The following is a 55,208-nucleotide window of genomic DNA, read 5'->3' on the forward strand; positions in this document are numbered from 1 at the left end:
CGCGCGCGTCGACGGTATTCTGAAACCAGCCCATCATGCAGTTCCTGGCTGATTTCCCCTCGCTCCATCAGCACTTTGCCCGTTTCTACCACCCAGGGGAGCATTTGGTCGTTGTCAAGCACGCTGCGGCTCTGAAAGCTGAAGTCCTCGACGTTGAATCCAGCATCGGAAACGAGCTTCTGAAGTTTGGCCACCGCATGCGGGTCTGTGACGAATTCCCGAACAAATATCTTTGCGCATGCATCGAGCGGGTCATATGGGAAATTTCCAAGAGACGCTTTCGAAAAATCAGCATCGCAAACGACTAGTACCCCGCCGGTCTTCAATACGCGCGAGGCCTCTATCAATAGTGGAGTCGGGTCTTCTACATGCGTCAGAACAGTATGCATGATTAGGTTGTCGACGCTTTCATCCTTCAGCGGCAGTGACGCACCATCTGCGACTTCAAACGTGACGTTGCCGTGGCCTGTGACCCGCGCCTTGGCCTCTTTGACGAAGCCATGCGATGGCTCGAAACCAATAACGCGAGCTGGGTTTGCTCTTTCTGCTACGCGGCGGGTGACAGCCCCCGCACCGCATCCAACCTCAACAGTCAAGCTGTCCTCTGGAAACGTGAGCTTGCTCAAGTAGCTCGCAACTATCAATTCCATTGTAGGATCGGACTGGCGTTCATCCATTGAGTCCGCGAAAGACGAAATAAACTCTTCGCCTGCTGCATCAACATCTTGAAACGGGTCTGGCATCTCGATCGATCTCCTAAAAGAACACGAAGCGATTGAAGCACAATTGAAGCCTATATCGTTAGAGCTTTTCTCCTTTTAGTTATGAATTCGACAAAACCGAGCAAAACCAAGCATCTGAATAAAGAGAACTCTTAGAGGAGATATTCAGATGTTCAGCTCTTTCACGCTGTGGTGCGTGTTGGGGGTCAGCTTGCGGCTGGCCCTTTTTCTTTTCCTACGATGGAAGTGGGACGTGAGGCCGATAATACCCAACGGCCTGTCCTACTGCATTGTCCTGCTGGCCGTGATGCCTTCGTGGATGCAGCCAGTGCCTCTCCCGCTACCGATGTCTCTGGCACTCGGCTTCGTCCTCCCGGACCTCTTGCTGGCGAGATCATGACATGGACCTCCATCCCGGAGACCATGTGGTCATCAGGGCCTTCGACGACATCCCAGAACACCTCTTCCTCGTGGATGAGGTCTATGACGATTGCGTTGGTGGCTACTCTTTAACTGGCCCGCTCGAAGGTGAGTACGGCGAGCCAGACTTCGACATGATCTTGCGAAAGATCACTTCCCGCATTTTTAAACCGAAAGGAACCTGACAGATGTCAGCACAGATCCGCTATGCCTATCTGAAAGGTCAGACTTGGCTCTATCGCCGCAACTACCCAAAGGATGTTGCTGCCCTCCTGGGCCAGAAGGCCCTCAAACAATCCCTGAAGACCGGAGACCTCAAGCTTGCTCGGAAAAGGGCGGCAGAGGTCAACACCCAGTACGAGAAGACTGTCGAGGAGGCCCTCTCTGGCGCTCTCTTGCTGCCTTCCTCCTCTGGATGGTCCCGCCACTCGGAAGAGGCTCTCGCTCGTCTACGTGACAGTCTGCAGCACTCTGAGCAAGCCGGCTTCGTGAAGAAGATCGCAAAGGACACGACTGTGGAGAGTGCCTCTCGCCGTTATTTGCACCGACGTATCCGCGAACTCCGGCCCGGTGGCTTTAAGAGTGTTCGTTACTCCGTGGAGCTCTTTGCCTCCAACCACGGAGAGAAGAAGCTCTCGGAACTGATGAAGGAGGACGGGAAGGAGTTCCTGTCCCTCATCTCGAAGCTCAGTGCCAACATCGGGAAGTCCCAGACAACGCGGGGCCTCTCGCTCGATGCAGCAGTCACGTGGTCGATGGGTCGAAGAGATCACATCACGGGGCGCACCCAGAGACGTATCTGGGCACAGGTGAACCAGTGGCTCACGTGGTGTGTCTATGAGGACTTACTGGAGGCCAATCCCTTTGCGCATGTTCGCTTCGAAGCCAAGATCCGTCCTCAGCCCTATGCTGTGCCAACGGATGACGAGGTGAAGAAGCTCCTTGGTGCGAGAGAGCATATCATTGCTGATGTGATGAAGCTCTGTCTCTTCTCTGGGATGCGAGCGGGTGAAGCAGCAGGGCTCCTAGCGGAGGACATCGTGGACAAGGGCCCAGCAGGGCTCTTCTTCCATCTTCGTCCCAACCACCTGCGTCTTCTAAAGACCGAGGCGGCAGAACGGTGGGTTCCGGTGCATCCTGAGCTACTGGCATTGTTGAAAAATACACAAGGACCGCTCTTTCCGGACCTCACGGTGAACGACATCACCAAGCGCTTTGCTTTACTTCGGAAAAGGCTGAAGATCGAGAGACCTGGTCTGGTGTTCCACAGCGCCCGCAAGTGGTTCATAACTCAGTGCGAAAGAACTGGAGCTCCAGAGCACTTCACTGCCAGTATTGTAGGACACTCAGCGGCTCGTTCTGAGAACGGGATCACCTACTCGCTCTACTCAGCAGGCATCTCGGATCAGCAGAAGCGCGACTTAGTGGACAGGGTCGCTGCACCATGATCCCTGATATCGAAGCCTTCGAGGAACGCGCTGCCATTGCTGAGTACGATGGCGGGCTTACCAGAAAGCGCGCTGAGGATGTCGCGGCTCAGGGACAGGGCTTTCCAACACGGCAGGACTACTGGGCTTGGCTGGCAGAGTATGTGCTCAACGAGAGGCTACCACCGTGATCACATCTCCGTCCGGGCGAAAGCTCGGGCGGCGAGCTTCTTTGTTTTTTTGCGGAAGGCGGCTTAGCGGACGAAGCCGCCATTCGCAGCGACTGCGCCAACGGCAGCTTTCTGCGCATTGCGTCTGCAGCGAAAAGCACCATGGCGGGGTTCCTAACTTTCGGTACGTGTGCGATGGGATCGTGCCGGGAAGGCAAGAGCAGACGTTCTGAACGGCTGGAAACGAGCATATCGCCGCACGATCGCAAGGCAGCTCTGAGCCCCGACTGAGCCTTGGTGAAGCCCACAGATTCGGTTTTCAAGACCGGCTAGTGCTCCTCAGCTGAGGGGCGCAAAGATGTCGGCTAACTGCACAAGCACTCAATAATCTCGGCAGCAACGCTTGTCCGATCGCTATTGGAGCTCAGCGTTGCCCGAAACTGCAACGTCGGAGCTGAGCCTCCGGCGGGCTATAGTGTCCGCGTTATATAAATCATTCCCTATCGCCCTTACTTCTGCCTCTTCCTGGGAAAGACCTTGTTCCAGCCAGCGTTCGACGAGGCGTCGTTTCAAGGCTTCATTCCCCACGTTTAGCCAAACAGAGAAGTCCCAATGGGGTTTCAACTCGCGCCAAGCGGGTGCGTCAAACAACAAGTAGTTACCTTCGACAAGCACAGTATCACAGTCCGGCCCGACAGACCCCGTTCCGCCAATCGCGATATCCCGATCACGGTCAAAGGTCGGAAAGTAGACCTGTTCTTCGTTGGTCAACGCAGCAACCATTCGCAGGAACCCGTTGGCATCAAACGTCTCTGGTGCGCCTTTCCGTTCCAACAGTCCAAGCTCTGACAATACGCTGTTATCGAGGTGAAAGCCGTCCATCGGGACGACCTGGGTTGGACAACCGGCTTCGCACATCGCGCGAGCAAGGGCTTCGGAGATCGTTGATTTGCCGGAAGCAGGCGGACCGGCGATGGCAACAAGCCTTCGCCTTCCTTTGCGCGGCGCTGCCAGTGCGGGAGCCAGCAGCGCCTCGGCGATGTTATGAGGCGTATTCACGCCGCGTCCTGAGCGGGAGGTTCCTTGGCACCGGTCATAAAGGCCACAGCGTCCGACATGGTGTAGTCTTTCGGGTCAATCGTGCAAAGACGTTTACCCAGGCGATGGACGTGAATGCGATCTGCAACCTCGAAGACGTGAGGCATGTTGTGGCTGATCAGGATGATCGAGATTCCACGGGCTCGCACGTCCTTTATCAGTTCCAACACCCGGCGGCTTTCCTTGACACCGAGCGCGGCTGTCGGCTCGTCCATAATGATGAACTTCGAGGCGAAGGCTGCGGCGCGCGCGACAGCGACACCTTGGCGTTGTCCGCCGGAAAGAGTCTCGACCGGTTGCTTAATCGACTGCACGGTCATAAGCCCGAGTTCAGTCAGTTTCTCACGGGCGAAAGTCTCCATAGCTGGTTTGTCCAGCATCCGAAGCCAATCACCGAGAGGGCCTTTCTTACGGATCTCACGTCCGGTGAACATGTTGTCCGCGATGGACAGGGCCGGAGACAAAGCCAGGTTTTGGTAGACGATTTCGATCCCCATTTCACGTGCCTCGATAGGCGAGGTGAAGTGAACCGGTTTTCCGTCGATGAGAATTTCACCCTCATCAGGGACGGTTGCGCCGCAGATCGCTTTCACAATTGACGACTTACCGGCGCCGTTGTCTCCGATCACGGCCAGGATTTCGCCTTGGCGTAGTTCGAAGTCCGAGTGGTCGATTGCGGTCACGTGGCCATAGCGCTTCACGATTCCGCGGGCTTGTACGACTGGAGTAGACATTATGCCGATACCCTTCTGATCCATTGGTCGATTGCGACCGCGATGATGATGAGCCAACCGATAGCGAAGACCTGCCACAGCACGTCGACACCGGCCATGCGAAGACCCGATTGGAAGACGCCCACAATCAGGGCTCCGAAGAGCGCTCCCATGATCGAGCCACGTCCACCAAAGAGTGAGATGCCTCCGATAACTACGGCCGTGATCGACTGAAGATTGCCCTCATAGAATGACTGTGGCGAGATTGAACCGACACGACCGATGGATGCCCAACCAGCCAGCGCACAGACAAAACCTGCCAGCAAATAGACAGAGACCAGCGTGCGTTCGGTGCGGATACCAGCTAATTCGGCAGCTTCCATGTCGTCGCCGATGGCATAGACGTGGCGGCCCCATGCGGTCTTGTTCAGCATGTACCAAAGCACGACAAAGACGACGATCATCAGGATTACGCCAAATGTGATCCGTGCGCCGCCAAGATTGATGGCATTGCCGAAGAACTTCAGGAACGGCGCGTTTGCGTCGATATCCTGCGAACGGATCGACTGCGCACCAGAGAGCCAGAGGTTCAGAGCAAAGAATATCGACCAAGTGCCCAGAGTGGTGATGAAGGGCGGCAGCTTGATCTTGGTGATTAATAGGCCGTTCATCATGCCCGCCCCTGTGCCGCCGAGGAAACCGACCAGTATGGCAAGCGGGGCGGGAACGCCCATGGTAACTGCCAGGTTGCCCATGATGACGGACATCAGGACCATAATTGCAGCGACTGACAAATCGATGCCCGCTGTGATGATAATCATGCTCTGGGCGGCTGCCAGAATGCCGATGATCGAAACTTGCTGCATGATCAAAGACAGGTTAAAGGCTGAGAAAAAGCGTTCGCCGGCAATGATGCCAAAGGCCAGAAGGCTGATGAGAAGAACAATAACCGGAACCAGTGTCGGGTTATTGTGCAAGACGTGCTGAATGCGTTCCAAAAGCGTGTGGCTTTTCTTGAACTCGGCGACTTTACTGTCGCTACCATCCAGAACACGCTCAAACTCTTGCGAGGGTTGGGATGTGTTCGTCATGTCGGTATCCTCCGCCTTCAGCATGGCCAAGGCGTTCGACTGTGTCAAAGATTAGGTGGGGAGAGAGTTGAAGGGGGCGACACGCGCCCCCTCCGAGGGGAGAGAAGTTAGGCGATTAGCCCCAGCACTTCGCCAGACCTTCGGCCGAGGTCAGCGAGTCGATGCCGGCAACAGGCTGGTCGGTGATCAGCTCAACACCAGTGTTGAAGAAGTCGAGACCTGGGGTGTTCTCAGGCTTGGTGCCGTTGTTGGCCCAGTCGACAATCGCATCGATGCCTTTGGATGCCATCAGCAATGGGAACTGCATCGAGGTCGCGCCGATCACGCCTTCCGCGATATTCTGGACACCCGGGCAGCCACCATCGACCGATACGATCAGAACGTCGTCCTGACGACCAAAGGCTTTCAACGCTTCATATGCACCGGCAGCGGCAGGTTCGTTGATGGTGTAAACAAGGTTCACTCCTGGGTCGATCTGGAGAAGGTTCTCCATCGCGGTGCGGCCGCCTTCTTCATTGCCGTTGGTAACGTCGTTGCCGACAATACGCGCATCGTCTTCGTCACCGATGTCGGTTGGGTCTTTGATGTCGATGCCAAAGCCCTGCAGGAAGCCGTTGTTACGCAGGTAGTCAACCGAGATTTCCGATGGATTCAGGTCGAGCAGCGCGATTTTCGCATTCGCTGCGTCATCGCCCATTTTGGCTTTCGCCCACTCACCGATCAGAACGCCCGCTTTGAAGTTGTCAGTTGCGAAGGTCGCATCAGCCACATTTGCAGGCTCAAACGGAGTGTCGAGTGCGATGACCAGAGCGCCAGCTTCACGTGCTTGCGTGATAACAGGGGTCAGTGCGCGGCTGTCGGTTGGTGTGATCAGGATGCCCTGTGCGCCCGATGCGATGCAGCTTTCAACCGCGGCGATCTGGCTTTCAACGTCGCCGTCGATTTTACCAGCATAAGTCGAAAGGCTTACACCGTTCGCTTCGGCCCCTGCCAACGCACCTTCCTTCATTTTAACGAAGAACGGGTTGGTGTCGGTTTTGGTGATCAGGCAGGCGCTGATGTCAGCCGATGCTGCCGACGCGAATGCCGAGGCGGTCAGGGCCAGTGCGGATGCAGTTACGAGTTTTTTCATGATGTCCTCCCAGACAATTCAACAAGGCCCAAGTGGGGCCAATCCTCCAAGTGATCGCTGTGATCGACACTAGGCATAAACGCGATTCGAGGCAGCCGTCAATAAATAAATAAAGTTGATTTATTAATTCGAGATCCCTTATTTTCTTTTCCAGGGAGGACGTCTATGGTTCGGGCAATGGATGGAAGCAAAGTAAGAGAGATCACGGGAGGCGTGAATCAAAGTGGTGTTCGGGACCATAACGAACGCCTCATCCTCTCTATGCTTCAGCGCCATGGCCCGATGCCAGGAAGCGATGTTGCCCGGCAATCCGGACTGTCACCCCAGACGGTTTCGATCATTCTGAGGAAGCTGGAAAAGGACGGCATTCTCCGCCGCGGCGATCCGGTGCGGGGAAAGGTTGGCAAACCGTCGATCCCGATGGAGCTGAACCCGGATGGGGTCTTTTCGGTTGGGCTGAAAATCGGGCGCAGGAGCGCAGACCTGGTGCTGATGGATTTCTGCGGCGAAGTCCGCAACCAGCTTCACACGACATACGATTACGCGCTACCGGATGCCGTCTTCGGGTTCCTCGAAGCGGGGTTAGAGGAAATCAAATCGGGCTTGACCGCCGCCCAAAAAACACGCCTTTGCGGAATCGGCATCGGGACACCTTTTGAGCTTTGGAAGTGGCATGACCTCGAAGGAATTGCCGCAGAACGGTTTCGCTCGTGGAAAGATGTAGACTTTTCCAAGACTGTCGCTGCGTTCTCCAAGCTGCCAGTGTTTGTCGTCAACGATGCAACCGCCGCTTGCCATGCCGAACACCTCTACGGACGCGGTAAGGAATTCAGGGATTATGCCTACTTCTTCATTGGATCGTTCATCGGGGGTGGTGTCGCCCTGAACGGCACCGTGTTCGAAGGCAATCAGGGGAACGCAGGGGCACTGGGATCGATGCGGACGACTGGGCCCTTGGGTGAAAGCCAGCAACTTATCGACACCGCGTCGCTGCACCTTTTGGAGGCGCGGCTAGTTGAGGCCGGTGTTGATCCTTCAATCCTTTGGAACAAGCCCCAAGACTGGACCGGGATCGAACGGTACGTCGAGCCCTGGATCGGCGAAACCGCACAAGAATTGGCAAAGGCGTCGCTCTCTATATGTTCGGTGATCGACTTCGAAGCGGTTCTGATCGATGGCGCCATGCCAAAAGAAATTCGGGACGAGTTGGTGGCCCGCGTCGAGCGCTACATCGTCAACCAGGACAAACGCGGGCTCATCGCGCCCGAGATAGAGGCCGGTTCAGTTGGCGAAAATTCACGGGCCGTGGGCGCGGCAAGCAATCCGATCTTTCGACAGTTCCTGCTGAACACGAATGCAGGGTTATCCGCAGGTTAGGAGCGTTCGCTGGTGACGACCCCGGCAACCTGGATCAGAAAGCGGACGCAGGCGGGCGGGAACGAAAGGAAACGTGATTGGGCGAAAATGGCCAGTTCCCGCCAGCCGCGCAAAGGTCAGAAAAGTCCCGCAGACTGTGAGTTTGGCCGCCCACCGATTTCACAAACGCAGCGAATGGCAGGTTCGACGGGCCGCACCGCAGCGATCAGAGCCCTCGGCTGACGGCAGGTTTGGGCCGCTCTTCGCCGCTAAATGGCAGCAATGCGCGGTTCGCTCCCGTTCAAGCGTAGTACAGAATCCGTCACATTGGGCTCATTCCGGTCATTCGCTGCCAGAATCACTTCGTTAGCACTTCTTTCCTACGCTCCAACACCACACTAAGGAGTCTAACCATGTTGAAAGAACAAGATGAACTCATGAACATCCTTCTCTAATACGTTCTAAGCTACGGGATTACGGATAGAGCTTCTTCCTTCTTCCCCTATCTCCCATTACTGGTACCTATTAGGATACCCACGTACGAAGGGACCCATAGACAGCGCCTCAGAGAGAGGCCTTCGGAGAGCCCCCAGAGATGGTCACAGAGAGCTCCAGGGAGGCCTCCTAAGGTATGGCTGGGATGTCTGAGTGCCCCTATCGCGAGCTCCCTAGAACAGCCTGTAACCAGCCTGAGAAATGCCCCCGAAAGTGCCCCAGTTTGCTAGGTGCTTGGGTAAAGCCGAAGAATGCTATCGAGAAGCAAGGTATCCTACCACCCCAGCCATCTTCCTTTCTTGAGTGTTTGCTAGGTGCGGTCAGGCCGTAGAGACCCAGAATGCCCCCGAAAATGCCCCTGTTCGGGTGTGGCGGGTATCCCCACCAGAACACCCAGCGCGCCTCACTCACGAGGTAGCAAGGCGTGATCCACTCCGTAGGCCGCTCTGATCCAATCGTCGTGCTTGTTGTCCCGGCGATCCCCCCGCGTGAGGTGGTGTGGGTTGATGCAGGTGCGGTTATGGCACCGATGGCGCACCACGATACTCCACGGTAACGCCACGCCTTCCGCGACACAGTAAATGAACCGATAGGCCTCCAGCTGCACCCCTCGGAACCGTGCTTTGCGCGGCTCCTGAGTGGGTGTGGCGAGCGGCCAATAATCGCTGCTTTTTTCGCCTCATAAGTTACTGTTTTTGAATATCTTTTACAGGCGACCCTTTAGGTGCTCTCTAAAAAGGGTCTGCCACCTGTGAATTTCGAACCATTTTTCGGTTCGGAGCAGCTCCATTCTTCAAGTCCACTCAATCAAAAAACTGCACGGCCTGCATGCACTCCGCATGTGGGTTAGCGAGCTATTATAAGAAAGACATTTAATGCAAAATCATAACATTCAGATCAATGATCGACGGGCCAATGCCGCCATTAACGAAGAAGACGTCCACAGGCTCGCCCGAGCAATGTCGGGCTGGTACGTTCGGATGGATGGCAAGTACTACGACGCCAGTGATCCCAAGAACAAGTATTCTCGGGACGATGTGCAGGCAGCATCGACCTTCCGCTTCCAGGAAGACTTTCCAGAGATCCCACTTTCGGACGAACTCCTTCGAGAGGTCTTCGAGACTGCGCTGACGAAGAAGACCTTCGACCGATCGCTCGCAGTCCCTACTTGGAATGGAAAGGTCCAGTGCCTTCCAGGACAACAGGATCGGTTCAGCTGGAAGCACGGTATGGTGACCATCAACACCTGGACCGAGCCAGCCTACCGGAGCGTTGAAGTTGCTGAGGGTTCCCTCGGGACGATCGGTGACTTCCTCGACTTCATCTTCGACACCGAGCGAGAAAAGGATATCTTCCTGAACTGGCTTGCATGGTGCCTTCAGAATGAGGATCAGAAGCCAACGTGGGGTCCGTTGCTTTACTCGAAAAGCAAAGGTACCGGCAAAAGTACACTGTGCGACATCGCTCGAGCGCTGTTCGGCAAGGGCAACTCCATCCGCCAGAACAACGTCGATAAGCTGACCGGGCAATTCAACCTTCAGGTCTTGCTGTCGAAGTTGGTGATCTCGGAAGAGCTCGACATCCGACCCGGCACTAAGGCAGCAAACGCGCTGAAGACCTTCATGACCGAGACCGATGCGAGTGCCGAGGCTAAGGGACGCGAACTGCAACGGATCGAGCAGTGCTTCGCTGCTATTTTCACCTCCAACCACTTGCCGCTCTGGATCGAAGAAAACGACCGTCGGTATTGGGTTGTTGGGATCGAACATGACGGGCGTGCGGGTGGCGCGAGGGCGGCAGAGTTCGGAGAGCTCGTAGGAAACCTCTACGCCTACCTGGGGCACGATGCCCATCTTGCAGAGGCCTACGCCTATCTGATGCAGCGAGAGCTCCCAGTGGGCTTCTCAGGGAAGGCGTTCAATGTTGCTGAGTTGATGACCCCGGCCATGGAGTTGATCTTCGGCAATGGCGCTCGCACCTCCAACGAGATCCTTCAGGAGTATCTGGACGAGAAGGGACTGAACTGGATCCTTCAGACGCAGCTGAGTGAGTATATCACCGGCGAGTTGCGCGGGAACGTGAATGCGCTCCGGTACCCAATGACTGAGTTGGGCTGGAAGAAAGCTGAAGTGAAGTTCGGTGGTCGAGACTACCGCCGATCTGTCTGGGTGCGTCCAGGGTTCACCGCTGCTGGTGGGAGGTTGATCCATCCCGATGGTAAGAGTGAGCTTCTTATCGACGACGGTGAACGGATCCAAGATCAGATTACGGGTCGCAACCAAGTCTTCGAAGACACCATCTCGGAGGAGGACATTTACTGATGTATCGAGAAAAGAACGAAGCCTGGATGCAGGACGTGCTTGATAACCACTACGAGGAGGCCCTTGCGAGGGCCAACTCACTCCTTGCCGAGGTGGAACAGGATCCAATAACAGGATGTCTCCCCACACCCACTCAGGAGCCGCGCAAAGCACGGTTCCGAGGGGTGCAGCTGGAGGCCTATCGGTTCATTTACTGTGTCGCGGAAGGCGTGGCGTTACCGTGGAGTATCGTGGTGCGCCATCGGTGCCATAACCGCACCTGCATCAACCCACACCACCTCACGCGGGGGGATCGCCGGGACAACAAGCACGACGATTGGATCAGAGCGGCCTACGGAGTGGATCACGCCTTGCTACCTCGTGAGTGAGGCGCGCTGGGTGTTCTGGTGGGGATACCCGCCACACCCGAACAGGGGCATTTTCGGGGGCATTCTGGGTCTCTACGGCCTGACCGCACCTAGCAAACACTCAAGAAAGGAAGATGGCTGTGCATACAGTCTTGAGCTAACTAGTCTCGGCAGAAATTCCCTGCTTTCTGGGAATTCAGCAGGGATTTCTATAAAATGTGCGCTTAATTCTCACATTAGGCGTCATTTCCAAGAACAAATTCAGACATTTAGAAATTAAATTCCCTATTCACCCTAGTAGGGAAATCAGATGTATTTACAGGGAAGACCAAGCTTCTTTTGGCAGAATGCAATTGAAGGAAGTTAGCTTTAGTTAAGTTGACTTTGATTTTGCTTTCGCGCCTTATTTGGGCAATTGATCAGGTATGCGGCCGACGATGCCCGTAAATCAATGAAAGGGCTGAACTCCCAAACGCTTCTGAAGTGCCTTTCGGCAAGATTGAGCAATAGAAATGGTGGTTATCAGAATGAGCAGAAAAGATGCCGAGGGCGAGGATTGTTTGATCGCCGCTGAACAGATTCAACGAAAGCTCATGGCGATCAAGAGGAAGGTAGAAAGAGAGCAAGACGCTACAGTTGGCCCCAACAATCCATTACCAGTCGACGTCTTTTTGGACGCAATGGTCAAGCGAGTGAACGCACCTCGCATTATCTTTCAACCAAAACGTCTGAATGATTTACTTTGGACCGAAAGCCTCCCTGCATATGTTTACGCCTGCATTGAAAGAGCTTTCGTCAAAGCCGGCCTTCTTCCCGGTGGGAAACGAGCAGGTCACAAGGCTGAGTTACAGAAACTGAAAAGATGGGTGCAGCGCCAAAAGAAAAACCCTGATCGAAAGGTTCCGAACCACTTCGTGGAGAACACAGTGCGTTTATTTGCTCCCGGCATCTTAAAAGATCGACGTTCTGAGCGCTTGTCTTTGCTTTGGAAAATAAGAGAGAGAGCGCCAACAAAACTGACTGACTTGAACCAACTCGATGCTTGGATTGATGAAGATCTTTCGAGTAGCCACCTCAGTTCCAAAGGTCGATCAAAGAACCAGCAGAAGATCGCCTTTGCGAACGAAATAGCAAAACTTTGGCAAAGGCTGACAGGGCAACCCGCGGCCAAAGGCCCAAATACCAATTTTGGCAGGTTTGTAGTGGCCTGTTGGGAAAGTGGTTTTGTAGAGATGGAAGTAAACTCGAACTTCAAGAGAACTCTTCGCGACCACGTCGAGCCATAGGATCACCGTTTTTCTCAGAGCACGAATTTGTCACATATTGAGAAGCCTCAATAAAAAACGTGATCGAATCCGGCATTTCGGGACTCTCCTTTGTAGACCCGTAAGCAGCTAAGTCTTGATTCATAACCATTTAGGACTTGGATCGTGACTTCGAAAACCTCGCAAAACAAGACGCCAAAAGGCATACCTCGCAACCTAAGCACTCGGTTACCGGCACCGGAGAAGCTCGAGCTTGTCGAGACAGATAAGCTAAGTCCCAATCCTCGCAACGCGCGCACCCATTCAAAAAAACAGATCAATCAAATCGCAGAAAGCATTCGGGCGTTTGGGTTTACCAATCCAATTCTGATCGATGATGATTGTGTTGTCATCGCCGGGCATGGCCGTTTGCAGGCTGCAAAGAAATTAGAACTTACTCGTGTTCCCGTGATGCGTCTCAGCCATTTGAGTGATGCTGAAAGGCGTGCTTACGTCCTTGCAGACAACAAGATTGCTCTCAACGCTGGTTGGGATAGCGAACTTCTCTCAATCGAGCTCGGCGATCTGGCCGACTTGTTACCAGCGATAGACATCGATCTAGAGATCACCGGCTTTGCCACCGGCGAGATCGACATTCTGTTGTCCGACCACGAGGCCCCTACCCCATCTCAGACCGAAGAAGACAAATTGCCCGAGCCTGCCTCGGTATTGGTCTCTAAACCCGGAGACATATGGCAACTTGGCGAGCACCAAGTTCTATGTGGGGATGCTCGCGACGCAGAAGCAATTTCTGAGTTTTTTGCCGGGCGAAGCGCGAGCTTGGTCATCACGGACCCGCCATACAACGTTCGGATCCAAGGGCACGTTGGTGGAAGGGGCAAAACCAAACACGAAGAGTTCGCTTTTGCATCTGGAGAGATGTCAGATCATGAATTCACAGAGTTTTTGAGCAAGAGCCTTTCTGCCATGCTGCTCCAAGTGGATGACGGTACACTGCTTTACGTATTCATGGACTGGCGCCACATCGAGACTTTGCTTTCAGTCGGCCGAGATCTAGGCCTAAGTCTCAAAAATATCTGCATCTGGAACAAAACCACTCCAGGACAAGGATCATTCTATCGTTCAGCACATGAACTCGTTGCAGTGTTTGCAAAATCAGGAAATGCATGCACCAACAACGTGCAGCTTGGGCGGTACGGTCGTAACCGAAGCAATGTTTGGACCTATCCTGGAGTAAACACGTTCCAAACCGCGGAAGGTGACGATCTTGCGCTACATCCAACGGTTAAGCCCGTCGCAATGATTGCCGAAGCCATCAAGGATGCATCACCCAGAGGGGCTGTCGTATTTGATCCCTTTCTCGGTTCGGGAACGACCTTACTGGCAGCAGACAAGGTAGGCCGTCGATGTTACGGCGTTGAATATGAACCAGAATATATCGATACAGCAATCAGGCGGTGGCAGCTTTTAACAGGCAAAGACGCAATTCTACGCCGTCGTTTGGAAGAGGCTTGCGATCTTTATGCCGCCGAAGAACTGACCTTCGATGAGGTGTCCAGTCGAGCGCCAACTACCGTTGGACAAAACCCATGAGCGAGGACATTCCAGAAAATGAACACTCTGAGCCACAAGATTACAAGGTAGGCTATGGTCGGCCGCCGAAAGCGACACAGTTCAAACCTGGGCAGAGCGGCAATCCAAATGGGCGGAAAGCAAAACACAAAAGCGTTCAAGAACAAATGCGCATGGTGCTTTCCAAGAAAGTTGAAATCTCGGAAGGCGGGAAAACAAAGCGCCTTACCCTTCAAGAGGTCATGCTACGCAACATTGCAAACAAGGCCGCCAAAGGCGACCTCAGAGCCGCAAATTTTGTGCTGGGGCTGCTAAACTCCGACGCAGCTTCAGAAAGCGACACAATCGACCAGAACAAACTCTCAAACGAAGACTTGGCGTTGTTTGAGCAAATGATGGCTGAGTTGAGCCCACCTTTAGATTTGCCAGCACCAAACGAAGGTATTGAACATCCGATCGAAACCTTGAGCGCTGACTTGAACGAGCAAAAGGAAAACCCCAATGACGCATAAGCCGACTTTGAGCGTTGAAATGCAGGACATGATCCGCAAGCACCCTGAGCTGCTTTTGAAACTGAAACTTCGCACACAACTAAAGTGGTTCATCGCAAAGTGCTTTGGCACGCTCAATCCTGGTAGCGATTATCTTCCCAACTGGCACATAGAGGCAATAGCCTGGAAGCTGGAGCAAGTCAGGTTAGGCCATATTAAGCGCCTCATCATCACAATGCCACCGAGGTCAGCAAAGTCGATATCAGCGTCCGTGGCTTTTCCAGCCTACATACATGGACATGATCCGTCTAAGGAGATCATCACAGTCTCCTACGCGCAAAGCCTCGCGTCAAAGCTCCACAACGATTACCGAACAATCTTAACATCGGAATGGTTCAAGGAATTGTTCCCAGATGCGCGGATAGATCCAAAGAAAGAAACTGAGCAGGAAGTACGACTAACACGACGAGGAGTGCGCTTGGCAACGTCTGTAGGCGGCGTGCTCACAGGGCGTGGTGCAGACATAATTATCATCGATGACCCTTTGAAGGCGGACGATGCTCATTCGGAGGCACTGAGGAACAAGGTCAACGAATGGTATAGTTCCGCCTTAGTGTCTCGCATCAATCACAAGACCACCGGGGCAATTGTGATTGTCACTCAGCGCTTGCATGTAGATGACCTCGTTGGGCACGTTACTGAGTTTGATGACAGCTGGACAGTTTTGAATCTACCAGCCATCGCACAAGAAGATCAGCAGATCTCGGTGGGACCAAAGAAGTATCATAAACGCAGCAAAGGTACGCTCTTACATCCCGCCCGTGAAACACAGTCTGTCTTAGACGAACTCAAGCTCAATATTGGCTCCGCCGCATTTGAAGCTCAGTATCAGCAATCGCCCGTTCCACCGGGCGGCCATTTGTTCAAACGAGAATGGCTCAAGTACTATCCGTTTCTGCCAGAAATCACCGACGACGACACCGTTTTCCAAAGCTGGGACACTGCTTCCAAAACCGGACTTCAGAACGATTGGTCAGTTGGTACAACATGGCTGTATAAAAATGGACACTACTATTTAATGGATGTCGTTCGTGACAAGCTGAACTACCCTGACCTAAAAGCTCGCATGATAGCCGCTGTAGAAAAGCACAAACCGTGGCTTATTCTAATCGAAGATACAGGCGTTGGAACAGGCCTGATTGAGGACCTGCGTTCACAAGGTTTTGACGTCATTGACATCTCAGCGACCCAAGCCAAAGAAGCCCGGGCCAACATTCAAACTCCTAAGTTTGAGTCAGGGCGTGTTTGGCTTCCTGAAAAGGCACCTTGGTTGTCAGAGTTAGAGACTGAGCTTCTTGCATTTCCTGCTGGCCGGCACGACGATCAAGTGGACTCAATCGTGCAAGCGCTTGCCTACGATGGCGTCGAAAAGGGCACCGTTACCTACATTAACATAAATCGGCCGAACCGTGATTGGAGGGACCCGTGGTCGTATGGCCGCTGGTATTGAGGCACTCCACTTTGTTCGCCAGTTCGTTTAAACACTGTCCATTTGCAGAAATTGGGAACTTATGAAATCTACAAATTCAAATGCTGAACCTGTTCAAATTTCCCAAAGTTTGTTCTGCTGCCAACAATCGAACATCCGAAGAAGAGGCAAGACGCATTGGAGAAGGAACCAGACTTCAGTGCAATACCACTCGTCAATGGTCTCCTAGGCAACGCTGACGGTTGCGATTGTTATCGTCCATTTACTCAGTTGCCCCAATACCGGCGGTCGCCAAACTAAACTAGGTCCGTATTGGTGCGTACTTGCGCAACATAGAGGAACAATAAACGAAGGTTACTTGAAGAACACGGAAGCAGCCAAAAGCGCACATCAATAACCCGGATGTCTCAGCATTCTAGGTCTCAATGCTAACGGTGGTCTTTTTCACTTGAAAAACGCACCATTCTACGAGGCGAGAGGAGTGTCCCTCCAACCTCCGCCACAAGAGGCTAATTCCTGAATTACAACTTCTGGTGTGGACTTGCAGAGTATGTTCAAGCACTTCAATCCACTATTGAGCTGAAGGTGCAGTTTTAAGATATTTGCACTGCGAAATGCGACGCAAGAATTTGAAATTTGACTGCTTAACCGACCCCTAAAAAGCTGCGACCGTCAAACCCCATAAAACTAGTGAAACGCCCATTGGCTTAGTAAGCCATCGTCCAATACTCTCGAGTTTCTCGAGAGTCATCATGAGCGTTGCGCCTCCCATCCACAGTAGGTCCATTGTTCCGCCGACAAAACCAATAACCATCAATCCCCAACAGCACGCGACGCAATACGCGCCGTGATGAAGCCCCATTTGTAGACCACCGCTGAATCCCGGCCGCCAGTGGGCTATGAATTGTACTATTGGCGAACGACAATGCTTGAGGCAACTTTGTTTCAATGCCGTGAACTGATAGAGTCCAGCGGCAATCAATAGACCAGATGACAGAGCTGTAGAAACAGAAGCGCCCATCGCGTTTAGCAGTCCAATTTCAGCCAATGTGTTCTGTGCAAAAGCGATGATCGCCGCAAACCCAACCCAAACTGCAAAAAAACCAAGCACGACACCCAGTGATCCCGAACGGGACCCATCTGCCGAAGTGATAAGATCCTCGTAAGCTCTCATCGTCGGAACAAAGGTTGGCCCCATCATCGCAGCCATCATTATCGACCACATAAGAAACAAGCTCACAAATTTTGAAGGCATCATCATCGGGCTAGTTGCCATAGAGAACATGACCCACCATGCCCAAAGCACAATGCCGAAGAAAGCCAGCCAGAAGAGTGAACGTAAGTTGAGAACCATGGCGCTTTATGAACCGTCCGCAGCGGTGATTTGCGCGCGACCCGGCCTCATTGCGCGAGCATTTGTAATCCATGCGTGGAACCACAGAGCAGCCAAGAGAGCGCTTAACAGTGCATTCCAACTAGCCATGGAAAGAGTCAAAAACTGCCACACGACTTCATCACACATGACAAGATTGCTTGGTTCGTTGGACGCCCCTGGTAGGAGGTCTGCGATAGCCATGCTCGAAAGATCCACGCCCGACCCTGTGCAAGAACTTGGGCCTTCCCACCAGCCATTTTCAACGCCCGTATGAAAAACGCCAATTGCTGACGTAGTCGCAGTAGAAGCTACGCCAACAGGAACAGATATTACTAGAGGTGCCCCAGCCAAAAGAGCCAACCCTGCTACGATCGCTATCACGTGCGGATAACGCTGCCAGATACACATCGTGCAAGGGGAATAGTCGAGCGCTTGAAAAATGAACGCTCCTCCGAGCAGGAGAGCCGAGCCAAATGCGGCAGTCAGAGCCATGTTCCGAGGGTTGTCAAAAAAAGACATAGGAGGTTCCTTCCAACGTTAGAGCCAGGGCTTAGTCTAGTTTCTGAGTGACTGCCATGTCGGAAAATGTAGTTTTTTGTAACAGTTTCGCAGCAACAAAAATATTCATGATAAGGAATAATACTAACTGTCGCAATCAGTTAGGCTTTGGTCTCAAGTGTACAACATGCCTCGGTCGAGAATCATACGCCCAAGCAGCGGTATTCAAAGCATGACCAATCCCTGATACAAGTCAGAGACATCCGGGTTGGTAGATTGAAAGCTTACTTCTCACTTCACATGTCTGGGTTTCGGTTTCTTCGAAACGTCTTGCTGGTAAGTATCGCAGGACTGATTCCTCCGCTGGCGCTCTTCGTTGTCTTATCACCAGGCCTATCGACCGCATTGGGCCAGGGTGGGCCGGCTCTGCTGAGGTTCTTGCGTCAAGTTCTGACCAATGGCCTCCCGGTTGTGTTCGTGATCAACTACGTCAGTCTTTTTTTATACGCACTATCCATAAATCAGATGCGGGGGCGTGACCTTATTGTGTTTGCCGCAACAGACGTTGTTGCTAGGCTTGCCCTGTTTTTCGGTCTGCATACTTTGGTCTATGTTTTGTCCGCGGACTGGTACGATTCTTTTGGTGGCGACAGACTGATCGCGATTTCAGTCGTGGCACCAACCTTGGCTCGGTCTGCTTATTTCGAGAATGTTTCTGGGGTCTATTTCTATGCAACCTTCGTCAGTGCGATGCCACTGTACGTGACAGCAATCAGACAGTCGAATGTGCTTCGAAAGGCGGTTGAACCCCTACCTTTTGTTGTGGGCCCGTTTTTCCTCGCTGCTGCCATTTTCGTTGCAACAGCATTTTTGATCACCATCCTCGCGGAGGCGATACTTCGTATTCAGGGCTGATTGGGCTAGTTCGTCAGAATAAGGTTGGAAATCGACGCCACGATCTTGCCTTCCGTATCGTCGCTGTCGGCCGAAACCGCAAGCCCGACCAAGGTACCCGGAGAGCCTCCAAACGCTGCTCGATAATCCGCAACCAGATCAACTGTCTCCTGATGCGCGCCAGCGCCGCTTCCCCGTAGAACCTTTGTGCGCAATTGGCTGGAATACGGGCTAAGCAAGATTGCCCCGCGATTGTGTTGGCCACCCCAAACATAGATCAAAGCCCGCGCAGACCCTTCTCGCAGTATGCGACGCGCACTGCCACCTGCCAGCGCTTCGGCGCGATCCGGATCTACAAAGACGAAATAGACCGCCAGATTCCGATCGTCGCCGCCTTTGAACGTAAGGTCAGTCGGGGTAACACCTTCCTGCACACGCCACGCCCAACTCGCCGCCTGTGCAGACCGTTGAGACCGATCTAATGGGCGCCAAAGCAAAGAGACCGTGCCATCAGAGACCACATCCAATTGCCCTCCGCGCTGGAAGTAGTCATTTGAAAAAAGACGTAAAAACCCTTGCTCTTTCCAACTCCCATCAAAGGGAACAATTTCAGCGGCCGCCCCAAGTGAAGGTAGGGCGGCGATTAGCGCGGCAAAAGCTAAGTTTGTCATCTAAAACGTTCCCTAGTAATATTCATCATAACAACTGAATCTTTGAGCAATCATGGCAGCAAGAAGTCGTGCTAGCATCAGTGCCCGACAGCTGCCTGTATCATGATTTGTCGCCCGCCAGATCGCTGAGGATCGGACAGTTCGGGCGGGCGTCGCCATGACAGGATTTGACCAGATGCGAAAGCGTCTCTCGCATTGTTTGAAGCTGCGCGATCTTTTCATCAATGGCGGTCAGGTGTTCCTCGGCGACCGCCTTGACCTGCGCGCTTTCTCGGTTCTCGTCTTCATAGAGTCCGAGAAGATTGCGGCAATCCTCAATCGAGAACCCGAGCGCCCGCGCGCGGCCAAGAAAGGCAAGCTTATGCAGATCGGTTTCCCGAAAGGCCCGATAGCCGTTGCCGCTGCGTTGCGGGCGCACCAGCCCGATATCCTCGTAATAGCGGATAGTCTTTGGTGGTATGCCGGAACGTTCCGCAACTTCTCCGATGTTCATGACGTGAATCCCCCTACTCCGCCGGCTGTGATCGGGCGGTTGTGACTGCCGGTTCGATCGGTCGCTTCTCGTTCATGGCAGGTTTGATGCCGCGCAAACGCAGCGCGTTGGTCAAGACGGATACTGATGAAAGCGCCATCGCCCCTGCCGCAAGAACCGGTGACAGAAGCAGGCCAAACACCGGGTAGAGCACACCAGCGGCTACCGGAATCAAGGCGACGTTATACCCGAAAGCCCAAACGAGGTTCTGCCGGATGTTCTCCATCGTCCGCCTGGACACCTCGACCGCATTCACGACGCCGCGCAGGTCGCCTGACATCAGAACCACATCAGCGGACTCAATGGCCACATCCGTCCCGGTCCCGATGGCGATGCCCACATCAGCATGCGCCAGCGCCGGTGCGTCGTTGATCCCGTCCCCGACAAACGCAACCCTTTGCCCCCCTGCCCTCAATTCATCCAAGGCAGCGACTTTGCCGTCCGGCAACACACCGGCGATCACATGGTCGATCCCGGTCTCGCGCGCGATGGCCTCCGCGGTCTCCTGCTTGTCCCCGGTGATCATCGCGACCTTGAAACCGCGATCATGCAAGGCAGAGACTGCCGCGCGGCTGGCGGATTTCACCGGGTCGGCGACGGCAATTAGGGCGGCAAGTTTGCCGTCAACCGCGGCGTAGAGCGCGGTGCGACCGCGATTGGCAAGGTCTTTTTCCATCTCAATGAGAGCCCCGATATCAACATTCTCGCGGGTCATGTAACGATCCGCGCCGACCATCACTTCCTGCTCTTCCACCATGGCCGCAACGCCATAGCCCGTCACAGATCGAAACCCGGAGGCGGGCGGGACTGCGATGCCCTCGCTCCGAGCGCCACGGACAATTGCTTCTGCAATTGGGTGCTCGGATTGATCTTCCACCGCTGCAATCAACGCAAGAACGGTTGCACGGTCGAAGCCTTCGGCCATCACGACATCGGTTAAGGTCGGCTTTCCTTCTGTAACCGTGCCGGTTTTGTCGAGTGCCACAACATCGACGTTAGATAGCTCCTGCAGCGCATCCCCTTTGCGAAAGAGCACCCCCATCTCGGCGGCACGGCCCGTTCCGACCATGATCGAGGTGGGCGTCGCCAGCCCCATAGCGCAGGGGCATGCAATGATCAGTACAGATACCCCTGCCACCAACGCGAAGGTCAAAGCGGGATCCGGACCAACGATGAGCCAGACAGCAACAGTAAGTGCGGCAAGAAACATGACTGCGGGCACAAACCAAAGCGTCACGCGGTCCACCAGGCCCTGGATCGGCAGCTTAGCACCCTGCGCCTCTTCAACCATGCGGATGATTTGGGCCAGTGTCGTGTCAGATCCCACACGTCCAGCTTTGAAGGTCAGGCTGCCGGTGCCATTGACCGTGCCACCGGTCACGACCGCGCCGGCGGCTTTTGAGACCGGCACGGGTTCTCCGGTGATCATGCTTTCGTCAACATTGCTGCTGCCATCGATCACGTCGCCGTCGACCGGGATCCGTTCGCCCGGGCGCACTAGAATGGTATCTCCGACCGCAAGAGCATCAACGTCTACCTCGACAGTCACACCATCCTTCAATACGTTCGCAGTTCTCACCTGAAGCCCAAGCAATGCCTGAATCGCCGCGCCGGTGCGCCCCTTGGCGCGTGCCTCAAGCCAGCGACCTATCAAGATCAGAACAACAATGACCGCTGCAGCCTCAAAATAGACCGCGCGCACGCCATCTGGCAGGAGGCCCGGCATAAACGTAGCGACCACAGAGTAACTCCACGCTGCCCCCGTTCCAACTGCCACGAGGCTGTTCATGTCGGGTGCGCCGCGCAGCAGCGCCGAGATGCCTTTCGTGAAGAAGTGCCGCCCCGGGGCAAACAGTACGAAGGACGCAAGAACAAACTGGATGATCCAGGACGCCTGTGTTCCGATGCTGTTTTCCACTGCCATATGAAAGGCCGGGATGAGATGCGATCCCATTTCGAGCACAAAAACCGGCAGGGTCATGACAGCTGCTACGATGACGTTGCGACGCAGCGCCTCGGATTCCTCTGCCTTGCGCTCTGCGCGCGACTGACTGGTATTTTCCTCAGAGACTTCGGCCGGATAGCCGATCGCTGCACTTGCTGCCATCAGGTCCGCAGGCGTCGCTGCACCTTCAAGATATTCAACCACCGCGGTTTCAGCCGCGAGGTTCACGGTGACAAAAAAAACTCCCGGAACATCTGCAAGCGCCTTGTCGACCCTTCCAACACAGGACGCACAAGACATTGACGCAATGCTCAGGGTGATCCGCGCTTTTCGCGCTGGGTACCCCAATTCTTCGAGCGCCTGAGCTGCGTCCTGTAAGCGAACAGGTTCATTAACAGATATATGAGCCGACTCGGATGCGAGGTTGACCGAGACGCCACTAACTCCATCCAGCGCTGCCAAAGTCTTTTCCACACGACCGACGCAAGACGCACAGGACATACCTTCGATTTTCAAAGTCTTTTGCATGGTATGCGGCATAACGGTTTTCCTTTTGCGATTTCCTGGATGATATAGGGCTTCCAGTCACTGGAAGCTCAAGAGGCAATACAAAAAATAATTAACCAATGATCAGTCGAGACAGGCTAATGGTCAAAACGGACACGCCCGCACATAGATAAAGTACGCCTGTCGAAATCGACATCTTGTCGCTATTACCCAAATGTATCAGAGTCCGCGCGAATACACCCGAGACCGCAATTCCGGAATTGAAAACAGCTGTACCTACACCCATCGCCAACGTGGCAATAGCGCCCTGCCAGAACACATCGAGCTGACCTGCTATCACCAAAAGAAACAACGCTCCAGTGCAGGGCCGGACAGCAATGCTAGCGGTCAACAACAATGAGTCGCGCAAAGACGTTAAGGCATCGATTTCTGCCAGATTCGGGCCGTGTTTGTGGTTGCAATGCACTCCAAGTGAAAGCGCCGTTTTGCGGTATTGACTTACTATTTTTGTGCCACGCGCTAAAAGGACTCCGCCGAAGGCTGCAAACAGGACAAAGCTAATCGGGCTCAGCCAATCCTCCGTTATTTGGACAGCATCGCTGCCACCCATCCAACGCAGGGCAACTACAATCAAACCGATCAAAAGGATTGCGGAAATCGCCTGCGCTATCGCTGTAAAAAAACACAGGAAGACCATCCGCAGCATCCCTGCTCTCGATGCCACAGCACTTGCCCCTAGAACAATTTTTCCATGTCCTGGCCCAGCTGCATGAACCAAACCATAAAGGAATGTAGCCGCACACAATGTAAGTACAGCAAAGGAGTCACCACTTTGGACCGCGCGCAAACTTGACGCCATCGCGTTTTGAAACCCGCGTTGATTGTCTGATGTCCAGGCAAGTATGGACGGCCATTGATTATAAAGACCCCAAGCCAATGCCAAGAAAACTGCTAGTATGACTGTCGGTCTCAGAAACATGACACAACCATCCGGTCGGCAAGCGTAGCCCCGATATTGCTGTCTTCTGGAGTTTCCTCACGTCCTAGCTTTTGCAGTTCTTGCAACACTTCATCGGATTGCGCCGAAGTATCGTACGGCGTCACCTGATACGAACAATGATCTGCGGCGCGACCAAAATCCGGGATATCGGATAGGCTGAACGCAAAGAAATAGGTACGTTCGTAGAATCCAATGTTAAATTTTTGCCCACGCAAACCCACGGGGACTTTCAAGTCACGCAGAAAAGTAATCTCCAAACGGTCGCCTATCATCCGCGCTGTTAAATTCCGCGGGTCTTGTAACGCAACGGGAGAGCCGTCCAAGCTGATGTGGACTGAGCCATCAAAATCGGGAGGAAAGCTGCTGAGAGTTGCTTCCACTAACTCGCGCTCCGAATCACTAAGTTCTAAGCTTGGAGCCAGGGACACATTCATCTCGGACAACATATAGAGCGTTTCAAAAGCGTCATACCGCCAGGTAACGCGGATTGCTGTGAACTGTTTGGCTTCCGAAACAACGAAATCGAAGCCACCATCAACGAATACATGCGGGTGGGCTCGCACCGTATAAGAGCCTGCTAGTATCGTTGCTGCCGCTAAAAAAGAACGAAATAAAGACTTCTTTCGCACTTGCACGCTGATCGACATTTTCATGTCGACCGTATAGGAGCATTCTGCAGCATGCGTAAATCCACCGAAATGTCATAAATTGTAACCAATGGCCGACTATTGCGACTTCGTCAGAGCCGCAATCTTTTGAACTCTCTGGGTTGACCTTCCACCATGTGGAATCTGTAGATTTCCCTGAGCTAAAGGAGATTCCCTGAATGAAATTGCATATCCCCGACATGAGCTGTGGCCATTGCGTTGCGACCATCGAAAAGGCGGTGAAGGCGAGTGACCCTTCGGCAATTCTAAGGCCAGACCTGGCCTCGCATACCGCGGAGATCGAGACTTCGATCTCTACTGTCGCCGTCATTGAGGTTTTGGAAGGCGCAGGCTATCCGTCAACTGCAGTTTGAATGAAGGGAAACGCGTGCATAGTTCCATGAGTCCAAAGATCGTCATTCTAATTGCTGGAGCTCTGGCCCTCACAGGATGCGCAACAACGCCACCTCTCGATGCTGATGGCGCTTATAGGGAGCTACCAGAGCCGCTTCTGGCCTTGGCGGCGCCCTACCAAAATCTCAGTAAGGTGCGACTGGATCAGATCGACAATTGTTTCTGGTATCTGCATGATGGCGCGGTTGAGCAAACCTGGCTGCCGCTGAGGACTGCCAACGGCAACCCGATTTGTCAGGCACAAAGCTAGGATCAGCCCCCGATCACGTCCTCCGGCGGGTAGAGGTGCGCAGTCTTGCCGGGCTCCACATTGGGATAGAGATCATTAATGTGTGCCATGATCATCCGCACGCACCCTGAGCTTGCACGACCGCCGATTGAGCGCGGTTCGGGCGATCCGTGAATCCTGAGATAGGTGTCGCGATTCCCGACAAATAGATAAAGGGCGCGTGAGCCAAGGGGGTTCTTTGGACCTGCATCCATACCATCCGCATGCTGCGCATATAGCCCGGGATCACGTTCGATCATCGCCGGCGTCGGGGTCCAGGTCGGCCATTTTCTCTTGAAGCGCATCGAGTAGACGCCCGGCTCGTAGAGTGACCCTCTTGCGATAGCTACCCCGTACCGCATCGCGGTGCGGCCATCCGGTTCGATATGATAAAGGTACCGTGCAACGGCATCGACATGGATGTCACCGGGCACGAGGCCTGACTTGGCCTCGACACGAACCGGCAGAAATCGTGGATGAACGCCCCATGGATTTGAAGACGCCGGATCGTAGTCAGCAGGTGTGACTTGCTGGTCCCAGACATCCCACATCTCTCGCGGCGATGACGGAGCCGCAATGCCTAGCCCTGCCAATGGTGCTGAAAACAGCGCTGCACCACCTGCAACAAAGTGTCGACGTGTTAACCCTGCCATTCAAAGGTCTCCTTCAGATCCAGACCGTCTTAATCAATCTGCGCGCAGGATTGAAAGACAAACGCGTCAAATGTCTCGAAATGTATCCTTGACCTGACAGTGCGGGAAGGGGCCATAAACCTGCAAACCAACGGAGAAGCTCATGTCGGATACCAACGAAAACAACGGCAAAAAAGGCTTTGGCTTAATGCACGCAGGCATGGCGGTCTGCTGCACGGTCATGCTGATACCCGTCGCCGGGTTTTTCATCGCGGGTGGCACGCTGGCAGGCCTGACAAGCAATCTTGCCGTCTTCGCCCCCATCGCTCTGTGCGTCGGCGTTCACGTGGCAATGTTTGCCTTGATGGGAAAGTCCTGCCACGGAGAAAAGAAAACCAAGAAACCCGCCGTGCAGGATGCACCGATTGAGCCGTCCCGGATGCCGGCGTTTGTGCGCAGCAGGTAGGTTTGCTTGCGAGCCGCATGATGCTGTTTCTGTTCCTCGGGGGCTGCGCCTGCATACCGGAGGATCGACAACCGACGCTGTCCAGCAGGTCTGCGCCAAAAGAATTGAAGGAAATAGCTGGATGTCGCATTGCGGATGAGCAAAGCGCGTCTGTTCAGACGGTTGTTTGCGACGACGGGCGTACCGGTTTCCGTGTCTCGGGCAAGTGAGATGAAAGCACCACGATACATCCTTTGGGCAATTGGCATCCTCGCGTTTCTCAACGTAGCATTTGGGCTTGTTGCGTCACCTGCTTCCGCGGCGCAAAGCACCACTGTTGAGACACCGGCGACCAAAGCAACGCTTGTATTTGCGCAAGACGGCATCGCACCTGGCGCAAAAACCGTTTCTGGTGCTCTGGTATTGGAGCTCGAGCCAGGGTGGAAAACCTATTGGCGGTCGCCCGGCGAAGTCGGCATTCCCCCTCAATTCGACTGGGACGGATCGGAGAACCTGAAAGAAGCACGCCATCTTTGGCCTGCGCCAGATCGGTTCACCGCATTTGGGATAGAGAATTTTGGCTATGAGACCCGTGTTGTCTTTCCAATCGAGTTCTCTCTGGACACGCCGGGGGAACCCGTTCGGATCGCACTGAACCTCAATCTGCTTATTTGCTCCGATGTCTGTGTTCCCGAGAAGCTGTCGCTAGATCACGAACTTCCTTTGGGAAGTGAGTTGGACCCAGCCTCTGCCGAGGTCATATCGGCAGCGCTCGCCACAATTCCATTAGAAGAGATGCCGTCAACAGTCTCCTCAGTGCAGGCTTTTGTTGACGTGGATCAGACCGAATTGATCGTTTCCCTGACTGGAACGCAGCCGTTCGGTAAAGTTGGTTTGTTTCCGGAGTTCGGAGAAGGGACTGCGTTTGGAAAGCCTGACCTCAGATTGAACCAAGACGGAACAGCGCTCTGGGCACGATTCCCGATCAACACGGTTGGCGAAATCGCAGCACCATTGTCGTTGACGGTGACCGACGAGAACCATGGCGCTTTTACCTTGCGTCCTTCGACGCTTGCGGCCGCTCCTGAGCCACCGTTCAATCCAGCGGGCGAAGCCAATGGTTTGAGCAAGGTTGTCTGGTTTGCACTTGTGGCTGTCCTTGGCGGCCTCATCCTCAACGTGATGCCCTGCGTGCTGCCTGTGCTGGCGATAAAGGTATCTTCCCTGGTGTCCAGCGGCGGCAAAGATCGCGCGCAGATCCGAACCGGTTTGATTGCCACGACGTTCGGGATCATGCTCTTCATGTGGCTGCTCGCAGGAGTGCTGATGGCTTTGAAAGTTTTCGGCATATCGGTTGGCTGGGGCATCCAGTTTCAGAACCCGCTTTTTTTGATCCTACTCATTACGCTTTTGATAGCCTTCGTGGGCAATCTCTTCGGTTTATTCGAGATATCGTTGCCGGCGACACTGCAAACCTCCATGAGCCGCGCGGGCGGGCAGTCGCATCTTGGTGATGTGTTCACGGGTTTTTTTGCGGCAATGCTGGCGACACCGTGTTCCGCGCCGTTTCTGGGAACTGCAGTTGCATTTGCGCTGGCAGGAAGCAACGCCGACATCGGGGTTATCTTCACAGCACTGGGGTTCGGCCTAGCCCTGCCCTACCTTGCGCTTGCGCTGAAGCCCGGCCTTGCGTCTGAGCTGCCCAAGCCCGGTCCCTGGATGGTCTGGGTACGCATCGCGATGGGCGTTCTGCTCTTGGGAACCGTTGCCTGGCTTGCCTGGGTCATGATCGGCGTTGCCGGCCAGATGGCCACTGTTGCAACCCTGGTCATCGCAGCAGTGATTGTTGGTCTTTTGTCCAGCGCAGGAAGCTACGGGCGCATTCCGGTTTTGCTGACAATCCCGGTTCTTGCCTTTGGTCTATTCTGGGCGCCCAGCCTTGCGCCGTCTGAACCAACTCCGATTGACCAAGATGTCACAACCTCAATCTGGGCACCGTTCGAGCGTTCCGCCATCGCCCGCCACGTTTCGCGCGGCCATGTTGTCGTTGTGGATGTGACTGCAGATTGGTGCGTGACCTGCAAAGCCAACAAGGCTCTCGTGTTAAATCGAGAGCCGGTGGTCTCTGCGCTACGGGCGGATGGGATCATTGCGATGCAGGCGGATTGGACACGGCCCAGTGACGTCATTGCCCGCTATTTGAAGGCGAACAATCGCTTTGGAATTCCTTTCAATGCCATTTATGGTCCGGGCGCGCCGGAGGGAATTATTCTCCCAGAAGTTCTGAGCACGCAATCGGTGCTTGACGCAATTGAGGCGGCCAAACCTATCGACTTAAGAGCACGTCTCAAGGATCTGGCGGAACTCTGAGAATTACTGCGACAACGATTCAAGCGCTTGGGCGGCGATTGCTTTTCTCGGGTCGGTCTGCGGTAGATCAGCCGACAAAGCTGCCGCATTCTTGTATGCGTCCTTTGCCCCTTCCGCGTTGCCGAGAACAGAATACGCGCGTCCCAACTGGAGCCACCCGTCCAGATCGTCAGGTTCGTCTTTCAAGCGGTCGGCCAACCCCTGAACCATGGATTGAATAAAGGCCGCCCGATCTTCCTGGCTCATTTCCTGAGCGGCTGTAACATCCTCAGCACTTGGCCCGCGACCTGCCAGCATCGGCGCAAACCGCGCCAGAGAGATCGGATCACGGCCAATGCCATCCCCGATCCGGTTGGCCTGCGCGACCAGGGTATCCATCCAGGGGTAGTATCCATCCGCCGCATCAAGGCGTGCCATGACCAGATCGTGTGCCGCAGCCGACCGGCCCGCTTGCTGCAACGCCAAAGCCCGATAATAGGTCACCGCAGGATTCGACGGGTCCCGGGCAGCAGCCTCGTTGATCGCGGCCTCCGCTGCCGACGTCATGATGCCATTCTCTTGCGCGACCAGAGCTTCTGTCAGCATGGAAAAGACCGCTGAGGTCGCCTCTTCGCGCTTTGACACGATTTGGAAGGCGGCGGCGGCATCACCGAAACGCCCCAAGCGCATATAGGTCTGGCCCAGAAGCATCCAGCCGTCACTCGGCCCGCCTTCAGCGTCGGTCTCTAGACGGGTTTTCAGCTGCTCGGTCAGCGCGACAATACGTGCGTTCTCTTCTCGGGCCTGTCGTTGCTCGGCAACGGCGACGCGGGACAAAGCAGGATTGCCAAATTGCGAATAATATCCGACTGCGGCAACGGGAACGAAAGTTATAGCAATCCAGAGCGCGATCCGGCTGCCGCGTGTCGACACAAGCGGCCCACTTTGATCTTTTTGGGCCTGTCGCAGAATATTTTTCTTGATCTCGATCCGCGCGGCGTCGGCATCGGTAGCCGAAACAACGCCGCGCGCGACATCCCGGTCAAGCTCTGCCAACTGGTCCGCAAAAATGGCCGGAGAGCTGTCCGCTTGATTGTTCAGCTCAGTCTTGGCGCGTAGCGACAGCGCCAAAATGCCCATTGACCCGAGTGCTAGTACGGCGATTACAGACCAGATCATTTCGCTACACCTTGATCCGTCTTCTTGAGATACGACGCGATCCGCTCTTCCTCAACCGGCGTTAACGTCTTTTCCAGCGGCGCGTTTCGCCGTCGGCGCGTGACCACCACGAATGCAATTAGGGAAAACCCCGCCAGAACAACCGGTGTGAACCAAAGCGCATAGGTGGCAGGTGTCAGCGGTGGGGACATCAGAACGTAGTCACCATAGCGGGCCCGCACGTAGGCCATGACTTCTTCATTAGTGTCACCCGCAACAAGGCGCTCGCGCACAAGAAGCCTCAGGTCACGTGCCACTCCGGCGTTGGAGCTGTCGATGTCCTGGTTCTGACAAACGACGCAGCGCAATCCCTTTGAGATGTCCCGCGCGCGGTCTTCAAGCACCGGGTCCGCAAGAATTTCATCGGGTTCAACCGCATGCACCGGCGCGGCCAGAACAACGCTAAGCGCGATGTAGGACAAAAAGCGCCTCATGATCCGGCCCCCGCTGACAGCGCGCCTGCGGCCTTGAGGGCGGCCCGAAATGTGGCGACCGCCTCATCGCCCACGACCGGACCGACATAGCGGTAGAGCACAATGCCACCTGCCCCAACGATAAAGGTTTCCGGCACACCGGAGATCCCCCACTCGATCCCGGCGCGGCCCGTCAAGTCTGATCCGATGCGCGTGTATGGATTGCCAAGATCACTCAGCCAGCGCACCGCGTCCTTGGGTTTGTCCTTGTAGTTGATCCCGTAGAGCGTCTGGCCTTCGTCCTCGGCGAGTGCAGTCAGGACCGCATGTTCAGCGCGGCACGGCACGCACCAGGACGCAAAGACATTTACGATCACCGGGCGATCAGCAACTATCAAGTCTGCACGTGCAAGACCGGGCACCTCCAGCCCCTCGACCGGCTCCAGCGCGAATTCGGGCGCTGGCTGAGTGATCAGAACTGACGGGATTGCATTTGGGTCTCTGTCAGGGTCCAACCCCCACAGAAAGAAGGCTCCGAACACGACCGCGATCAGAAGCGGCGAGAATGCCAGAATACGAACCATGGCTTACTCCGCAGGCAAGGCCGGCGCGGCAGCCGCGCGCCGTCTCGGTGCCCCCACCCGCAACCGCCGGTCGCTGAGGGAAACCAACCCGCCCAGGACCAGCATGGCCGAACCGACCCAGATGAAATTCACCAGTGGCTCATAGAGGATGCGCAGCGTCCAGGCCCCCTGAGCCCCGGCCTGATCTGAGGCAGGTTCGGCAAGCGATGCATAGAGATCGCCCGCCATCGTCGAGCGAATTGCGCTTTCAGTCGTGGTGCTTTGTGCCACAGGATAGAACCGTCGCTCAGGATAGAGCGTCGTGATGCGCGCGCCATCCCGGCTGACCAGTAACGTGCCACGGTCAGCGATGTAATTTGGCCCTCTGACCTTTTCAGCCCCCGCAAAGGTCACATCAAAACCAGCGATCTGGATTACCTTGCCCGGTGTGACAAACAGGATTTCTTCGGATTTCCAGACGCTCGACCCGACAAAACCGAAAATCGCAACGGCCAACCCGGCATGTGCCAAAGTCATGCCGTGGGCCGCCCGGGGCAGCCCGCGGGCACGCCGCACGGCCTCATCCATGGGTACATCGAAAAGCCGGATGCGAAATGCCCACTCGCGCAGCGTCGCCAGCAAAAGCCAGGCTGCGAGTCCCAGTGACAGATAGCCAAGCACGGGCCCGCCCTGGAAAGCATACCAGGCCACAAGGCCAAACCCGATCGCAAGCAGGCCCACAATCTTGACTAGCGCAACAACGTCGCCAACTGTTGCGCGCTTCCATGAAAGAAACGGTCCCAACCCCATTACGAACACCAGCGGCACCATCATCGGAATGAATGATGCATTAAAAAACGGAGGTCCGACCGAGAGTTTCTCTCCGCCAGTCAGGGCCTCGTAGAACAGCGGGTACAGGGTTCCGAACAAAACGGTGCCAGTTGAGGCCGCAAGGATCAGGTTGTTGACCAACAAACCGCCTTCACGGCTGACCGGTTTGAACAGGCCGCCGCCTTCCATGGAAGGTGCCCGCCACGCGTAAAGCGCGAAAGACCCGCCAATTGATACAGCGAGAAGCCCCAGAATATACAGCCCACGTTCCGGATCGACGGCGAACGCGTGCACGGATGTTAGCAGACCGGAGCGCACAATGAACGTGCCCAACAACGAGAGAGAGAATGTCAGGATCGCCAGCAGGATCGTCCAGCTTTTAAACGCCCCACGCTTCTCAGTCACGATGGCGGAATGCAGCAGGGCTGTCCCCATGAGCCACGGCATGAAGCTGACGTTTTCGACCGGGTCCCAGAACCACCAGCCGCCCCAACCCAGCTCATAATAGGCCCACCAGGATCCCAGGGCGATACCTGCGGTCAGGAATACCCAGGCCGCCAGCGTCCAAGGCCGCACCCACCGGGCCCAGGCAGCGTCAACCCGGCCTTCGATTAGCGCAGCAACGGCAAATGAGAACACAATCGAAAAGCCGACGTACCCGAGATAGAGAAGCGGCGGATGCATCGCTAGCCCCACATCCTGCAAAAGCGGATTAAGGTCCTGCCCGTCCAGTGGCGCGGGATAGATCCTGTCGAACGGGTTCGACGTAAACAGCATGAATGTCAGAAAACCAACGCTGATCCATGCCTGAACCGAAAGTGTCCGCGCTTTCGTGCGCATTGCCACGTTATTGGCGGTCACGGCCACCATGGCCCCAAACACAGTCAGGATGAGTACCCACAACAGCAAAGACCCTTCATGACTGCCCCAGGTGCCCGAAACCTTGTAAAGCAGCGGTTTGAGCGAGTGAGAGTTCTCTACGACGTTAACCACTGTGAAGTCGCTTTGCACGAAGCTGGTCATAAGAGCGGCAAAAGCGATCGCGGTGAAGAAGACCTGTCCAAGCGACGACCAAGTCGCGCTTTTCATCCAGATCAGATCACTCCGTGCGGCCCCCCAGATCGGCAGGACTGATTGAACCAGAGCCAGCGCAAGCGTCAACACCAGCGCAAAATGTCCAATCTCTGGAATCATTCGGATTTTCCTTCACCGTTTCACCCTTGTGGTTTAGCAGATGACAAGGTGGTCTATGATCTGGAATTTGTATGTTTTTGTAATCACTTGCGCGGACAAATCATTACGTCTTCGGGCGCGTAAAATCTTGGTGGCGTAAATATATAGTTCTCATCACGTATGATTGCCAAAGGAAGAAATTATGGCCCGCTCAAACAAGATCGCCGTTCTCACACTCATTTCGATTTTGACGTCTCCTGCAACGGCAAATCCGGATCATCATGACGGTGAAGACCAAACACAGAAGGGCGATACTCCTTTTGTTGATCAATCCGGCATGCAGGGAATGTCGGGTAAGGGGATGCTAGGCATGTCCGGTATCGGGGAAATGGATGGCTATCATATGCAAGTGGTGCAGATGATGATGCAAATGCATATGTCAATGATGGGTCAGATGCACGGTCGCGCATCAGACGCGCTAGCTGGCTTGTTTGCGGGTGGTTTAACCAACGAAGACATCATGCTCCGCTTCGATGCAAACGGCAATGGAGCGCTTGATCTTTCCGAATTCCAAAGCTGGAATACACACGTGCAACACGCCGTGTTGGTGGATCGTTTTCAAGCTATCGACTCGGATGGGGCCGATGCGATTTCGATGGACGAACTTGCCGCGGCTCGGAATGGCGTAAGCATGGCTGCGCACAAGGCAGGTGCCATGATGAACAGCGGAATGACAGATGACGAAAAAAACTAATTTGCGTGACGCTATCGGAAGGCGCGTTTTCATCGTCGGTGCGACTGCGATGGGAACCTTGCCCGGCCAAGGCGTATGGGCGCAGCAAGCTGAAATATGGTCTGCCAAGGATGCACATGATGCCTTGAAAGACGACCTGATCCGGCTTGTCGACGTCCGCTCGCGTCAAGAATGGGCTGAAACAGGCGTGGCACTCGGAGCATGGCCAATCAGCCTGCACGAAGACCGCTTTCCAGAGCGCCTGTTCGCCGCCAAGACACTTGCGGATGGTCGGCCAGTGGCGTTGATCTGCGCAACCGGAGGACGGTCAGGATACGTCATGCGCAGTTTGCGCGAGGCTGGATACAGCGGCTTCATCGATGTGTCGGAAGGGATGATGGGTTCCCCGCGTGGACCGGGTTGGATCGCTTCAGCCTTTCCCACGGTGAGCGCCGAGGCCGCGTTAAGTGGACTTCCAACGGAACTGGCCTGACAAAGGGTGTCATGCAACGCGGATCCATGTCGCCATCCCATCCGCTTGATGGCTGAGCATGTGACAGTGAAGCATCCAGTTGCCCGGGTTGTCCAGGACACACAGAATGTCGCGCGCCTCGCCTGCACGCACGAAGGTTCCGTCTCTGTAATCCCCCGGTTGGCCTGTCTCCGAATTTTCCCAGAAGTGATGGCCGTGCAAATGCATGACATGGTCGAAGGCCGTGGCGTTGTATAACGAAATCCGGGCGGTTGTTCCCCGCCGCACATTGAGTAGCGGCTCACGCGGCAGCCCGGACACATCATTCAGCGCCCAAGTCCCGAAACCGTCATGCTTTCCACCTCCGGCACCACCTTGCATGACAAGCCGCGCTTTGACTTCGCGGCCCTTTGGCTGGGGCATCGGGTTTGGAGGAAGTGCAGGAATGGCAGTTGTCCTGCGCTGCCGTTGGCCTTGCGCTGCGATCTGCCCCAAGGTTTGTCCGATGTCGTCATCGGCAAACGCAATCGCGTCTGAAACGTCACCAATCACGTCGCAGCGCTGCCCCGGCGCCAGAATGATATCCTCGAACGGTTGCGGCTGTTCGAGAGGCATACCATCAAGGGCAACAATCTTGCCTTCGATACCATTGATGCGCAGGCTATAGACGCGGTCAATTGACGGATTTATCAGCCGCAACCGCACCCGATCACCACGCTGGACCGTTTCCCGGCTGACAATTGCCGTCATCACATTTCCGATTCTGCCAGTTGCCGCAAACTGTTCGGCACCTGTATCCTCGTCGTACACTCCGCTGTCGTCGGTCAACATATCAAATAACTGGACCGTTATGTCATGATCGACATCCGGTGGCTGCTGTTCATCAATGATGAGCGGACCAAAAAGGCCGCGGCTGACCTGATCGTACGACACGTAGTGCGAATGGTACCAAAACGTGCCCGCATCCGGCACGGGGAAACGATAGTCGTGGCTCGCATCCGGCGGGATCACATCTTGCGTCAGCACGCTTACGCCATCCATTCGGTTTGGTAACCGGAGCCCATGCCAATGCACCAGAACACCATCCTGCAGGCCGTTCTCAACGCGGACGCGCATGTGGTCGCCCTGCCCCGCACGCAGCTCCGGACCTGGCCAAGACCCGTTGAATCCCAGCAGTTCCTGCCGCATCCCACCCACAGAAGCCATGATCGGTTCCGGGCGCAGAGTGTAACTACGTGTCGCCGCAAACGTGGGCATGCCTGCGGCCGACAGCGCCGCCAGACCGCCACCTAGCGTTTCTCGCCGGGTCCATTTCATCTACTGGTTCTTGGCCTCCCGGACCGCTGCAACCTGCTCGATCAAAACGTCTGCCTCAACAAACCCCGGGATCAGGGCATCTCCGATGACAAAGGAGGGCGTTCCGTTAAAGCCCAACGCGCGAGTCAACTCCATCGAGGTCTGGATATGTTCATCCACCTCAGGGGCGTCCATGTCACGGCGTAACTGGTCAATATCGAGCCCGACGTCGCGCGCGATCCGCAGCACGCTGGCCTCTTCGGCCCGGCCCTGCATTCTCATCATTGCGACGTGAAATTCTTCATATTTTCCCTGTTCACGGGCGGCCAAAGCCGCGCGCGCAGCAAATACGCTACCCTCCCCCAGAATGGGCCATTCACGATAGACCAGACGCACGTTTGCGTCCTGTTCAACAAGCGCATCGACCTGCGGCATGACGCGGCGGCAATAGGGACAGTTATAGTCAAAGAATTCTACCACCGTGACATCGCCGTCAGGGTTGGCCAGCACGATGGCATTGGGGTCTTGTTCCAACCTATCTCGTTCAGCCTTCAGAACAGTGGCAGCGGCGGCGGCCTGATCCTGTTGCTGGCGCTCTTCCAGTAAGCGCACTGCCTCCATGATGATCTGCGGATTTTCGAGGATGGCTTCATAGACCAGTTCCTTGATCCGTTCGTCTGACTTGTCATCAGCATATGCTGATAGAGGAATCAGCGCGGCTGCGTAGATTGCGAAAGGGGCGAGTTTGGCAAGCTTCATTGTCAATCCTGTTGTTCTTCGGCCTCTGAGCGTTCGGCCTGAATTTTCTGAATGCGCTCCGGCCACGTCGATTTGATGTAGGCCAGAACGTTGTGAATTTCGGCGTCTGTCAGCTGGTCGGCAAAGCCGGGCATTCCGCTATCGAACTCAATGCCCTTCGTCGCCATCAAAGCTTTGCCGCCGAGTTTAGTATAGTCAAAGAGCAGACTGTCCGGATGGTGCCAAGTGTGACCGGTCTCATCATGCGGTGGCGCAGGCAATCGTCCATCCGCGCCGGAGCTACGCCAATTCTCCTGTCCTTCAAGGTTTGCGCCATGACAGGCAGCGCAATACTCAGCATAAATCTGTTCACCCGCAACGATATCCCCTGCACCGCTACCTGCCGCACGTGCTGAAAGTTGTTCTGGTCCGGACCAGAACCAAGCACCGCCCGCTGCGACGGCCATTATGAAAATGACCACCGAGTAGCGCATCAGGCAACCTCGATACGGGTCATCATGCCGGACGCTGCATGCGACAACATATGACAATGCAAAAGCCACTGGCCCGGATTGTCTGCGACAAAGGCGATCTCCCGCGTCTGGTCTCCAAACAACAAGGTCGTGTCTCGCAACGGGCCCAAACGACCGTCCTCGGTGACCTCATGGAAATGCATGCCGTGCAGATGCATTGCATGAGGAAAAGCTGTGTCGTTGTGAATCCGCAGTCGAACGTTTTCTCCCTGACTGAGCTTGGCAAGCGGCGGATTGTTCATTGTCCCAATGGCACCGTTGAATGCCCAAAACTGGCCTTCCCGAACCAACTGGCGGAAATTCAGTCGCTCGCCGTTAAACGTTGCGGCTCTAAGACTTCCCATTGCGCCGCCTTCCATGTTCAAGGAAAGCGACGTGGCCCCTTCAAGTTTCACCCTCTGATGCGAATTTTCCGGGAGCGGTTTGGGCATATTTCGTTTGGCCTTGGCCGATTGACCGGTCACATCATAGCGAACTTGCGGCCATGCTTCCCCATCCAGAATTGCAAGAAGGTATGCAGATGATCCCACATCAGCGGTCACATCCACAAAAACATCTGCGCGTTGTGCAGGGCCCAGAATAAAGGACTTTCCAATTTTCTTGGGTTGGGACAGGGGCATCCCGTCTAGCGCGACGACCCAACCATCAAGTCCTTCCAACCGCAATTGAAAGAGCCGGGCATTTGCCGCATTGATAATCCTCAGACGCCGACGCTCGTTTTTGCGTGCAGTCTTCGCGAGACCTGACACCCCGTTGGTTGCAATGAAGTTTCCGTTTCGACCTGCATGGCTGCGGTCATGCGGCGATTCAAAGGCGCTATCAATCTGGCCAGTGGCCGGATCGACCAGCCAGTCGTCCAGCACAAGCACGTCTTCTGCATCTACATCGGGCGGGGAAGGTTCTTCTACGATCAAAGCGCCGTACAGGCCACGCGCCACTTGCTCAAATGACCGATTGTGCGCGTGATACCAGTAGGTGCCAGCATCTGGCGCGATGAAGTCGTAATCAAAGGCGGCACCCGGTTCAACGGCGTCCTGTGTCAATCCGCTGGCCCCGTCCATCGCGTTGTCGATGCGAATTCCGTGCCAGTGGATCGACGTTGCCTGCGGCAAGTCATTGATCAAATGTCGCTGTACCCGGCTGCCTTGCGCGACACGGATTTCAGGGCCGGGCATGGTGCCGCCAAATCCCCAAATCGTCGTCCGCCCGTACTCTTGGGGCAAAAGCTGCATATCCGCAACCTGCGCTGTCAGAGCGGTTGTGCCCACTGCCCGAGCAGGCAACGCGAGAACGGCGCTGCTCGCGGCCAATCCGCCAAGCACCTGTCTCCGTGTCGGGTTCATCCAAAGTCTCCTATCATCACGGTTGGTCCATTAGATATTCGGCCATAGCGTCCAGATCTTCGGTTGACAGGAATTGAGTTCCAAAAAGAACAACCTCCCCCATCGCGTTGCCGAATGCGTCGCCAGACGGTGTAATACCGGTCTTCAGAGCGTATGCCAGACTTCCGGCGTCCCAGCCCTCTTGTACAAGCGACGTGGTGTCAATCGGAGGTGCCTTTCCCCCACCGGGCAGCATATCAGACCCTGCAAACTTTGCTGTTGCGACCTTTCGTCCGCCCAGCAGATTGCGGGTGGTGTGGCACGCAGCACAGTGCGTCGCTCCCTCGACCAACCATTTGCCCCGATTCCAGCTGTCGCTTTTGCCTTCAACTGGTTCTGTTAGCGGGTCGAATTGAAACAGCGCACGCCACAACTTCAAACCCGCACGTTGATTGAACGGAAACGCCATCTCCGGCGCGCGCGATGGGGTTTCAACAGCAGGAAGTGTCTGAAACGCAGCCCAGAGATCGGCAACCTCTTGATCAGTGAAATCCGCGTAAAAGGAATAAGTAAATGCGGGATAATAAGGCTCTCCCGCGGGCGAAATACCTTGCCGCACCGCAACGGCGAACTGCTCAATCGTCCAGTTGCCGATGCCTTGCTCAGGATCGGTGGTCAGGTTTGGCGAATAGACCGTGCCAAATGGTGTATCGAGTTCAACACCACCAGCCAGCGGCGCGCCACCCTCCGGATTTGTATGGCAGGCGATGCAACCGGAGGCCCGGGCGAGGTAGGCTCCCCTGTTCACATCGCCTGTCAGATTGGCGAGCTCAGGTGACGGTGTGGCTCCTATAGGCCAGACGGTCAGCACCACGAAACCGATTGCCGCCGAGACGGCAATCGCTCCGGTGCCCAAAAACAGGCGACGCATGTCAGTTCGACTCCAGCCGGTACTTGGAATGGCAGGCTGAACAGGTCTGGCTAATCCGGGTGAAAAGCATATCAGCGGGCATGGAGGCCAACATGTCGGCATCCATCATGCCGTCACTTGATTGACCCATCATGCCGCCCATTGCCGAGTTCCCTCCCATCATGGTTCCCGAACCCATCATGTTTCCCGTTCCCATCATGGACCCGCTGGTTCCGCCGGACGCCTGTACGGCCAATCCGTTGTTCGCAGCCTCCGACAGAGTTTTGCCGAGGGTTTCGAGGTTCATTGCCAGAGACTCAAATTCTTCCCAATCGGACCAGACTTGATCTTTGGCCTCCGAGGGTTTGCCCCCGGTTCCCTCCGGAAACAGCTTGGTCATGGCTTCGCCTGAGTGCATTTCTACCGCAGCAGCAAAAGAGCGCACCGCATCCGCATCATATTCGACTTGCCCGCGCATGATCGGTGTCACGGCTTTCACAGCTTTCTGCATGGCCGCCATACCGTCCATTCTCTCCTTTACGACGCCAGTCGCACCGCTGTGTGCCAGTGCTACACCGGCAGTTATACTGGCCAACAGGACCAGAGTTACGTTTGTCGTTTTCATCTTTTTCTCCGTTTTTGATGTTCAGATCTATTCAGTCATCAAAATCCGATCGGTATCGGCGGATCGCGTCCCAGCTTGACCCCAACCAAATTTGTGCCCGCTGGAGTGTTTGGTTTAGATAAAGGCGTGTCGGCTGGTGTATGTTCAAACGTCTCTTGTAAGTAAAAGGTTACGACGCATTCAATTGCACGATGGCAATGCGCGTCGCCATCTGGACCATCCAAATAAACGTCTGCGACCAGGTCAGGAGAGAGCGATGAATGTGCCGCTGCATCGGTCGGCGAAAGAACAAAAATCAGCGCCGCAATGGCCGTTAGCAGCAGGAAACGAATATACGAGGCGCTTCGGTTCACCTTCAATTGATCCCATTCTCGCGCTGCAATTCGCGAACGTATATGGCCACAAGCTTCACTTCACCATCTGTGATGCCCTCGATCTGAGGCATGTTTCCAAAATCCCAATGATGCGCTCGTACTCCGTTCTTCGCCGCCATTATGAATGCCATGTCGGAATGATGCGAAGGCTCGTAAATCTTGTGAACCAAGGGAGGTGCGACACCCTTTTGACCTGCGGCGTTGGCACCATGGCAGTCGGCGCATTTTGCCTCAAAAATACGTTGTCCAATAACAGCATTCTCCGAAAAGCTCACTGGAATGGCGACCGTGGCAATAGGCGCACCATCTTCTATTCCACTTAGATCCGGAGGCGTCATCGAATGCCCCGCCGGCTGCGACGGGTTCATCAGTTGGTAGCCAAACACCGCGATACCCGCCACCAAGACGGAGCCCACGAACAATCCTGCTTTGCTCATCAAATCAATTTCACCTGCGTGCCAATAGGAGTCCGTTCATATACTTCCTCAATCTGTTCGTTAAAGAGCCCAATACACCCGTTTGACGACCGGCGCCCGATCTTGCGGGTGTCCTGTGTTCCGTGGATACGGTAATAGGTCCAGGACAAGTAAAGCGCTCGCGTGCCCAAGGGGTTTTCGGGCGCTCCGCCCTCTATTACCAAGGGCCACTCCGGGTTTCGTTCGCGCATCGATGGTGTAGGACGCCAACTGGGATTTTTCCGCTTCTCGACGACAGTTGTATAGCCCCGTTTGGTCAGTTCATCTGTCAATGGCACCGACGTTGGGTATACTCTCATTTTGCCATCCGCAGTCCAGTGCTGCAAAACTCTCGTATTTGTATCTGAGAGCAAGATTCCCTTGCCGATGCTTTCAAAATGGTCCTGCCAATCGTGCAAAACAAAAGACGACACGTTGCGCCGCACCCCACCATTTCCACTAGACTGTGCCAGAACCACCGAAGGCGCAGCGAGCGCCGTTGCCGTCGCAACGAGTAGACTTCGTCGGCTGATAGATTTGGGCGGTTCGGTCATTGCCTGCCTCCGTATTCATCGAGGATGGCTTAACACTTCGGCTTCGTGGTGTTGCGTATCATTTTGTAACGACAGCGATAGCTCGCTAGTTTGTTGCGACACCACAGCGCCCGGAAGCGTTGCACACGCACAGAGTCCACCAGCCTGCCGATTTGACAAAGCAAGTGTGCCACCGTGCGCTAGGAAAACGCTTCGTGCGATGGAAAGACCGAGCCCCGCCCCACCTGTTTCACGAGAACGGCTTTGCTCTAGTCGCACATAGGGCTCAAGCACCTGTTCGATCTGCTCTTCTGGAATTCCCGGACCATTGTCCTTCACACAGATTGCGAGGTCGCTGCCCGTGACAGACCAGTGTACTTCGGCGACACTGCCGTATCGCTGAGCATTCTCAATCAGATTGCGCAGCGCGCGAATAACAGCCGTTTTGCGTGCTGCGACCACTAATCCGTTGGGCCAGTCTTCTGGTCGCGCGCCTGCGCGTTCCATTATTTCAGAAAGCAATACGTCCTCCACGGCCTCTTCGGTTCCAACCCCACGCGCGTAAGCAAGTGTCGACTCGACCATTTCGGACATTTCTTCTGTCGAACGCACAATACTTGCCTGAGTCTCGACGTCATCGACCATAGCAGATTGGACCCGCATCGCCGTAAGCGGAGATCGCAAATCATGCGCCAGGGCCGCCAGCATCATGGTTCGATCCGCAACAAACTTATGCAACCGATCCTGCATCACATTGAAAGCTTGCGTCAGCGCCTTCACCTCTGGTGGCCCGGCAGGGGTGAGCGGCACAACCTGGCCTCCACGTCCTAACGCTTCCGTCGCCTGCTTCAAGGCCGTCAGTGGTCGTGTCAACCGAGCGATGACAAACCAAAATACAGCAAGTGCGCCCAGCCCGGCAGACAGCAGAACCGATAAAAACGTGGCAGACGATAGCTGCCATGGCGGCCTTTCAAAACGCGTTGCCACATTCAACCAATTTCCACCGGAAAGGGCGATGGAGATTTCGAGCTCAAGCGCCGCAAGTGTACCGCGCATCATATCGGCGTGCATCTCCGCCAATTCCGGAGTTAGATTTGGAACTGGCAGGACGATCCCATCAATTTCATGAACTTCCACCCTTATGGCTCGGCTGAAACTGTCGTTCAATAATGCGCGAATACGGGCCTCAACCGCCGCATCCTCATGATGTTCTCCATCCATCACCTGTGCAACTGGCCCAATTTCGAAACGCACCAACGGGGAACTCGCGGCCATGACAATTTGCTGATGTAATTCAGATGGCGCGCTCTCTATCAGGAGAGCAACATTTGCGGCACGACTCGCTGCCTCTGCTCCCAACGCAGCTTGCACCGCTGAAGATCGTTCGTCTGCGAAGAACACAAGGCTTAGTGCTTGGCCAACCAGAAAAGCTGCCCCAACTAGAAGCACAAGTTGAACGCGCAAAGAGAGACTGAACTGCTTCATGGAAGTATCTCGACATCACAGGACAATACGTAGCCTCCGTTTCGGACTGTTGCGATCAACCGCGGACGTAGAACGTCAGGTTCGATCTTCTTGCGCAATCGACTGACCTGATTGTCAATGGTGCGATCGAAAGGGCCCGGTAATCTGCCTGTCGTTTTGAGCAACAAGTCGTCACGGCTCAAGGTAACTCTCGCATTTTCGATCAATGCGAGAAGCAGCATCGCTTCACCAGAGGTCAATACTTCCATGCGACCGTCCTCTCGCTCAATCACGCGTGCGTCAACATCATATGTGGCTCCGCCTAGGAGCACCTTTTGACCTGCCAGATCGTTTTTGTTAGCCGCTGTGTTTGTACGCCGTAATATCGCTTTTATGCGAGCCAATAGCTCAGGCGGATTGAACGGTTTTGCAATGTAGTCATCCGCACCGTTTTCAAAACCTTTCAGTAAGTCGGCATCACTGTCCAAGGCCGTCAAAAGCAGCACCGGAATTGACGTCGTTTCTCGCAAACGTGCACAGGCAGTTAGCCCACTCTCGCCCGGCATCATCACATCCAGAACGATCAAATCAGGCGTTCTAGCCCTTATTTGAAAATTCATCTCAGCAGCGTTTTGTGCGGTTGCCACCTCCATTCCATTGCGTTTTAGGTACCGCGCGACGGAGTCACGGATCTCGGGATGATCGTCTACGACTATTATGTACGATTTAGGTTCCATCATTTGCCAATACATTAGCGATACGTCTGACGCCGCTAAGACTTTGTCGCAGAATGTAACAGTCAAGGCGTCCCATTCCAAACCTAGTTACCAACCTGCCTAAGCCCTGACAAAGATCTGGCGTTCGTTAATTGACGTCGCACTGAGTAAGCTAGAAAACCAACTTTGGTCCATCTAGTTGAGTTTATGAAAGTGTTGACGAAGTTGCGAAGCAGAAATTGAGGAGCGACGCATCCCAAGCTTTCAATGCCACACCAAAACGAAAGGACGACTTGGTGATCTTTCTCACGATAGACGTGCCACGCTCTGGTCTCCCTGGGTTCTAGCTAACCGGTGTTTATTTTTGTTGGACTAGTCCATACGGCCCCTTCGGTGTCGCGAACCAACCTGCCAATTCTATCTCTGAAAGCTACGATCAGTTACCTGTAGCCAAACCTCACCGAAAAAGCTTGACATGATGTGCAGGTTTTGGTGCCCTTCAGGCGTTTTTTTTCAATGTTTCCATCGACATCCAATCGAGTTGTAGGAAAAGGATTAGCGTCCTGCTGTTGTATGCAAATCGAATTGGCCACAAACATGCGTGTTAGGCTAAATTGCGCTAGGCGATTAAACAAATACTCCGCACTTTGTCGCCCAGTTTGGTTGTTTTTACGATTGGCCGTAGAATTAAATTACTGGTTTTGACCAAATCTTCCCTTTGAAGCAATCAAAAGAGTACTTAACATATCCAAGTCAGAGAAAATAGACACTCTCAAACCACCGCTAAGAACTGCAGCCTTTGCCCCAACCTTAGAACGTTTAAATTTTCAGGAAATTCAGAACAAGTCGTTGCTTCATTCCTCTTTGATGTGCATTGACCAACGAATTCAATTGAGCCTGCCAATTTGAACCAATTTCTCTGATGCACCATTCTCCATCTGAAGCTTTACTGCAATAGCTTGGAGCAGCTGCAGTTCAATACAATCTGTCGGTCGTTCAAGGGTTAGCTGGTGCGCCTAGCCCTTAGGGTGGAGGTGAACTTTGGCACTAATTTCTACCCTTTCGTAAAGGTCTTTCACGTGTTCATTCGTAAGTCTCGCGCAACCATTGGAGACAGCGGAGCCAATGGTTCGAGGCTCATTAGTACCATGAATACGTAGATACGTGTCGCGACCGGCCTCATCGTATAGGTAGATCGCCCTCGCACCCAACGGATTATTTGGTCCGCCTTTCAGGCCATTTTTGTATCGCGCGTACTTGTGTGGCTCTCTTCGTATCATGGCATTTGTGGGCCTCCACCAAGGCCATTTTGCTTTCCGTGCGACCGTAAACGTCCCCGATTTGTACAACCCTTTGCGCCCGACCCCGACACCGTAGCGGATTGCCAAACCGTCATTTAACATAAAGTAGAGGAAGTAATCATCTGGTACCACGTGAACTGAACCAGCCTCCCAATCCCGTCGACCCGAGTTGACCAACTGAGGAAGAAAACGGTCGGGAAATTGATTCTTGTGTGCAAATGCAAATTGCGGTGCAGCAGCGACTGCAAGCAAGACCCCGAAAACAGATCGTCTACTAAGAGAGCTCATTTGCCAATGTCGCTGGTTTCTTCTGAATTCCATAACCACATACCTTTAAGTCTCAAACCGTGCTAAGATTAGCTCCATTCCAACCCGTGCAACTACAGCTAGTTTTGTCGCAAAATGTAACTGTTGAAATTTGGGTATTTACCCTCCACCTAGTGGACGGCCTAAGGCTTGAGGCTTGAGGCTTGAGGCTTAGAGCAGCCATAAGAGACTCGAGCAGAAAAAATGCCAATCCTAAGCAACTACTCACCAACAACCGGCATCGTTGAACTAACAGCGCTAGATCCATTTACTCCAAATGATGTTACCGAACTAATCTCAAAAGCGAAAAGCTCGGATGTTGCCGTATCCCGTCCCAAAGTACTGTTTAACTTTTTGCTTTCTGACCTGAAGTACTTTGAAGTGTCAGAAATCCGACAGCTCATTATTCGACGAGGTTCTTTACTCCCTTTTCAACGGAACGAGCGGATAGCATTTGTAGCTGAAAACTTTGAGACGACGCTTAAAATCAGGTTTGCATCTATGTTCGCTGACAGGTGCGGTTTGAGAGAAGAGAGCAACTCGAAGTGTTTTAACAGTCGCAATGATGCCTTGGCATGGTTGACCAACAAGGCAAACGTGACCGAACCTTTGCGTTCACAAGAAGCCATAGCTTAAGGTGTCGCTAGTCTAGGATGTTGCACTAGCTTACCGAACTTTCGCCACTCAATCACAGTTGAAAGCGTCAATGTGCTCCAAGATTGCATAGACGATGGTTTTTCTCATTAAGAGAAACCTGGTATCTGGCATGTCCATGTTCAGAGCGAATACGTATGTCTCGCCAGAGCATTCTAACCATCCGACGAACCATCCAATGTCCATTGCGCTTTTGCTATGCCACCACCCTGTTTTGGATCGCAAAACCCAATTCTCTCTGGCCTCACTTACCATCATACCTTTTATCGCCGTGTATGTGTCGCCCGAAAGCTCAAGCTTTTCTTGAGCAAGTCTCGATAGGAACCCCACTTGTTCGACGGCAGAGATTTGAAGTGTATTGTCGAGCCAATAAGTTGTGAGCTGATTTATTGACCCTACACTGCTGTTTCCGTACCTGAAATCTTCTAGCGCTTCGGCCAACGCGCTGCGACCGGCAGTTCGAGCAATTTCTTGGTAAACCCACACCACAGAGTCCTTGAACGCCGTTGCTAAAGAGTGGTCTTGGTTCCAAGCTCTGACACTCCTGGGCACTCCGTCCCAAGAAAAGTTCGTCTCTGGCTTCGCATATCCTTGTTCCAGCGCGATCAACGTGTGTGGGATCTTCGACGTGGAGGCAGGCGAGAAGCGCTGATGAGCACGTTCAAGGTTGCTCGACCACACCTGTCCATCTGATTGGCGTTGAACGATGACTGCCACGTTTTCAATCTGACCGCCTGCATCTTCTACAACGTGCCCTACATCCTCTGGTTCGGTAGACGCTCTGGTGGCAAGGGCAAGCGAGATCAATGCAATAGGCAGCAATAAACCAAGTGTTTTCGCAAGCAGCACAACTTTCATTCTATTGTCGTATCCCAATCTCTTGGTCGTGTCTTCACCGTTAGTCTAAGCACGGGTGATTGAAGTAAATTTGAATGTCTGAAAAGTTAGGCGTTCTAAAAAAGAACCGAGCAAAACCAAGCATCTGAATAAAGAGAGCTCTTAGCGGAGCCTTAGATGCTTGTCTTGCCGTAAAGCGTCACTAAACCAGTTGTCGAGTCCGGAACGCCGAAACTGTGAAGTTCGGCAAGACATTCCAATAAACAACGCTGCTGGCTTGAAAAATTGGCCAGGAATTCTCGGCTGATTTCCTAATTTTTACGATCATCGTTCCGACGCGAAGGGATGTATCTGCCTCGACCCGTTTTGATCAGCATACCGTTTCCGGTCAAATCTCTCAGGGCGCGATAGCAAGCCTCTTTCGTTAGTCCGATTTGACTGGCAAATTGGGTAACTGGGCCACTTAGCATTCCCGATGTGACTGCCAGATAAACCCGATCACTCGCAGACTTTACCGCATTAAACGTCAGGAGTTGGCGGTAGCTCTGTACTTGCAATGCCATTCGTTTTGTAAGGGCCTCAGAGAACGCAGCATCTTTCCGCTGTCTAACTCGAACGGCTTTCTTTGAAATCTGAACGATCTCCGAAGATGACAGGCAAACCGCATCGCAGTGGTACGTCTCAGAGTAGATTGACGCTTCGGCAAAGGTATCATTTGCACGAGCATTGTAGATGGTCACATGGTTTCCTGCCTCTGTTACACGCATCAAACAGACTTCACCGGAAATGACGAAGAACAATCCCTTTGTTGGATCGCCTTGCCTAAACACATAATCGCCCTTTGAAAGGTGTGAAACTGAGAGCTCTTGCTCATCTAAAGAGTTGAACGGCGTAGGTAACATATGATTTCGATCATAAGCGATTTGGTGGAAAGCTTGTATCAACTGCGCTGATTACACTGCAAGAGCGGATACCTCATGATCAAATATTCCATCCCTATCATCGTGACTCTGTTTGCTAACCCTGTCTTTGCTCAACATGTCCATGGCATGCCAAACCATCCTGTTGAGGCAGGCCAGTCGGCATTCGCAGCGATTTCTGAAATCGTTCAAATCCTTTCAAAGGATCCTAAGACAGACTGGGAAAAGGTGAACATTCAGGCGCTCCGAGATCATCTGCGTGACATGGAACTCGTCACGACTGAGGCATCTGTAGACATTCGGGTTGATGGCAATTCAGCTGAGTTCACTGTTTTCGGAGCTGGGGACGTCGCACAGGCCGTTCAGCGCATGACTTTAGCCCATGCGCCAATGTTGCAAGCCTCATCCGGCTGGTTGGTAACCGCAGAGCCATCAAAAGATGGTGCTATCATGCGAATTGCAGTCAAATCAGACGAGGATCGAGCTCGCGTCCTAGGCCTTGGTTTCTTTGGCATCATGACCATTGGAGCCCATCATCAAGCACATCACTTAGAAATTGCATCAGGGAATGATCCACATCATCACCATTAGGCAGCTCAAAACCTTGTCCAATTGGAACAGAAAGAATTCGATTCCTGTCCGACGTATATTTCTTGCATATCCGCTTATGGCTAAGGACCAGACTTTGGTGAGGCACACCTGGACGGCGGCTTTGTTCCGCATCTCAGACGTTGGCGCAACCTGCAGCGAATGTCGGCCTCACGCCTTTCTTGTTAATTATCACTGGACTTCCTGACCAATGAGAGCGGTACTGTCGTCACGACACATCGCCCGGGATCGCCGGGCTCCACTCAGTACTGGCGGAGGATTGGCCTTCGCAAATGAGTGGAGAGAGATGATGACGGAATCCGCACAAGAAAGCAAAGTCGCGAAAGCTAAGGCCGTAAAGTCGGGGCCCGAGCGGCAGGAACAGCTGATCAATCTGCTGAGCCGCAAGGCTGGCGCTACGACTAAGCAGATGCAGGAGGCTTTTGGCTGGCAGCCGCATACGGCTCGGGCCGCGATATCGACACTGCGCAAGGCGGGAGTTTCAGTAGAACGCACCGACGCCAAAAGAGGTGCTGTCTATCACATCGTTGCGCTGGTGTAAGGCAATGATGAGTGCATGCACTTTCCAGCTCGAACGAGCGGTCAATGACATTGAGCGACTGGATCGACTAGGCTGCATTGAACGCTGGAGGGAGATATTCGAGCGATCACCGCCAAAACATCTATCCCTTCAATTCATGAAGCGGGTGCTGATCTGGGAACTGCAAAACAGGGAGCTGGGAGGCTTATCGGTGACGACTAGTCGCCGATTGAAACAAATCGCGTCAGGCACGACGCCATCTACACAGGCTAAGCCGGGTTCGCACCTGGTTCGAGAATGGAACGGGCGCACCTATCTGGTTGAGGTGATCAACGGCGGCTATGTCATGGATGGCAGAACATGGCGTTCTTTATCCGCCATTGCGCGATACATCACGGGCACTCGCTGGTCCGGGCCACGCTTCTTTGGAGTTCAATGATGCGACGGATCCGCTGTGCAATATATACCCGCAAGAGTTCGGAAGATGGTCTGGAGCAGGACTTTAACTCGCTGGATGCCCAGCGTGAGGCCTGTGAGGCCTATATCTTAAGCCAGAAACACGAGGGCTGGGAACTGCTGCCAAATCGCTATGACGATGGCGGCATATCGGGCGGCCATCTGGAGCGTCCGGCGCTTCAGCGCCTAATGCAGGCTGTGGACGAGAAACGCATCGAACAGATTGTGGTCTACAAGATCGACAGACTGACACGTTCGCTGGCCGACTTTGCCAAGCTGGTTGACCGGCTAGACGCGGCAGAAACTTCCTTCGTATCGGTCACCCAGAGCTTTAACACCGCCACCAGCATGGGGCGCCTGACATTGAACATGCTGCTCAGCTTTGCTCAGTTCGAACGCGAGGTCACGGCAGAACGTATCCGGGACAAAATCGCCGCGTCCAAGAAGAAGGGTATGTGGATGGGTGGTAGTGTGCCAATGGGCTATCAGCCGGATGGCCGAACGTTGAAGATAGATGAGACTGAAGCTGAAACGATCAGGACGCTATTTGGCCTCTATCTGAAACTTGGCACCCTGCGGGATGTAAAAGAACGGGCGGAGGAACTCGATCTCAAGTCCCGGAGCCGGCAACGAGCAGGCGGTCAAATGTCGGGTGGAACGCATTTCGACCGCGGTCAACTCCAGCATATTTTGAGCAACCCGATCTATGCCGGCCGCATCCGGCACAAGAAACTGGTCTATGAGGGACAGCACCCAGCCATCATTGATCCGGCGATTTGGGACAAAGTTCAGGATATGATGCAGAGTAGGGCAGCGGTGGCTCGCGGCTCCAGACAAAAGGCAATCAGATCCTTTCTGGCAGGTAAGCTCTTTGATGAAACCGGCGATCGTCTGACACCCAGCCACAGCCGAAAGAACGGAAAGAGACTTCGCTATTACATCTCTCGAAGGTTAGTCAAAGAACGCAGCCGGAAACATCCGGACGCCTGGCGGCTGCCCGCAGATCAGGTGGAGAGCTTGCTGGCTGAGCTTATTAAGCAACATCTGACCAGACCCGGTGCCGCAGCAATGCTGACTGCGGATTTGACGGCAGCCGAACTATCAGTCGTAACGGAAAAGCTTCAGGTTCAGTTTGGAGGAAAGGAACGGCTGGCTTTAATTGAGCGCGTTGATTTGCGACCGGGTTCCCTGACGGTACGGCTGGACGAGTCAATGCTTGCTGAACGTCTTGGTAGCAAACCGGAGCAGATCAATCTGGTTGAGCTGACCATCGAAGCTCCCTTCCAGATGCGCAGGCGTGGCGTTGAGCTGAAACTGCATCTGGGCGACGCGCCGGCAGCGATCGACAAAACGCTGGTGCAGAACATAGTGAAGGGGCGTAGCTGGTTGGCAATGATAATTGCGGGCAAAACCTTCTCAGAGATTGCCAATTCCGAAGGTGTCTCTAAGCGCCGTGTTCAGGATGTGACCAATCTGGCGCTGCTGGCGCCTGACGTTCTTGACCGCATCTCCACCGGTGAACAACCTGATGGCCTCACCACAGACTATCTGATCAAGACTCGCTTCTCTGCGGTCTGGTCAGAACAGCGCGATCAAGTCGCGAGCCTCTGAAAACACACCCGAAATCTGCAAACTCGCACCGCAGGAGTCGCATACAGAGACTTGGGCCTGAAATATGCCCTTTTCATGCTCCGGCCCGCGTCTCTGCAGAAAACCCTGTCTGACAATCGCCCGAAATCACGAGACATTCGCGCGGCAACTATACAGCGTATCAAAATAAGGAAGTGTTTGGCTGGGGTGGTAGGATACCTTGCTTCTCGATACCGTTCTTCGGCTTTCCTCCAGCACCTAGCAAACTGGGGCACTTTCGGGGGCATTTCCTAGGGAGCTAGCGACAGGGGCGCAGCGACATCCCAGCCATACCTTAGGAGGCCTCTCTGGCTCAGGTAGGAGAGCTGCCTCACCGGGTATCTGCACTGCCCTAGGAGGCCTCTCTGGCCCTCTCTGTGGCCGCTAGGGCTCTCTCTGGGGGGCTCTCCGAAGGCCTCTCACAGAGGCGCTATCTGTGGCTCCCTTCGTACGTGGGTATCCGCCCTCTCCTAATAGGTACCAGTAATGGGAGATAGGGGAGAAGAAAGAAGAAGTGGGGAGGAAAAGAGCAAGCAGTCAATGGCGTTCTGGGACAGTCGCCTGCTCTGTTGGGGCTGCGCTATAAATAAGTACCCGTAATGCGAGATGGGGGGGTATGGCGAATGGTAGCGGTTGTGAGCAATGAGTCCACAACTGCACATTTCTGCCGTGAGGCGAATGACAGCTATGAACAGCAGGACTTACCTTCCTGTATCGGCGGGCATGGAACGGTGGCGTAGGAGCAATAAACACAGCAATCCCCGTCGAGTGGTTTCAGCACTGTGTTGCAGGACGTGCACTCGTAGAACCACTGACACGAATCTGTTGGCATCATTTCTTCGGCCACATGCCCGCATTCGGGACAGGTGAGAACAGATTGAAGAACTACTTCGTTCGTTTGGGTCGCCATAGCGCGTATCCTGTAAGAATGAGAAAACCTGCGAGAAAAGGTAGCAACACGCCGTCACGATACACGTAATCAAGCATTCCACTGATCCCTAGCAGAGAGAATAACCACGGCAAGAAAGGTGTTAGGCAACAGACAGCTGCCAATCCTGTGCCGCCAAGACTTATGGGAAGCAGCCAGCTATTCATCCGTGACGCCTGAACAAAGCAAACATGGTGCGTGCCGCGTCTTCCTCCCACAAAGGAGAGCTCGCTGTTAGAAGGAAAGTAATTGTCGCAAAGCAGAGAATTGCGACTGTTGAACGGATGCGGCTTACACATGACCAACGCTTCCATAGCCGTATCCATCCCCAGGTGATGACAAGGCCTACGACCACGATAATTTCGATGCGATAAGCGACAAAGGGGCCCAGCAATAAAAGCCAAGAGCCTCCTAATCCAATAATTGATAGACCAATAGGCAATACGCAGCACGATGCGCTAAGCAAAGCAAGCAGGCCGGCGCCACCGATCAACAATCGGTTCGGCCCGTTGGCATCATTTTTATGTGTTTCGGTGTTAGACATCATGCCAGAGAATATGCATCCTGTAGTAACTACAGAAGCAAGTGGAGTCTGATCACATGATTGCGATTGGCGAAGCATCCCGCCTTAGCGGCGTTTCGATTGAGACCATCCGCTACTACGAGCGCGAGGGTATCATAGCGAGAGCCGAGCGTTCCGCGTCCGGACGACGAGCCTATTCAGACACTGAAATATTCGAGCTTCGGTTCATAAAACGTTGTCGCGATTTGGGCTTCTCATTGCCAGACGCAGTTGCGCTCCGCGATTTGGCCGATGCGCCGAACAACTCGTGCGAGACCGTAGAGAGGCTTGGGCGAGCACACCTTACGGAGGTTCGGTCGAAATTGAGGGAGCTACGGCAACTTGAGAAAGCTTTGTCTGAACTGGTTTCAAACTGTGCTAATGGCAATAATGACTGTCCAATGCTGGACGCACTAAGAGCAAGTTGACGGAAAGCTAAAATCGTTAGCACAGAAGGCTTCGTCCGCAAAGCAGACATCAACAAAAAAACCGAGAAGATCCCCTTCCCGAGCTTTCACCCGCTCTGTAAAAAACCGAGCAACTTCAAGCATCTGAATAAAGAGAACTCTTAGAGGAGATATTCAGATGTTCAGCTCTTTCACGCTGTGGTGCGTGTTGGGGGTCAGCTTGCGGCTGGCCCTTTTTCTTTTCCTACGATGGAAGTGGGACGTGAGGCCGATAATACCCAACGGCCTGTCCTACTGCATTGTCCTGCTGGCCGTGATGCCTTCGTGGATGCAGCCAGTGCCTCTCCCGCTACCGATGTCTCTGGCACTCGGCTTCGTCCTCCCGGACCTCTTGCTGGCGAGATCATGACATGGACCTCCATCCCGGAGACCATGTGGTCATCAGGGCCTTCGACGACATCCCAGAACACCTCTTCCTCGTGGATGAGGTCTATGACGATTGCGTTGGTGGCTACTCTTTAACTGGCCCGCTCGAAGGTGAGTACGGCGAGCCAGACTTCGACATGATCTTGCGAAAGATCACTTCCCGCATTTTTAAACCGAAAGGAACCTGACAGATGTCAGCACAGATCCGCTATGCCTATCTGAAAGGTCAGACTTGGCTCTATCGCCGCAACTACCCAAAGGATGTTGCTGCCCTCCTGGGCCAGAAGGCCCTCAAACAATCCCTGAAGACCGGAGACCTCAAGCTTGCTCGGAAAAGGGCGGCAGAGGTCAACACCCAGTACGAGAAGACTGTCGAGGAGGCCCTCTCTGGCGCTCTCTTGCTGCCTTCCTCCTCTGGATGGTCCCGCCACTCGGAAGAGGCTCTCGCTCGTCTACGTGACAGTCTGCAGCACTCTGAGCAAGCCGGCTTCGTGAAGAAGATCGCAAAGGACACGACTGTGGAGAGTGCCTCTCGCCGTTATTTGCACCGACGTATCCGCGAACTCCGGCCCGGTGGCTTTAAGAGTGTTCGTTACTCCGTGGAGCTCTTTGCCTCCAACCACGGAGAGAAGAAGCTCTCGGAACTGATGAAGGAGGACGGGAAGGAGTTCCTGTCCCTCATCTCGAAGCTCAGTGCCAACATCGGGAAGTCCCAGACAACGCGGGGCCTCTCGCTCGATGCAGCAGTCACGTGGTCGATGGGTCGAAGAGATCACATCACGGGCGCACCCAGAGACGTATCTGGGCACAGGTGAACCAGTGGCTCACGTGGTGTGTCTATGAGGACTTACTGGAGGCCAATCCCTTTGCGCATGTTCGCTTCGAAGCCAAGATCCGTCCTCAGCCCTATGCTGTGCCAACGGATGACGAGGTGAAGAAGCTCCTTGGTGCGAGAGAGCATATCATTGCTGATGTGATGAAGCTCTGTCTCTTCTCTGGGATGCGAGCGGGTGAAGCAGCAGGGCTCCTAGCGGAGGACATCGTGGACAAGGGCCCAGCAGGGCTCTTCTTCCATCTTCGTCCCAACCACCTGCGTCTTCTAAAGACCGAGGCGGCAGAACGGTGGGTTCCGGTGCATCCTGAGCTACTGGCATTGTTGAAAAATACACAAGGACCGCTCTTTCCGGACCTCACGGTGAACGACATCACCAAGCGCTTTGCTTTACTTCGGAAAAGGCTGAAGATCGAGAGACCTGGTCTGGTGTTCCACAGCGCCCGCAAGTGGTTCATAACTCAGTGCGAAAGAACTGGAGCTCCAGAGCACTTCACTGCCAGTATTGTAGGACACTCAGCGGCTCGTTCTGAGAACGGGATCACCTACTCGCTCTACTCAGCAGGCATCTCGGATCAGCAGAAGCGCGACTTAGTGGACAGGGTCGCTGCACCATGATCCCTGATATCGAAGCCTTCGAGGAACGCGCTGCCATTGCTGAGTACGATGGCGGGCTTACCAGAAAGCGCGCTGAGGATGTCGCGGCTCAGGGACAGGGCTTTCCAACACGGCAGGACTACTGGGCTTGGCTGGCAGAGTATGTGCTCAACGAGAGGCTACCACCGTGATCACATCTCCGTCCGGGCGAAAGCTCGGGCGGGGACCTTCTCTGTTTTTTTGTCGATAACGTGGCTACCAGATTAAAAGTGAGTGTCCCAACGTGGATGCTTCTCATCGATGATCAGAGCATGGCTATGTGTGCGTTGTCCTTTAAGGTGTGGATGGTCGATTGGCAGATTTTTGTGCGTATGTTGGAAAACCGATGGATCTCCTGATGGCCAAACTAATAGAGCAACAGTTATGCCGCAGATCGCAATAATCGCGAGACCCACCAATGCGACAACGCTGCCATGTTGAGTAACTAGCCAGCCTGATAGTGGATAAGTCAGTAGCCAACATGCATGGCTCAGAGCGAATTGTGCTGCGAAAATTGCGGGTCGATCAGTAGAGTGCGCGGATCTCTTGAGCAAGCGCCCAGATGGCGTGAGTACCGCTGAGTAACCAATACCTGCTGAAGCCCATGCAACCAACAAGGCCACCCAAGTTAGTCCGAAAAGCGAAACCTCCAATGCGAGACAAAGGAGAGTTAAAACCATCACCGTTGCCCCACCGATCATAACTGCCCTATCGGAGAAGCGGTCAAGAAGGCGAGGGAGCGAGAATGCTGAAATAATCGATCCGGTACCGAAGGCGAACATTGTCCAGGCCAAGGCGCTCTCGGAAAGCTCGAGCGAACCTCGAACCAGCACCACAGAATTCACCAGTACCATGGCTCCAACTGCTGCAGCAGCGAGATTCAGAGCAAGCAGCCCGCGCAGCCTAGGTGTAGCCAAATAGATACGGATGCCGCGTGTCGTGCGGTCGTAGATGCCACGAGGCTCGGATGACTTCGGGCTTGGCAGCATCACCGAAACCACCAGCAGTGCCGAGGCTGCAAATCCGACAACCGTGCCTAGAAAAAGTGAATTGTAGCTCATCACCGCCAGCAGCAGCGCAGCCAGTGTCGGACTGACGATGTTTTCGAAGTCGTAAGCCAGGCGCGAGAGTGACAGCGCGCGGGTGTAGCGGCCTTCTTCCGGCAGCACGTCCGGGATAGTCGCCTGGAAGGTCGGCGTGAATCCTGCCGAGGCCGATTGCAGCAGGAAGATTAGCACGTAGACCTGCCAGACCTCAGTGACGAAGGGCAAACAAAGCGCAGCGCACACGCGTACCAAATCGAGACCAACAAGCAGCGCCCGGCGGTTCACCCGATCGGCGAAGGCCCCCGCGATTGGCGCGATTCCGACATAGGCCACCATCTTGATGGTGAAGACCGTGCCCAGCACCATTGCCGCTCCGTCGCCCGCGAGGTCGTAGGCCAGCAGCCCGAGTGCCACCGTCGCGAGCCCGGTGCCCAGCAGAGCCACGACCTGTGCGAGGAATAAGTGACGGTAGGTGCGGTCGGCG

59 protein-coding genes (2 of these 59 running past the window's edge) are annotated in these 55,208 nt (G+C 54.4%); 25 read left to right on the forward strand and 34 right to left on the reverse strand.

The annotated features are described in order from the left end of the window. On the reverse strand, nucleotides 1-743 hold the 5' portion of the coding sequence (locus HZ995_RS02090) for a class I SAM-dependent methyltransferase (RefSeq protein WP_209357038.1). 58 nt of this gene lie to the left of the window's left edge; the window shows 743 of its 801 coding nt (coding positions 1-743); its start codon is at nucleotides 741-743; the stop codon falls past the left edge of the window. A 380-nt stretch (nucleotides 744-1,123) separates the two neighbouring features. On the opposite strand from HZ995_RS02090, the gene HZ995_RS02095 reads away from it, so the two are divergent. The 3 genes from HZ995_RS02095 to HZ995_RS02105 are packed head-to-tail and all read left to right on the forward strand — an operon-like array spanning nucleotide 1,124 to nucleotide 2,760. Continuing rightward, nucleotides 1,124-1,327, forward strand: coding sequence for a hypothetical protein (locus HZ995_RS02095; RefSeq protein WP_209357039.1), 204 nt, complete (start codon nucleotides 1,124-1,126; stop codon nucleotides 1,325-1,327). Nucleotides 1,328-1,330: 3 nt separating this feature from the next. Beyond that, complete coding sequence (locus HZ995_RS02100) at nucleotides 1,331-2,590, forward strand: DUF6538 domain-containing protein (RefSeq protein WP_209357040.1); 1,260 nt, start codon at nucleotides 1,331-1,333, stop codon at nucleotides 2,588-2,590. Next, nucleotides 2,587-2,760 (forward strand): hypothetical protein, encoded by a 174-nt coding sequence (locus tag HZ995_RS02105; RefSeq protein WP_209357041.1) that lies wholly within the window; start codon nucleotides 2,587-2,589, stop codon nucleotides 2,758-2,760. Before HZ995_RS02100 ends, HZ995_RS02105 begins: the two co-directional genes overlap by 4 nt. A gap of 393 nt (nucleotides 2,761-3,153) precedes the next feature. Here HZ995_RS02105 and HZ995_RS02110 read toward each other — a convergent pair whose 3' ends face one another. The 4 genes from HZ995_RS02110 to HZ995_RS02125 all read right to left on the reverse strand — a co-directional run bounded on the left by HZ995_RS02110 (nucleotide 3,154) and on the right by HZ995_RS02125 (nucleotide 6,773). Beyond that, complete coding sequence (locus tag HZ995_RS02110; protein WP_245168722.1) at nucleotides 3,154-3,798, reverse strand: AAA family ATPase; 645 nt, start codon at nucleotides 3,796-3,798, stop codon at nucleotides 3,154-3,156. Beyond that, the gene (locus HZ995_RS02115) at nucleotides 3,795-4,595 is read right to left on the reverse strand and encodes an ATP-binding cassette domain-containing protein (RefSeq protein WP_209357042.1); all 801 of its coding nucleotides are present in this window, start codon (nucleotides 4,593-4,595) and stop codon (nucleotides 3,795-3,797) included. The genes HZ995_RS02110 and HZ995_RS02115 overlap by 4 nt, the downstream gene beginning before the upstream one ends. Next, on the reverse strand, nucleotides 4,571-5,641 hold the full coding sequence (locus tag HZ995_RS02120) for an ABC transporter permease (RefSeq protein ID WP_209357043.1): 1,071 nt from the start codon (nucleotides 5,639-5,641) through the stop codon (nucleotides 4,571-4,573). The genes HZ995_RS02115 and HZ995_RS02120 overlap by 25 nt, the downstream gene beginning before the upstream one ends. 115 nt (nucleotides 5,642-5,756) lie before the next feature. After that, complete coding sequence (locus tag HZ995_RS02125) at nucleotides 5,757-6,773, reverse strand: sugar ABC transporter substrate-binding protein (RefSeq protein WP_209357044.1); 1,017 nt, start codon at nucleotides 6,771-6,773, stop codon at nucleotides 5,757-5,759. Between the two features lie 177 nt (nucleotides 6,774-6,950). Between HZ995_RS02125 and HZ995_RS02130 the strand changes: the two genes are divergently transcribed. The 6 genes from HZ995_RS02130 to terL all read left to right on the forward strand — a co-directional run bounded on the left by HZ995_RS02130 (nucleotide 6,951) and on the right by terL (nucleotide 16,130). Beyond that, complete coding sequence (locus tag HZ995_RS02130; protein WP_209358125.1) at nucleotides 6,951-8,150, forward strand: ROK family transcriptional regulator; 1,200 nt, start codon at nucleotides 6,951-6,953, stop codon at nucleotides 8,148-8,150. Between the two features lie 1,349 nt (nucleotides 8,151-9,499). Further along, nucleotides 9,500-10,945, forward strand: a complete 1,446-nt coding sequence (locus HZ995_RS02135; protein ID WP_209357045.1) for a primase-helicase family protein — start codon at nucleotides 9,500-9,502, stop codon at nucleotides 10,943-10,945. A gap of 874 nt (nucleotides 10,946-11,819) precedes the next feature. Beyond that, nucleotides 11,820-12,578 (forward strand): hypothetical protein, encoded by a 759-nt coding sequence (locus HZ995_RS02140; protein WP_209357046.1) that lies wholly within the window; start codon nucleotides 11,820-11,822, stop codon nucleotides 12,576-12,578. A gap of 144 nt (nucleotides 12,579-12,722) precedes the next feature. Further along, entirely contained in the window at nucleotides 12,723-14,150 is a 1,428-nt protein-coding gene (locus HZ995_RS02145) for a site-specific DNA-methyltransferase (RefSeq protein WP_245168723.1), read from the forward strand. Next, on the forward strand, nucleotides 14,147-14,641 hold the full coding sequence (locus tag HZ995_RS02150; protein ID WP_209357047.1) for a DUF5681 domain-containing protein: 495 nt from the start codon (nucleotides 14,147-14,149) through the stop codon (nucleotides 14,639-14,641). Before HZ995_RS02145 ends, HZ995_RS02150 begins: the two co-directional genes overlap by 4 nt. After that, nucleotides 14,631-16,130, forward strand: coding sequence for a phage terminase large subunit (gene terL / locus HZ995_RS02155; protein ID WP_209357048.1), 1,500 nt, complete (start codon nucleotides 14,631-14,633; stop codon nucleotides 16,128-16,130). Before HZ995_RS02150 ends, terL begins: the two co-directional genes overlap by 11 nt. A 634-nt stretch (nucleotides 16,131-16,764) precedes the next feature. Here the strand turns inward: terL and HZ995_RS02160 are convergent. Next, a complete protein-coding gene (locus HZ995_RS02160; RefSeq protein ID WP_209357049.1) occupies nucleotides 16,765-17,463 on the reverse strand; it encodes a DUF2182 domain-containing protein in 699 nt (232 codons plus the stop codon). Between the two features lie 6 nt (nucleotides 17,464-17,469). Further along, nucleotides 17,470-18,003 carry a disulfide bond formation protein B gene (locus tag HZ995_RS02165; RefSeq protein ID WP_209357050.1) on the reverse strand — a complete coding sequence of 178 codons (534 nt, stop codon included), beginning with the start codon at nucleotides 18,001-18,003 and terminating at the stop codon, nucleotides 17,470-17,472. 456 nt (nucleotides 18,004-18,459) lie between these two features. Between HZ995_RS02165 and HZ995_RS02170 the strand changes: the two genes are divergently transcribed. Beyond that, a complete protein-coding gene (locus HZ995_RS02170; RefSeq protein ID WP_245168724.1) occupies nucleotides 18,460-18,897 on the forward strand; it encodes a hypothetical protein in 438 nt (145 codons plus the stop codon). Nucleotides 18,898-18,902: 5 nt separating this feature from the next. On the opposite strand, the gene HZ995_RS02175 is transcribed toward HZ995_RS02170, so the two are convergent. The 5 genes from HZ995_RS02175 to HZ995_RS02195 form a co-directional block, all read right to left on the reverse strand. Further along, the gene (locus HZ995_RS02175; protein ID WP_209357051.1) at nucleotides 18,903-19,547 is read right to left on the reverse strand and encodes a DUF3047 domain-containing protein; all 645 of its coding nucleotides are present in this window, start codon (nucleotides 19,545-19,547) and stop codon (nucleotides 18,903-18,905) included. A gap of 100 nt (nucleotides 19,548-19,647) precedes the next feature. Then, nucleotides 19,648-20,040: a Cu(I)-responsive transcriptional regulator gene (gene cueR, locus HZ995_RS02180; RefSeq protein WP_209357052.1), complete on the reverse strand. Its 393-nt coding sequence runs from the start codon at nucleotides 20,038-20,040 to the stop codon at nucleotides 19,648-19,650. Nucleotides 20,041-20,053: 13 nt separating this feature from the next. Next, nucleotides 20,054-22,564 (reverse strand): heavy metal translocating P-type ATPase, encoded by a 2,511-nt coding sequence (locus HZ995_RS02185; protein ID WP_209357053.1) that lies wholly within the window; start codon nucleotides 22,562-22,564, stop codon nucleotides 20,054-20,056. Between the two features lie 79 nt (nucleotides 22,565-22,643). Continuing rightward, on the reverse strand, nucleotides 22,644-23,510 hold the full coding sequence (locus HZ995_RS02190) for a nickel/cobalt transporter (RefSeq protein ID WP_209357054.1): 867 nt from the start codon (nucleotides 23,508-23,510) through the stop codon (nucleotides 22,644-22,646). Continuing rightward, the gene (locus HZ995_RS02195; protein WP_209357055.1) at nucleotides 23,501-24,184 is read right to left on the reverse strand and encodes a DUF1007 family protein; all 684 of its coding nucleotides are present in this window, start codon (nucleotides 24,182-24,184) and stop codon (nucleotides 23,501-23,503) included. Before HZ995_RS02195 ends, HZ995_RS02190 begins: the two co-directional genes overlap by 10 nt. 173 nt (nucleotides 24,185-24,357) lie before the next feature. Here HZ995_RS02195 and HZ995_RS02200 point away from each other — a divergent pair, with 173 nt between their 5' ends. Then, the gene (locus tag HZ995_RS02200; RefSeq protein WP_209357056.1) at nucleotides 24,358-24,552 is read left to right on the forward strand and encodes a heavy-metal-associated domain-containing protein; all 195 of its coding nucleotides are present in this window, start codon (nucleotides 24,358-24,360) and stop codon (nucleotides 24,550-24,552) included. Nucleotides 24,553-24,844: 292 nt separating this feature from the next. On the opposite strand, the gene HZ995_RS02205 is transcribed toward HZ995_RS02200, so the two are convergent. Continuing rightward, complete coding sequence (locus HZ995_RS02205; RefSeq protein ID WP_209357057.1) at nucleotides 24,845-25,513, reverse strand: L,D-transpeptidase; 669 nt, start codon at nucleotides 25,511-25,513, stop codon at nucleotides 24,845-24,847. A 142-nt stretch (nucleotides 25,514-25,655) separates the two neighbouring features. On the opposite strand from HZ995_RS02205, the gene HZ995_RS02210 reads away from it, so the two are divergent. Both HZ995_RS02210 and HZ995_RS02215 read left to right on the forward strand, forming a co-directional pair. Then, entirely contained in the window at nucleotides 25,656-25,958 is a 303-nt protein-coding gene (locus HZ995_RS02210; RefSeq protein ID WP_209357058.1) for a DUF2933 domain-containing protein, read from the forward strand. A 135-nt stretch (nucleotides 25,959-26,093) separates the two neighbouring features. Further along, nucleotides 26,094-28,307: a protein-disulfide reductase DsbD family protein gene (locus HZ995_RS02215; RefSeq protein WP_209357059.1), complete on the forward strand. Its 2,214-nt coding sequence runs from the start codon at nucleotides 26,094-26,096 to the stop codon at nucleotides 28,305-28,307. Nucleotides 28,308-28,310: 3 nt separating this feature from the next. Here HZ995_RS02215 and ccmI read toward each other — a convergent pair whose 3' ends face one another. From ccmI to HZ995_RS02235, 4 genes are read right to left on the reverse strand one after another with little or no spacing between them, the layout of a single operon-like run. After that, nucleotides 28,311-29,465 (reverse strand): c-type cytochrome biogenesis protein CcmI, encoded by a 1,155-nt coding sequence (gene ccmI, locus HZ995_RS02220; RefSeq protein ID WP_209357060.1) that lies wholly within the window; start codon nucleotides 29,463-29,465, stop codon nucleotides 28,311-28,313. Next, complete coding sequence (locus tag HZ995_RS02225; RefSeq protein ID WP_209357061.1) at nucleotides 29,462-29,938, reverse strand: cytochrome c-type biogenesis protein; 477 nt, start codon at nucleotides 29,936-29,938, stop codon at nucleotides 29,462-29,464. Before HZ995_RS02225 ends, ccmI begins: the two co-directional genes overlap by 4 nt. Further along, nucleotides 29,935-30,501, reverse strand: coding sequence for a DsbE family thiol:disulfide interchange protein (locus tag HZ995_RS02230; protein WP_209357062.1), 567 nt, complete (start codon nucleotides 30,499-30,501; stop codon nucleotides 29,935-29,937). Before HZ995_RS02230 ends, HZ995_RS02225 begins: the two co-directional genes overlap by 4 nt. Before the next feature lie 3 nt (nucleotides 30,502-30,504). Further along, complete coding sequence (locus tag HZ995_RS02235) at nucleotides 30,505-32,505, reverse strand: heme lyase CcmF/NrfE family subunit (protein ID WP_209357063.1); 2,001 nt, start codon at nucleotides 32,503-32,505, stop codon at nucleotides 30,505-30,507. Nucleotides 32,506-32,686: 181 nt separating this feature from the next. On the opposite strand from HZ995_RS02235, the gene HZ995_RS02240 reads away from it, so the two are divergent. Together HZ995_RS02240 and HZ995_RS02245 are read left to right on the forward strand one after the other, a co-directional pair. Then, on the forward strand, nucleotides 32,687-33,238 hold the full coding sequence (locus HZ995_RS02240; protein WP_209357064.1) for a hypothetical protein: 552 nt from the start codon (nucleotides 32,687-32,689) through the stop codon (nucleotides 33,236-33,238). Further along, nucleotides 33,222-33,710 carry a rhodanese-like domain-containing protein gene (locus tag HZ995_RS02245; RefSeq protein ID WP_209357065.1) on the forward strand — a complete coding sequence of 163 codons (489 nt, stop codon included), beginning with the start codon at nucleotides 33,222-33,224 and terminating at the stop codon, nucleotides 33,708-33,710. The genes HZ995_RS02240 and HZ995_RS02245 overlap by 17 nt, the downstream gene beginning before the upstream one ends. A gap of 9 nt (nucleotides 33,711-33,719) precedes the next feature. Here the strand turns inward: HZ995_RS02245 and HZ995_RS02250 are convergent, their stop codons facing one another. The 12 genes from HZ995_RS02250 to HZ995_RS16170 all read right to left on the reverse strand — a co-directional run bounded on the left by HZ995_RS02250 (nucleotide 33,720) and on the right by HZ995_RS16170 (nucleotide 44,277). Further along, entirely contained in the window at nucleotides 33,720-35,006 is a 1,287-nt protein-coding gene (locus HZ995_RS02250) for a multicopper oxidase family protein (protein ID WP_245168725.1), read from the reverse strand. After that, nucleotides 35,007-35,744, reverse strand: a complete 738-nt coding sequence (locus HZ995_RS02255; protein ID WP_209357066.1) for a DsbA family protein — start codon at nucleotides 35,742-35,744, stop codon at nucleotides 35,007-35,009. A 2-nt stretch (nucleotides 35,745-35,746) separates the two neighbouring features. Beyond that, nucleotides 35,747-36,217 (reverse strand): c-type cytochrome, encoded by a 471-nt coding sequence (locus tag HZ995_RS02260; RefSeq protein ID WP_209357067.1) that lies wholly within the window; start codon nucleotides 36,215-36,217, stop codon nucleotides 35,747-35,749. Then, nucleotides 36,217-37,599 (reverse strand): multicopper oxidase family protein, encoded by a 1,383-nt coding sequence (locus tag HZ995_RS02265; RefSeq protein ID WP_209357068.1) that lies wholly within the window; start codon nucleotides 37,597-37,599, stop codon nucleotides 36,217-36,219. The genes HZ995_RS02260 and HZ995_RS02265 overlap by 1 nt, the downstream gene beginning before the upstream one ends. Before the next feature lie 16 nt (nucleotides 37,600-37,615). Beyond that, a complete protein-coding gene (locus tag HZ995_RS02270; RefSeq protein WP_209357069.1) occupies nucleotides 37,616-38,509 on the reverse strand; it encodes a c-type cytochrome in 894 nt (297 codons plus the stop codon). A 1-nt stretch (nucleotide 38,510) separates the two neighbouring features. Further along, entirely contained in the window at nucleotides 38,511-39,113 is a 603-nt protein-coding gene (locus tag HZ995_RS02275; RefSeq protein ID WP_209357070.1) for a c-type cytochrome, read from the reverse strand. Nucleotides 39,114-39,151: 38 nt separating this feature from the next. Then, nucleotides 39,152-39,466 (reverse strand): hypothetical protein, encoded by a 315-nt coding sequence (locus tag HZ995_RS02280; protein ID WP_209357071.1) that lies wholly within the window; start codon nucleotides 39,464-39,466, stop codon nucleotides 39,152-39,154. A 2-nt stretch (nucleotides 39,467-39,468) separates the two neighbouring features. Continuing rightward, the gene (locus HZ995_RS02285; protein WP_209357072.1) at nucleotides 39,469-39,924 is read right to left on the reverse strand and encodes a c-type cytochrome; all 456 of its coding nucleotides are present in this window, start codon (nucleotides 39,922-39,924) and stop codon (nucleotides 39,469-39,471) included. Beyond that, nucleotides 39,924-40,496, reverse strand: a complete 573-nt coding sequence (locus tag HZ995_RS02290) for a L,D-transpeptidase (RefSeq protein ID WP_209357073.1) — start codon at nucleotides 40,494-40,496, stop codon at nucleotides 39,924-39,926. The genes HZ995_RS02285 and HZ995_RS02290 overlap by 1 nt, the downstream gene beginning before the upstream one ends. A gap of 15 nt (nucleotides 40,497-40,511) precedes the next feature. Further along, nucleotides 40,512-41,960, reverse strand: a complete 1,449-nt coding sequence (locus HZ995_RS02295) for an ATP-binding protein (RefSeq protein ID WP_209357074.1) — start codon at nucleotides 41,958-41,960, stop codon at nucleotides 40,512-40,514. Further along, the gene (locus HZ995_RS02300; RefSeq protein WP_432417982.1) at nucleotides 41,957-42,691 is read right to left on the reverse strand and encodes a response regulator; all 735 of its coding nucleotides are present in this window, start codon (nucleotides 42,689-42,691) and stop codon (nucleotides 41,957-41,959) included. Before HZ995_RS02300 ends, HZ995_RS02295 begins: the two co-directional genes overlap by 4 nt. Nucleotides 42,692-43,671: 980 nt before the next feature. After that, nucleotides 43,672-44,277, reverse strand: a complete 606-nt coding sequence (locus HZ995_RS16170; protein ID WP_348521220.1) for a L,D-transpeptidase — start codon at nucleotides 44,275-44,277, stop codon at nucleotides 43,672-43,674. Between the two features lie 189 nt (nucleotides 44,278-44,466). On the opposite strand from HZ995_RS16170, the gene HZ995_RS02310 reads away from it, so the two are divergent. Then, nucleotides 44,467-44,898: a hypothetical protein gene (locus HZ995_RS02310; RefSeq protein WP_209357075.1), complete on the forward strand. Its 432-nt coding sequence runs from the start codon at nucleotides 44,467-44,469 to the stop codon at nucleotides 44,896-44,898. Between the two features lie 48 nt (nucleotides 44,899-44,946). Here HZ995_RS02310 and HZ995_RS02315 read toward each other — a convergent pair whose 3' ends face one another. Together HZ995_RS02315 and HZ995_RS02320 are read right to left on the reverse strand one after the other, a co-directional pair. Next, the gene (locus HZ995_RS02315) at nucleotides 44,947-45,774 is read right to left on the reverse strand and encodes a class D beta-lactamase (protein ID WP_209357076.1); all 828 of its coding nucleotides are present in this window, start codon (nucleotides 45,772-45,774) and stop codon (nucleotides 44,947-44,949) included. Nucleotides 45,775-46,064: 290 nt separating this feature from the next. Next, nucleotides 46,065-46,655 (reverse strand): Crp/Fnr family transcriptional regulator, encoded by a 591-nt coding sequence (locus tag HZ995_RS02320; protein WP_209357077.1) that lies wholly within the window; start codon nucleotides 46,653-46,655, stop codon nucleotides 46,065-46,067. Nucleotides 46,656-46,730: 75 nt separating this feature from the next. Here HZ995_RS02320 and HZ995_RS02325 point away from each other — a divergent pair, with 75 nt between their 5' ends. The 4 genes from HZ995_RS02325 to HZ995_RS02340 all read left to right on the forward strand — a co-directional run bounded on the left by HZ995_RS02325 (nucleotide 46,731) and on the right by HZ995_RS02340 (nucleotide 49,869). Next, nucleotides 46,731-47,264 carry a hypothetical protein gene (locus HZ995_RS02325; RefSeq protein ID WP_209357078.1) on the forward strand — a complete coding sequence of 178 codons (534 nt, stop codon included), beginning with the start codon at nucleotides 46,731-46,733 and terminating at the stop codon, nucleotides 47,262-47,264. 304 nt (nucleotides 47,265-47,568) lie between these two features. Further along, nucleotides 47,569-47,823 (forward strand): DUF3489 domain-containing protein, encoded by a 255-nt coding sequence (locus tag HZ995_RS02330; RefSeq protein ID WP_209357079.1) that lies wholly within the window; start codon nucleotides 47,569-47,571, stop codon nucleotides 47,821-47,823. Between the two features lie 7 nt (nucleotides 47,824-47,830). Continuing rightward, entirely contained in the window at nucleotides 47,831-48,241 is a 411-nt protein-coding gene (locus HZ995_RS02335) for a DUF2924 domain-containing protein (RefSeq protein ID WP_209358131.1), read from the forward strand. Then, nucleotides 48,163-49,869 carry a recombinase family protein gene (locus tag HZ995_RS02340; protein WP_245168726.1) on the forward strand — a complete coding sequence of 569 codons (1,707 nt, stop codon included), beginning with the start codon at nucleotides 48,163-48,165 and terminating at the stop codon, nucleotides 49,867-49,869. Before HZ995_RS02335 ends, HZ995_RS02340 begins: the two co-directional genes overlap by 79 nt. 703 nt (nucleotides 49,870-50,572) lie before the next feature. On the opposite strand, the gene HZ995_RS16060 is transcribed toward HZ995_RS02340, so the two are convergent. Together HZ995_RS16060 and merF are read right to left on the reverse strand one after the other, a co-directional pair. Then, entirely contained in the window at nucleotides 50,573-50,797 is a 225-nt protein-coding gene (locus tag HZ995_RS16060; protein WP_245168727.1) for a GDCCVxC domain-containing (seleno)protein, read from the reverse strand. Continuing rightward, the gene (gene merF / locus HZ995_RS16175) at nucleotides 50,773-51,141 is read right to left on the reverse strand and encodes a mercury resistance system transport protein MerF (protein ID WP_339403474.1); all 369 of its coding nucleotides are present in this window, start codon (nucleotides 51,139-51,141) and stop codon (nucleotides 50,773-50,775) included. The genes HZ995_RS16060 and merF overlap by 25 nt, the downstream gene beginning before the upstream one ends. A gap of 274 nt (nucleotides 51,142-51,415) precedes the next feature. Between merF and HZ995_RS02350 the strand changes: the two genes are divergently transcribed. The 5 genes from HZ995_RS02350 to HZ995_RS02370 all read left to right on the forward strand — a co-directional run bounded on the left by HZ995_RS02350 (nucleotide 51,416) and on the right by HZ995_RS02370 (nucleotide 53,830). Then, nucleotides 51,416-51,805, forward strand: a complete 390-nt coding sequence (locus HZ995_RS02350; protein WP_209357080.1) for a MerR family transcriptional regulator — start codon at nucleotides 51,416-51,418, stop codon at nucleotides 51,803-51,805. Between the two features lie 389 nt (nucleotides 51,806-52,194). Then, the gene (locus HZ995_RS02355; protein WP_209357039.1) at nucleotides 52,195-52,398 is read left to right on the forward strand and encodes a hypothetical protein; all 204 of its coding nucleotides are present in this window, start codon (nucleotides 52,195-52,197) and stop codon (nucleotides 52,396-52,398) included. A 3-nt stretch (nucleotides 52,399-52,401) separates the two neighbouring features. Continuing rightward, entirely contained in the window at nucleotides 52,402-53,025 is a 624-nt protein-coding gene (locus tag HZ995_RS02360) for a DUF6538 domain-containing protein (protein ID WP_209357081.1), read from the forward strand. Next, nucleotides 53,022-53,660, forward strand: a complete 639-nt coding sequence (locus HZ995_RS02365) for a tyrosine-type recombinase/integrase (protein WP_209357082.1) — start codon at nucleotides 53,022-53,024, stop codon at nucleotides 53,658-53,660. The genes HZ995_RS02360 and HZ995_RS02365 overlap by 4 nt, the downstream gene beginning before the upstream one ends. After that, a complete protein-coding gene (locus tag HZ995_RS02370) occupies nucleotides 53,657-53,830 on the forward strand; it encodes a hypothetical protein (RefSeq protein ID WP_209357041.1) in 174 nt (57 codons plus the stop codon). The genes HZ995_RS02365 and HZ995_RS02370 overlap by 4 nt, the downstream gene beginning before the upstream one ends. Nucleotides 53,831-53,902: 72 nt before the next feature. On the opposite strand, the gene HZ995_RS02375 is transcribed toward HZ995_RS02370, so the two are convergent. Further along, a protein-coding gene (locus tag HZ995_RS02375; RefSeq protein ID WP_209357083.1) for an MFS transporter crosses the window boundary here: on the reverse strand, nucleotides 53,903-55,208 show its 3' portion. 14 nt of this gene lie beyond the right edge of the window; the window shows 1,306 of its 1,320 coding nt (coding positions 15-1,320); its start codon lies off the right edge, out of view; its stop codon occupies nucleotides 53,903-53,905.

It is taken from the genome of Cognatishimia activa, from assembly GCF_017798205.1.
GTDB classification, from domain to species: domain Bacteria; phylum Pseudomonadota; class Alphaproteobacteria; order Rhodobacterales; family Rhodobacteraceae; genus Cognatishimia; species Cognatishimia activa_A.

Excerpts from the sequence above, each read along its gene's own strand:
- HZ995_RS02370 (WP_209357041.1), top strand. The coding sequence starts at position 53,657 with ATGATCCCTGATATCGAAGCCTTCGAGGAACGCGCTGCCATTGCTGAG.
- HZ995_RS02135 (WP_209357045.1), top strand. The coding sequence starts at position 9,500 with ATGCAAAATCATAACATTCAGATCAATGATCGACGGGCCAATGCCGCC.
- HZ995_RS02275 (WP_209357070.1), bottom strand. The coding sequence starts at position 39,113 with ATGAAAACGACAAACGTAACTCTGGTCCTGTTGGCCAGTATAACTGCC.
- HZ995_RS02300 (WP_432417982.1), bottom strand. The coding sequence starts at position 42,691 with ATGTATTGGCAAATGATGGAACCTAAATCGTACATAATAGTCGTAGAC.
- HZ995_RS02360 (WP_209357081.1), top strand. The coding sequence starts at position 52,402 with ATGTCAGCACAGATCCGCTATGCCTATCTGAAAGGTCAGACTTGGCTC.
- HZ995_RS02250 (WP_245168725.1), bottom strand. The coding sequence starts at position 35,006 with ATGAAATGGACCCGGCGAGAAACGCTAGGTGGCGGTCTGGCGGCGCTG.
- HZ995_RS02350 (WP_209357080.1), top strand. The coding sequence starts at position 51,416 with ATGATTGCGATTGGCGAAGCATCCCGCCTTAGCGGCGTTTCGATTGAG.
- cueR (WP_209357052.1), bottom strand. The coding sequence starts at position 20,040 with ATGAACATCGGAGAAGTTGCGGAACGTTCCGGCATACCACCAAAGACT.
- HZ995_RS16170 (WP_348521220.1), bottom strand. The coding sequence starts at position 44,277 with ATGGAATTCAGAAGAAACCAGCGACATTGGCAAATGAGCTCTCTTAGT.
- HZ995_RS02125 (WP_209357044.1), bottom strand. The coding sequence starts at position 6,773 with ATGAAAAAACTCGTAACTGCATCCGCACTGGCCCTGACCGCCTCGGCA.
- HZ995_RS02195 (WP_209357055.1), bottom strand. The coding sequence starts at position 24,184 with ATGAAAATGTCGATCAGCGTGCAAGTGCGAAAGAAGTCTTTATTTCGT.
- HZ995_RS16060 (WP_245168727.1), bottom strand. The coding sequence starts at position 50,797 with ATGGCGACCCAAACGAACGAAGTAGTTCTTCAATCTGTTCTCACCTGT.
- HZ995_RS02240 (WP_209357064.1), top strand. The coding sequence starts at position 32,687 with ATGGCCCGCTCAAACAAGATCGCCGTTCTCACACTCATTTCGATTTTG.
- HZ995_RS02230 (WP_209357062.1), bottom strand. The coding sequence starts at position 30,501 with ATGGTTCGTATTCTGGCATTCTCGCCGCTTCTGATCGCGGTCGTGTTC.
- HZ995_RS02260 (WP_209357067.1), bottom strand. The coding sequence starts at position 36,217 with ATGCGCTACTCGGTGGTCATTTTCATAATGGCCGTCGCAGCGGGCGGT.
- HZ995_RS02235 (WP_209357063.1), bottom strand. The coding sequence starts at position 32,505 with ATGATTCCAGAGATTGGACATTTTGCGCTGGTGTTGACGCTTGCGCTG.
- HZ995_RS02100 (WP_209357040.1), top strand. The coding sequence starts at position 1,331 with ATGTCAGCACAGATCCGCTATGCCTATCTGAAAGGTCAGACTTGGCTC.
- HZ995_RS02140 (WP_209357046.1), top strand. The coding sequence starts at position 11,820 with ATGAGCAGAAAAGATGCCGAGGGCGAGGATTGTTTGATCGCCGCTGAA.
- HZ995_RS02175 (WP_209357051.1), bottom strand. The coding sequence starts at position 19,547 with ATGACAAACTTAGCTTTTGCCGCGCTAATCGCCGCCCTACCTTCACTT.
- HZ995_RS02325 (WP_209357078.1), top strand. The coding sequence starts at position 46,731 with ATGATCAAATATTCCATCCCTATCATCGTGACTCTGTTTGCTAACCCT.
- HZ995_RS02245 (WP_209357065.1), top strand. The coding sequence starts at position 33,222 with ATGACGAAAAAAACTAATTTGCGTGACGCTATCGGAAGGCGCGTTTTC.
- HZ995_RS02320 (WP_209357077.1), bottom strand. The coding sequence starts at position 46,655 with ATGTTACCTACGCCGTTCAACTCTTTAGATGAGCAAGAGCTCTCAGTT.
- HZ995_RS02190 (WP_209357054.1), bottom strand. The coding sequence starts at position 23,510 with ATGTTTCTGAGACCGACAGTCATACTAGCAGTTTTCTTGGCATTGGCT.
- HZ995_RS02130 (WP_209358125.1), top strand. The coding sequence starts at position 6,951 with ATGGATGGAAGCAAAGTAAGAGAGATCACGGGAGGCGTGAATCAAAGT.
- HZ995_RS02115 (WP_209357042.1), bottom strand. The coding sequence starts at position 4,595 with ATGGATCAGAAGGGTATCGGCATAATGTCTACTCCAGTCGTACAAGCC.
- HZ995_RS02160 (WP_209357049.1), bottom strand. The coding sequence starts at position 17,463 with ATGGTTCTCAACTTACGTTCACTCTTCTGGCTGGCTTTCTTCGGCATT.
- ccmI (WP_209357060.1), bottom strand. The coding sequence starts at position 29,465 with ATGATCTGGTCTGTAATCGCCGTACTAGCACTCGGGTCAATGGGCATT.
- HZ995_RS02095 (WP_209357039.1), top strand. The coding sequence starts at position 1,124 with ATGGACCTCCATCCCGGAGACCATGTGGTCATCAGGGCCTTCGACGAC.
- HZ995_RS02255 (WP_209357066.1), bottom strand. The coding sequence starts at position 35,744 with ATGAAGCTTGCCAAACTCGCCCCTTTCGCAATCTACGCAGCCGCGCTG.
- HZ995_RS02215 (WP_209357059.1), top strand. The coding sequence starts at position 26,094 with ATGAGCAAAGCGCGTCTGTTCAGACGGTTGTTTGCGACGACGGGCGTA.
- HZ995_RS02210 (WP_209357058.1), top strand. The coding sequence starts at position 25,656 with ATGTCGGATACCAACGAAAACAACGGCAAAAAAGGCTTTGGCTTAATG.
- HZ995_RS02335 (WP_209358131.1), top strand. The coding sequence starts at position 47,831 with ATGAGTGCATGCACTTTCCAGCTCGAACGAGCGGTCAATGACATTGAG.
- HZ995_RS02225 (WP_209357061.1), bottom strand. The coding sequence starts at position 29,938 with ATGAGGCGCTTTTTGTCCTACATCGCGCTTAGCGTTGTTCTGGCCGCG.
- HZ995_RS02340 (WP_245168726.1), top strand. The coding sequence starts at position 48,163 with ATGGCGTTCTTTATCCGCCATTGCGCGATACATCACGGGCACTCGCTG.
- HZ995_RS02355 (WP_209357039.1), top strand. The coding sequence starts at position 52,195 with ATGGACCTCCATCCCGGAGACCATGTGGTCATCAGGGCCTTCGACGAC.
- HZ995_RS02310 (WP_209357075.1), top strand. The coding sequence starts at position 44,467 with ATGCCAATCCTAAGCAACTACTCACCAACAACCGGCATCGTTGAACTA.
- HZ995_RS02270 (WP_209357069.1), bottom strand. The coding sequence starts at position 38,509 with ATGCGTCGCCTGTTTTTGGGCACCGGAGCGATTGCCGTCTCGGCGGCA.
- HZ995_RS02295 (WP_209357074.1), bottom strand. The coding sequence starts at position 41,960 with ATGAAGCAGTTCAGTCTCTCTTTGCGCGTTCAACTTGTGCTTCTAGTT.
- HZ995_RS02265 (WP_209357068.1), bottom strand. The coding sequence starts at position 37,599 with ATGAACCCGACACGGAGACAGGTGCTTGGCGGATTGGCCGCGAGCAGC.
- merF (WP_339403474.1), bottom strand. The coding sequence starts at position 51,141 with ATGGATACGGCTATGGAAGCGTTGGTCATGTGTAAGCCGCATCCGTTC.
- HZ995_RS02315 (WP_209357076.1), bottom strand. The coding sequence starts at position 45,774 with ATGAAAGTTGTGCTGCTTGCGAAAACACTTGGTTTATTGCTGCCTATT.
- HZ995_RS02200 (WP_209357056.1), top strand. The coding sequence starts at position 24,358 with ATGAAATTGCATATCCCCGACATGAGCTGTGGCCATTGCGTTGCGACC.
- HZ995_RS02205 (WP_209357057.1), bottom strand. The coding sequence starts at position 25,513 with ATGGCAGGGTTAACACGTCGACACTTTGTTGCAGGTGGTGCAGCGCTG.
- terL (WP_209357048.1), top strand. The coding sequence starts at position 14,631 with ATGACGCATAAGCCGACTTTGAGCGTTGAAATGCAGGACATGATCCGC.
- HZ995_RS02120 (WP_209357043.1), bottom strand. The coding sequence starts at position 5,641 with ATGACGAACACATCCCAACCCTCGCAAGAGTTTGAGCGTGTTCTGGAT.
- HZ995_RS02105 (WP_209357041.1), top strand. The coding sequence starts at position 2,587 with ATGATCCCTGATATCGAAGCCTTCGAGGAACGCGCTGCCATTGCTGAG.
- HZ995_RS02185 (WP_209357053.1), bottom strand. The coding sequence starts at position 22,564 with ATGCCGCATACCATGCAAAAGACTTTGAAAATCGAAGGTATGTCCTGT.
- HZ995_RS02165 (WP_209357050.1), bottom strand. The coding sequence starts at position 18,003 with ATGTCTTTTTTTGACAACCCTCGGAACATGGCTCTGACTGCCGCATTT.
- HZ995_RS02150 (WP_209357047.1), top strand. The coding sequence starts at position 14,147 with ATGAGCGAGGACATTCCAGAAAATGAACACTCTGAGCCACAAGATTAC.
- HZ995_RS02290 (WP_209357073.1), bottom strand. The coding sequence starts at position 40,496 with ATGACCGAACCGCCCAAATCTATCAGCCGACGAAGTCTACTCGTTGCG.
- HZ995_RS02330 (WP_209357079.1), top strand. The coding sequence starts at position 47,569 with ATGATGACGGAATCCGCACAAGAAAGCAAAGTCGCGAAAGCTAAGGCC.
- HZ995_RS02285 (WP_209357072.1), bottom strand. The coding sequence starts at position 39,924 with ATGAGCAAAGCAGGATTGTTCGTGGGCTCCGTCTTGGTGGCGGGTATC.